This window comes from Halalkalibacter oceani (assembly GCF_040544555.1).
GTDB classification, from domain to species: domain Bacteria; phylum Bacillota; class Bacilli; order Bacillales; family Bacillaceae_D; genus Halalkalibacter; species Halalkalibacter oceani.
This window is the reverse complement of sequence record NZ_JBEPKD010000024.1, coordinates 1-57,280: the sequence shown is the minus strand read 5'-3', so window position 1 is coordinate 57,280 and position 57,280 is coordinate 1. Positions and strand designations below refer to the sequence as shown.

General features: G+C 47.0%; 60 protein-coding genes and 1 pseudogene (1 of these 61 cut by a window edge). 19 read left to right on the top strand and 42 right to left on the bottom strand.

All coding sequences use genetic code 11. The features are described from left to right. Both ABMB67_RS19155 and ABMB67_RS19150 read right to left on the bottom strand, forming a co-directional pair. Positions 1–2,711 carry the 5' portion of an S-layer homology domain-containing protein gene (locus ABMB67_RS19155; RefSeq protein ID WP_354573043.1) on the bottom strand. It extends 1,993 nt beyond the left edge of the window, so only the first 2,711 of its 4,704 coding nucleotides appear in the window; it begins with the start codon at positions 2,709–2,711; its stop codon lies beyond the left edge, outside the window. Positions 2,712–2,897: 186 nt separating this feature from the next. After that, positions 2,898–3,770, bottom strand: a pseudogene (locus ABMB67_RS19150) (IS4 family transposase); the annotation flags it as partial. 575 nt (positions 3,771–4,345) lie between these two features. Here ABMB67_RS19150 and ABMB67_RS19145 point away from each other — a divergent pair. Next, entirely contained in the window at positions 4,346–4,558 is a 213-nt protein-coding gene (locus ABMB67_RS19145) for a hypothetical protein (protein WP_354573042.1), read from the top strand. Positions 4,559–4,652: 94 nt separating this feature from the next. Here ABMB67_RS19145 and ABMB67_RS19140 read toward each other — a convergent pair whose 3' ends face one another. Further along, positions 4,653–5,390, bottom strand: a complete 738-nt coding sequence (locus ABMB67_RS19140) for a DUF4184 family protein (protein WP_251225249.1) — start codon at positions 5,388–5,390, stop codon at positions 4,653–4,655. A 352-nt stretch (positions 5,391–5,742) separates the two neighbouring features. On the opposite strand from ABMB67_RS19140, the gene ABMB67_RS19135 reads away from it, so the two are divergent. Further along, positions 5,743–6,147, top strand: coding sequence for a peptidase M56 BlaR1 (locus ABMB67_RS19135; RefSeq protein WP_354573041.1), 405 nt, complete (start codon positions 5,743–5,745; stop codon positions 6,145–6,147). A gap of 9 nt (positions 6,148–6,156) precedes the next feature. Here the strand turns inward: ABMB67_RS19135 and ABMB67_RS19130 are convergent, their stop codons facing one another. The 15 genes from ABMB67_RS19130 to ctaG all read right to left on the bottom strand — a co-directional run bounded on the left by ABMB67_RS19130 (position 6,157) and on the right by ctaG (position 19,743). Beyond that, on the bottom strand, positions 6,157–6,291 hold the full coding sequence (locus ABMB67_RS19130) for a hypothetical protein (RefSeq protein ID WP_354573040.1): 135 nt from the start codon (positions 6,289–6,291) through the stop codon (positions 6,157–6,159). Positions 6,292–6,457: 166 nt separating this feature from the next. Beyond that, positions 6,458–6,688 carry a type II toxin-antitoxin system RelE family toxin gene (locus ABMB67_RS19125; RefSeq protein WP_354573039.1) on the bottom strand — a complete coding sequence of 77 codons (231 nt, stop codon included), beginning with the start codon at positions 6,686–6,688 and terminating at the stop codon, positions 6,458–6,460. After that, positions 6,685–7,029 carry a type II toxin-antitoxin system Phd/YefM family antitoxin gene (locus tag ABMB67_RS19120; protein ID WP_251225252.1) on the bottom strand — a complete coding sequence of 115 codons (345 nt, stop codon included), beginning with the start codon at positions 7,027–7,029 and terminating at the stop codon, positions 6,685–6,687. The genes ABMB67_RS19125 and ABMB67_RS19120 overlap by 4 nt, the downstream gene beginning before the upstream one ends. Positions 7,030–7,258: 229 nt before the next feature. Continuing rightward, positions 7,259–7,438, bottom strand: coding sequence for a YjzC family protein (locus ABMB67_RS19115; protein WP_251225253.1), 180 nt, complete (start codon positions 7,436–7,438; stop codon positions 7,259–7,261). A gap of 63 nt (positions 7,439–7,501) precedes the next feature. Next, a complete protein-coding gene (gene argF, locus ABMB67_RS19110) occupies positions 7,502–8,449 on the bottom strand; it encodes an ornithine carbamoyltransferase (protein ID WP_354573047.1) in 948 nt (315 codons plus the stop codon). Positions 8,450–8,467: 18 nt separating this feature from the next. Beyond that, positions 8,468–11,620 (bottom strand): carbamoyl-phosphate synthase (glutamine-hydrolyzing) large subunit, encoded by a 3,153-nt coding sequence (gene carB / locus ABMB67_RS19105; protein WP_354573038.1) that lies wholly within the window; start codon positions 11,618–11,620, stop codon positions 8,468–8,470. Further along, entirely contained in the window at positions 11,613–12,692 is a 1,080-nt protein-coding gene (locus ABMB67_RS19100; protein WP_251225255.1) for a carbamoyl phosphate synthase small subunit, read from the bottom strand. Before ABMB67_RS19100 ends, carB begins: the two co-directional genes overlap by 8 nt. Positions 12,693–12,915: 223 nt before the next feature. Further along, complete coding sequence (gene argD / locus ABMB67_RS19095) at positions 12,916–14,082, bottom strand: acetylornithine transaminase (protein ID WP_354573037.1); 1,167 nt, start codon at positions 14,080–14,082, stop codon at positions 12,916–12,918. A gap of 13 nt (positions 14,083–14,095) precedes the next feature. Then, complete coding sequence (argB, locus tag ABMB67_RS19090) at positions 14,096–14,884, bottom strand: acetylglutamate kinase (protein ID WP_251225257.1); 789 nt, start codon at positions 14,882–14,884, stop codon at positions 14,096–14,098. Between the two features lie 19 nt (positions 14,885–14,903). Further along, positions 14,904–16,139 (bottom strand): bifunctional glutamate N-acetyltransferase/amino-acid acetyltransferase ArgJ, encoded by a 1,236-nt coding sequence (gene argJ, locus ABMB67_RS19085; RefSeq protein ID WP_251225258.1) that lies wholly within the window; start codon positions 16,137–16,139, stop codon positions 14,904–14,906. Between the two features lie 18 nt (positions 16,140–16,157). Next, positions 16,158–17,195: an N-acetyl-gamma-glutamyl-phosphate reductase gene (gene argC / locus ABMB67_RS19080; protein ID WP_251225259.1), complete on the bottom strand. Its 1,038-nt coding sequence runs from the start codon at positions 17,193–17,195 to the stop codon at positions 16,158–16,160. Between the two features lie 445 nt (positions 17,196–17,640). Then, a complete protein-coding gene (locus ABMB67_RS19075; RefSeq protein WP_285890651.1) occupies positions 17,641–17,952 on the bottom strand; it encodes a redoxin domain-containing protein in 312 nt (103 codons plus the stop codon). Between the two features lie 18 nt (positions 17,953–17,970). Further along, positions 17,971–18,162 carry a hypothetical protein gene (locus tag ABMB67_RS19070; protein ID WP_354573036.1) on the bottom strand — a complete coding sequence of 64 codons (192 nt, stop codon included), beginning with the start codon at positions 18,160–18,162 and terminating at the stop codon, positions 17,971–17,973. 36 nt (positions 18,163–18,198) lie between these two features. Then, entirely contained in the window at positions 18,199–18,798 is a 600-nt protein-coding gene (locus ABMB67_RS19065) for an SCO family protein (RefSeq protein ID WP_354573035.1), read from the bottom strand. A 30-nt stretch (positions 18,799–18,828) separates the two neighbouring features. Continuing rightward, positions 18,829–19,743 (bottom strand): cytochrome c oxidase assembly factor CtaG, encoded by a 915-nt coding sequence (ctaG, locus tag ABMB67_RS19060; protein WP_354573034.1) that lies wholly within the window; start codon positions 19,741–19,743, stop codon positions 18,829–18,831. A gap of 311 nt (positions 19,744–20,054) precedes the next feature. Here ctaG and ABMB67_RS19055 point away from each other — a divergent pair, with 311 nt between their 5' ends. The 3 genes from ABMB67_RS19055 (at position 20,055) to ABMB67_RS19045 (ending at position 21,956) form a co-directional block, all read left to right on the top strand. Beyond that, complete coding sequence (locus ABMB67_RS19055) at positions 20,055–20,282, top strand: DUF3813 domain-containing protein (protein ID WP_354573033.1); 228 nt, start codon at positions 20,055–20,057, stop codon at positions 20,280–20,282. Positions 20,283–20,692: 410 nt separating this feature from the next. Then, a complete protein-coding gene (locus ABMB67_RS19050; RefSeq protein WP_251223936.1) occupies positions 20,693–21,148 on the top strand; it encodes a GNAT family N-acetyltransferase in 456 nt (151 codons plus the stop codon). Between the two features lie 208 nt (positions 21,149–21,356). Further along, positions 21,357–21,956, top strand: coding sequence for a YkzI domain-containing protein (locus tag ABMB67_RS19045; protein ID WP_251223935.1), 600 nt, complete (start codon positions 21,357–21,359; stop codon positions 21,954–21,956). Between the two features lie 163 nt (positions 21,957–22,119). Here ABMB67_RS19045 and ABMB67_RS19040 read toward each other — a convergent pair whose 3' ends face one another. Beyond that, on the bottom strand, positions 22,120–22,683 hold the full coding sequence (locus tag ABMB67_RS19040) for a helix-turn-helix domain-containing protein (RefSeq protein ID WP_251223934.1): 564 nt from the start codon (positions 22,681–22,683) through the stop codon (positions 22,120–22,122). Between the two features lie 114 nt (positions 22,684–22,797). On the opposite strand from ABMB67_RS19040, the gene ABMB67_RS19035 reads away from it, so the two are divergent. The 5 genes from ABMB67_RS19035 to ABMB67_RS19015 all read left to right on the top strand — a co-directional run bounded on the left by ABMB67_RS19035 (position 22,798) and on the right by ABMB67_RS19015 (position 28,712). Further along, on the top strand, positions 22,798–23,505 hold the full coding sequence (locus tag ABMB67_RS19035) for an AzlC family ABC transporter permease (protein WP_354573032.1): 708 nt from the start codon (positions 22,798–22,800) through the stop codon (positions 23,503–23,505). Next, the gene (locus ABMB67_RS19030) at positions 23,502–23,807 is read left to right on the top strand and encodes an AzlD domain-containing protein (protein WP_251223932.1); all 306 of its coding nucleotides are present in this window, start codon (positions 23,502–23,504) and stop codon (positions 23,805–23,807) included. Before ABMB67_RS19035 ends, ABMB67_RS19030 begins: the two co-directional genes overlap by 4 nt. A gap of 469 nt (positions 23,808–24,276) precedes the next feature. Beyond that, complete coding sequence (locus ABMB67_RS23475; protein ID WP_435528586.1) at positions 24,277–25,539, top strand: hypothetical protein; 1,263 nt, start codon at positions 24,277–24,279, stop codon at positions 25,537–25,539. Further along, positions 25,529–28,510, top strand: a complete 2,982-nt coding sequence (locus tag ABMB67_RS19020; protein WP_354573031.1) for a DEAD/DEAH box helicase — start codon at positions 25,529–25,531, stop codon at positions 28,508–28,510. The genes ABMB67_RS23475 and ABMB67_RS19020 overlap by 11 nt, the downstream gene beginning before the upstream one ends. Positions 28,511–28,526: 16 nt before the next feature. Continuing rightward, positions 28,527–28,712 (top strand): hypothetical protein, encoded by a 186-nt coding sequence (locus tag ABMB67_RS19015; RefSeq protein WP_354573030.1) that lies wholly within the window; start codon positions 28,527–28,529, stop codon positions 28,710–28,712. 123 nt (positions 28,713–28,835) lie between these two features. Here the strand turns inward: ABMB67_RS19015 and ABMB67_RS19010 are convergent, their stop codons facing one another. The 4 genes from ABMB67_RS19010 to ABMB67_RS18995 all read right to left on the bottom strand — a co-directional run bounded on the left by ABMB67_RS19010 (position 28,836) and on the right by ABMB67_RS18995 (position 31,473). Beyond that, the gene (locus ABMB67_RS19010) at positions 28,836–29,324 is read right to left on the bottom strand and encodes a BsuPI-related putative proteinase inhibitor (protein ID WP_354573029.1); all 489 of its coding nucleotides are present in this window, start codon (positions 29,322–29,324) and stop codon (positions 28,836–28,838) included. A 16-nt stretch (positions 29,325–29,340) separates the two neighbouring features. Continuing rightward, a complete protein-coding gene (locus ABMB67_RS19005; protein ID WP_251223927.1) occupies positions 29,341–30,177 on the bottom strand; it encodes a YitT family protein in 837 nt (278 codons plus the stop codon). Further along, complete coding sequence (locus tag ABMB67_RS19000) at positions 30,178–30,960, bottom strand: alpha/beta fold hydrolase (protein ID WP_354573028.1); 783 nt, start codon at positions 30,958–30,960, stop codon at positions 30,178–30,180. A 231-nt stretch (positions 30,961–31,191) separates the two neighbouring features. Then, a complete protein-coding gene (locus tag ABMB67_RS18995) occupies positions 31,192–31,473 on the bottom strand; it encodes a YbyB family protein (protein WP_251223925.1) in 282 nt (93 codons plus the stop codon). A 122-nt stretch (positions 31,474–31,595) separates the two neighbouring features. Here ABMB67_RS18995 and ABMB67_RS18990 point away from each other — a divergent pair, with 122 nt between their 5' ends. Next, a complete protein-coding gene (locus ABMB67_RS18990) occupies positions 31,596–31,733 on the top strand; it encodes a DUF3941 domain-containing protein (protein WP_390188855.1) in 138 nt (45 codons plus the stop codon). Here the strand turns inward: ABMB67_RS18990 and ABMB67_RS18985 are convergent, their stop codons facing one another. From ABMB67_RS18985 to ABMB67_RS18975, 3 genes are all read right to left on the bottom strand, one after another. Beyond that, entirely contained in the window at positions 31,734–32,681 is a 948-nt protein-coding gene (locus ABMB67_RS18985) for a hypothetical protein (protein ID WP_354573027.1), read from the bottom strand. It abuts the gene before it with no gap. Positions 32,682–32,912: 231 nt separating this feature from the next. After that, positions 32,913–33,284, bottom strand: a complete 372-nt coding sequence (locus ABMB67_RS18980; protein ID WP_251223923.1) for a rhodanese-like domain-containing protein — start codon at positions 33,282–33,284, stop codon at positions 32,913–32,915. Positions 33,285–33,346: 62 nt separating this feature from the next. Beyond that, on the bottom strand, positions 33,347–34,432 hold the full coding sequence (locus ABMB67_RS18975; protein ID WP_251223922.1) for an AI-2E family transporter: 1,086 nt from the start codon (positions 34,430–34,432) through the stop codon (positions 33,347–33,349). 163 nt (positions 34,433–34,595) lie between these two features. Between ABMB67_RS18975 and ABMB67_RS18970 the strand changes: the two genes are divergently transcribed. The 5 genes from ABMB67_RS18970 (at position 34,596) to ABMB67_RS18950 (ending at position 38,991) form a co-directional block, all read left to right on the top strand. Then, positions 34,596–34,754: a hypothetical protein gene (locus ABMB67_RS18970; protein WP_251223921.1), complete on the top strand. Its 159-nt coding sequence runs from the start codon at positions 34,596–34,598 to the stop codon at positions 34,752–34,754. A 223-nt stretch (positions 34,755–34,977) separates the two neighbouring features. Further along, on the top strand, positions 34,978–35,628 hold the full coding sequence (locus ABMB67_RS18965) for a GerMN domain-containing protein (protein WP_251223920.1): 651 nt from the start codon (positions 34,978–34,980) through the stop codon (positions 35,626–35,628). 231 nt (positions 35,629–35,859) lie between these two features. After that, entirely contained in the window at positions 35,860–37,050 is a 1,191-nt protein-coding gene (locus ABMB67_RS18960; RefSeq protein WP_354573026.1) for a KamA family radical SAM protein, read from the top strand. 131 nt (positions 37,051–37,181) lie between these two features. Next, positions 37,182–37,907 carry a hypothetical protein gene (locus ABMB67_RS18955; protein ID WP_354573025.1) on the top strand — a complete coding sequence of 242 codons (726 nt, stop codon included), beginning with the start codon at positions 37,182–37,184 and terminating at the stop codon, positions 37,905–37,907. Between the two features lie 415 nt (positions 37,908–38,322). Next, entirely contained in the window at positions 38,323–38,991 is a 669-nt protein-coding gene (locus ABMB67_RS18950; RefSeq protein ID WP_354573024.1) for a hypothetical protein, read from the top strand. Positions 38,992–39,145: 154 nt separating this feature from the next. Here ABMB67_RS18950 and ABMB67_RS18945 read toward each other — a convergent pair whose 3' ends face one another. From ABMB67_RS18945 to ABMB67_RS18935, 3 genes are read right to left on the bottom strand one after another with little or no spacing between them, the layout of a single operon-like run. Further along, positions 39,146–39,817, bottom strand: coding sequence for a hypothetical protein (locus ABMB67_RS18945; RefSeq protein WP_354573023.1), 672 nt, complete (start codon positions 39,815–39,817; stop codon positions 39,146–39,148). Further along, positions 39,814–40,692 (bottom strand): ATP-binding cassette domain-containing protein, encoded by an 879-nt coding sequence (locus ABMB67_RS18940; protein WP_251223914.1) that lies wholly within the window; start codon positions 40,690–40,692, stop codon positions 39,814–39,816. Before ABMB67_RS18940 ends, ABMB67_RS18945 begins: the two co-directional genes overlap by 4 nt. A gap of 2 nt (positions 40,693–40,694) precedes the next feature. Continuing rightward, complete coding sequence (locus ABMB67_RS18935) at positions 40,695–41,069, bottom strand: GntR family transcriptional regulator (RefSeq protein WP_251223913.1); 375 nt, start codon at positions 41,067–41,069, stop codon at positions 40,695–40,697. A 180-nt stretch (positions 41,070–41,249) separates the two neighbouring features. Between ABMB67_RS18935 and ABMB67_RS18930 the strand changes: the two genes are divergently transcribed. After that, entirely contained in the window at positions 41,250–43,031 is a 1,782-nt protein-coding gene (locus tag ABMB67_RS18930) for a B12-binding domain-containing radical SAM protein (protein WP_354573022.1), read from the top strand. Between the two features lie 215 nt (positions 43,032–43,246). Here the strand turns inward: ABMB67_RS18930 and meaB are convergent, their stop codons facing one another. The 6 genes from meaB to ABMB67_RS18900 all read right to left on the bottom strand — a co-directional run bounded on the left by meaB (position 43,247) and on the right by ABMB67_RS18900 (position 52,040). Then, positions 43,247–44,254 carry a methylmalonyl Co-A mutase-associated GTPase MeaB gene (gene meaB, locus ABMB67_RS18925; protein ID WP_354573021.1) on the bottom strand — a complete coding sequence of 336 codons (1,008 nt, stop codon included), beginning with the start codon at positions 44,252–44,254 and terminating at the stop codon, positions 43,247–43,249. Positions 44,255–44,312: 58 nt separating this feature from the next. Beyond that, positions 44,313–46,436, bottom strand: coding sequence for a methylmalonyl-CoA mutase (gene scpA / locus ABMB67_RS18920; RefSeq protein ID WP_354573045.1), 2,124 nt, complete (start codon positions 46,434–46,436; stop codon positions 44,313–44,315). 19 nt (positions 46,437–46,455) lie between these two features. Further along, positions 46,456–48,528 (bottom strand): methylmalonyl-CoA mutase family protein, encoded by a 2,073-nt coding sequence (locus tag ABMB67_RS18915; protein ID WP_354573020.1) that lies wholly within the window; start codon positions 48,526–48,528, stop codon positions 46,456–46,458. Positions 48,529–48,609: 81 nt separating this feature from the next. Next, positions 48,610–50,160 (bottom strand): acyl-CoA carboxylase subunit beta, encoded by a 1,551-nt coding sequence (locus ABMB67_RS18910; RefSeq protein ID WP_251223909.1) that lies wholly within the window; start codon positions 50,158–50,160, stop codon positions 48,610–48,612. Between the two features lie 78 nt (positions 50,161–50,238). Next, positions 50,239–50,871: a TetR/AcrR family transcriptional regulator gene (locus ABMB67_RS18905; protein WP_251223908.1), complete on the bottom strand. Its 633-nt coding sequence runs from the start codon at positions 50,869–50,871 to the stop codon at positions 50,239–50,241. Between the two features lie 431 nt (positions 50,872–51,302). After that, positions 51,303–52,040, bottom strand: coding sequence for a SigB/SigF/SigG family RNA polymerase sigma factor (locus ABMB67_RS18900; protein WP_354573019.1), 738 nt, complete (start codon positions 52,038–52,040; stop codon positions 51,303–51,305). A 261-nt stretch (positions 52,041–52,301) separates the two neighbouring features. Here ABMB67_RS18900 and ABMB67_RS18895 point away from each other — a divergent pair, with 261 nt between their 5' ends. Beyond that, positions 52,302–52,478: a hypothetical protein gene (locus tag ABMB67_RS18895; protein WP_251223906.1), complete on the top strand. Its 177-nt coding sequence runs from the start codon at positions 52,302–52,304 to the stop codon at positions 52,476–52,478. A 208-nt stretch (positions 52,479–52,686) separates the two neighbouring features. On the opposite strand, the gene ABMB67_RS18890 is transcribed toward ABMB67_RS18895, so the two are convergent. Both ABMB67_RS18890 and ABMB67_RS18885 read right to left on the bottom strand, forming a co-directional pair. After that, a complete protein-coding gene (locus tag ABMB67_RS18890; protein WP_251192523.1) occupies positions 52,687–52,827 on the bottom strand; it encodes a lmo0937 family membrane protein in 141 nt (46 codons plus the stop codon). Positions 52,828–52,895: 68 nt separating this feature from the next. Continuing rightward, complete coding sequence (locus ABMB67_RS18885; RefSeq protein WP_251223905.1) at positions 52,896–53,195, bottom strand: IDEAL domain-containing protein; 300 nt, start codon at positions 53,193–53,195, stop codon at positions 52,896–52,898. Positions 53,196–53,423: 228 nt separating this feature from the next. On the opposite strand from ABMB67_RS18885, the gene ABMB67_RS18880 reads away from it, so the two are divergent. After that, positions 53,424–54,668: a hemolysin family protein gene (locus ABMB67_RS18880; RefSeq protein WP_251223904.1), complete on the top strand. Its 1,245-nt coding sequence runs from the start codon at positions 53,424–53,426 to the stop codon at positions 54,666–54,668. A gap of 63 nt (positions 54,669–54,731) precedes the next feature. Here the strand turns inward: ABMB67_RS18880 and ABMB67_RS18875 are convergent, their stop codons facing one another. The 5 genes from ABMB67_RS18875 to ABMB67_RS18855 all read right to left on the bottom strand — a co-directional run. Beyond that, entirely contained in the window at positions 54,732–54,944 is a 213-nt protein-coding gene (locus ABMB67_RS18875) for a hypothetical protein (protein WP_251223903.1), read from the bottom strand. Between the two features lie 138 nt (positions 54,945–55,082). After that, complete coding sequence (locus tag ABMB67_RS18870) at positions 55,083–55,739, bottom strand: potassium channel family protein (RefSeq protein ID WP_251223902.1); 657 nt, start codon at positions 55,737–55,739, stop codon at positions 55,083–55,085. Positions 55,740–55,749: 10 nt separating this feature from the next. Then, entirely contained in the window at positions 55,750–55,998 is a 249-nt protein-coding gene (locus tag ABMB67_RS18865) for a hypothetical protein (protein WP_354573018.1), read from the bottom strand. A gap of 18 nt (positions 55,999–56,016) precedes the next feature. Continuing rightward, positions 56,017–56,886: a ComEC/Rec2 family competence protein gene (locus ABMB67_RS18860; protein ID WP_354573017.1), complete on the bottom strand. Its 870-nt coding sequence runs from the start codon at positions 56,884–56,886 to the stop codon at positions 56,017–56,019. Positions 56,887–56,997: 111 nt separating this feature from the next. Then, positions 56,998–57,280 (bottom strand): hypothetical protein (locus ABMB67_RS18855; RefSeq protein WP_354573016.1); only part of this gene is annotated, 283 nt, incomplete at its 5' end.

Here is a 57,280-nt window from a genome sequence, read left to right as displayed (position 1 = left end):
TCTGCTTCTACCAGCGTATACGTTGGCGAGGTCGCTTCTGAGATTGACGTGGCTCCTCGATACCATTGATATGTCGGCACATCTTCCGTCGTAGTTGGAGTATACGTGATGTCACTTAGATCTGTGGTTAGCTCACTGCCATACTTTGTATCTCCTATAATACTTACCGTGCCTCCTATTACTGGAATCGCTTCGGTTCGAATCGTTGTACCTTCACTGTCTGGCGAGGCTTTATGGGTCGCTGTTTCTTTTACTCTCGTAATAAACGTATACTCCGTATCTGACGTTAACCCACTAAAGATCGGGCTGTCCTGCCATGTTGTCCCGTTATCTCCACTGTATTCTTGGCCTGCTTCCTCTTGTAACATAATGGTGGTTGTCGTTTTACTCACTTCGGTTGGTGCAGAAGGAGCACTTGGACCATCCGCCTTTTCCACCACAGCTGTTTCCGCACTCGTCACACTTCCTACCGCATTTGTTCCATCGGCTGTAACCGTGACTTTGATCGTCTCTCCGATATCTGCTTCTACCAGCGTATACGTTGGCGAGGTCGCTTCTGAGATTGACGTGGCTCCTCGATACCATTGATATGTTGGATTATCAGTCGTCGCATTCGGTCTATACGTAATTCTACTAATATCCGCCATAAAGGTACTGCCAAACTTGGCTTCTCCAGTGATACTTACCGTGCCCTCCAACTCTGGCAGTACAGGCTCGCCACCTGCGTCTGCATCAGTAACCACAAGATCATCAATCAATAAACTAATATCTTTCTCTCTTTTTTGTTGCACGATACGAAACTCTGTAATATTCCCCCAAGCAGGGTTGGTCAGTTCTACAGTTGTTAAAGTAGAAGCATTAAAATCATATTCCGCTCTAGGTACTGGCACACCACTCTTATAACCTAATACTGTATATAAAGCTTGACCCATCTCTTTTGCTTTAAATGAAACAAGCTTAAAGCTATCTCCAGAAGTCAATTTAAATAGTGCGTACTCTCCTACATCATGCTCATTCATTAAATCCAACATTTGATTATCATTTTCATTAAAGATACCAATTACTGCATTTGGATCATGCGCGCCATTTTCCTGAAGTATCGCTACTGTCCAATCTCCTATAGTTCTCGGGCTATAATCACTCCCAGTTGGATCTACACTTTCAAAATCCTCACATCTATAATCTGGCGGAATAGAATCTGCGCAACCACCAGAAGATGGAGTCGTATCACTTATCTCTATTTCCAAATTCTGTGGATCGCCGGAACTAAACGTAAATGTTAACGTTGTTGTTCCTACAACCTGTTTGGCCAGATACTCTTTCTTAATGGTTACTGTATTGCCTGATACCTCATAATCTGTTCCGGCCTGCAGTAACGTGGTTCCATTTAATATACTTGACAACGTATTTCCGTTTAGTGTCATCGTCACTTCGACATCCAACTGATTTGCTTCATTTTGATCGAATGTTACACTAGTTGGACTGATCATGCTGTTTTCGATCGGTGGAACAGTAACCTCACCCATACCATGCAAAATTATATTTCCAGTCATAGAATTATATACACCGAACCCTTGATCATAGCCAGCAAAAAATAATTCGGACCAACCGTCACCTTGATCATTATCTATAGATTTCCAATTTTCAAGAAGTGTTCCATCATTATCATAATGTTTCGCACGAATTTCTGGAGTTTCAGCAACTAAGAAACCACCAGTGGCCAAACTTATAAAATTCCAAACTAAATCAGTGTCTATCTCATTTCCAATAGCCTCACCACTAGTATTGAAAAATTTAACCTTCCCTTCTGCATGAGTACGATAGTATACCGCATACTTTCCATTCGTTAGTCCAACAACTTTTGAATAAGCACCCCCACTAGGTTTAGGCAAATCTGAAAGTTTAAAGTGATTAAAGCCATTTACTGTCCTTTGTGTGCCATTATTGTTATAAATGACACCTTGATAGTAACCAGAATCGTAACTATGGTAGGTTATCATAAAAGTCCCATCGCTACTTGCTGCTATTGAATGTTCATATGTAGAGCCAGCAGGGAGTTCTCTCGTCCCCGTATTTGTAATCGAAGTAGGTTCCGTTACTGGGTTTCCGTTTGAATCAAATATTCGTAAATAATACTCATTTCCTGCATGCTGCCAAAAGAAAGCGATATTGCCATTAGTTAGTTCAGTTGCCCCAGTGTAACAATTATAAGTTGATGCTTGTGTACTAATATTAGTGGCTTCCTTAATGACGTTCCCCCTGAGGTCTAACATAATAAACTGAAATGAACCACTACAGCCATTATTTGTCCCTTCCCAAGTTATTATAGATCTACCACCTGAAAGCGGATACACACTAAAATCAGAGACATTCGATGCTCTTGCTCCCATAAGAGCTTTTACATCTGTTGTAAAAACTTCACTTCCGTCAGTTCGATATACTTTATAAGTTATTTCATCTAAAATTTCCCAATTGCTATCTAACTTTACTTTTAAGACCCCTGTTTTATCACCCTCTAATCCAACAGTCCCAAATACCCACTCGTTATTATTAGAATCTGCAACAGAAAATTTCTTAGCACTATCCAAATCAATAGTAGCGGCTTGAACTTGATGAACTAAAGACCCGAACATTAAGAAATTACTGAATATTAAAATAAAAATTAAGTTTACAGAAATACTTCGTTGTCGTTTTTTATAGAAAAAATACATAAAACACCCCTCTATTCCTTTTATAATAGTATAGAATCTCACACTAGCGTTGCATAAATAGTGTTAGAATATTCTGGTTAACTACTTTTGGTGTTTAGAGCCAAAAAAGTAAATACTCAATTAAATGTGGCCCCTCCATTTCGTAATTACTTTACAATTGACTAGTGCGACGACGACAAAATCCTTTTAAGGGATGGTTTTCCCTTCAATCTTCCTACTCCATATATGCGCTGGTTTCCATAATGAAGCCTTTAAATAACGGCTGATTTGCAAGATTTTTCGCTTACTCGCCGTTTCTATTTGAACGAGAACGTGTAGGCAAAAGACAATCAGTGCGATAAATAGTTGGTTTTGGATACCCATTCACTTTGACCCTAGAACTTTTTGATGCTGAGATGTTGTTTGACCCATTTGAAAAACAATTCGATCGCCCAGCGTGATTTGTACATCTCTGAAATTTCTTCTGCACTCAAATCAATCGGTTGGTGATTAATTGAAGCTCATTCCCTTTGGAATCCATCAATTTTAAAAGTATCGAAAGTAGTTTTCAGCACGGTTTTGAGTCGTTCCAAACAACACCATTTGATCGGTTAAAACAGATGAGTCATTAGGTAGTTTACACTCGTCAACTACCCGTATTACAGCGTTTTTCCTTAGTCTATATAGAAAAAAGTAACCATCGTCCGTCATTCGGTCAAAGCGTTCATAGTCGAGATAACCGCGGTCAAACACATACATGCATTCTTTGTCATCAACCATGACTTCAAGCTGATTACGATCATGTTCCTTTGCTGTTGTAACCAAGGCTTTTTCAGGATATGACGTTCCTTTTTCCATAATAACAAGCGGTAAATGTAATCTTACAGCCGCTTTAGTGTGGCGAAATTTAGCCCATTTATTGTTGGTTAGATTGAGCGGCATGTTGCTTGAATCCATGATTTTTAATGGCATAATGAGTGTTGTATAATGCGTTTTAGCGTGAATTTGTCCGACTAAATCAAGGAAAAGCTGTTGAAATAGGTCTGGATGTAAACCATTTAATCGACGTGAAAGCTGAGAGGAAAATATTTACTCCTATATACTTAAAGCTTCTTTTGTTTATTAATAGCTTTTCTACGTTCCAAACTAGTAGTTTTAAAAAAAGTATCATCCTCATCAAAATTATCGTTTTTCATTTCAAATCTCTAGTAAAATAGTAGTATAACTGCATTATATTATGAAAAAGTCTAAAAACAAATATATTTTTTAGACAAAGGTAAATTTTGTGACCTTTAGGGGGGATCAGGATCTATATGCTACCTTGGCAAAAGGATTCAATCCAACTAATTCGATAGTCCTGGATGGATCAGGTTTAATCCGAATGCGAGTGCAGCGCAGTGGCTTCAGTGCCCCAGCATTGTACGGCGAGGACAATAGACATATTGGTACTATTGTATTAAAAGCATACCGTTTTGAATTTGGAGGGATTTCAAGTGTACAGTAGATTTCTAATCTATTTCATACTTACATTAAGCTTGCTTACAACTATGATCATGGCCATGTTTGCTTTCAGAGTTGAAAACACACTGATAGGATTTTCTTTCATTGATATGCTAAAAGTTAGCTTTGTTTTCTTTCTCCTGTGGAGCGTTCTGTTGGCTTTTGTCATAAGACCCTTCTTATGGATTATGAAAAGCAAGGTCCCTTTTCCGTTAAATGTTCTATGTCATGGAGCCCTTCTGCTTGCCCTTGCTTACCCGATCTATTTGACGTTTCCAACCGATTTAGGTGTGACGCTCATTTTATCGTTAACGGTTTACGTTTCAACAGACTTCTTCTCCCATCAAAATTTAAAGCACGTCCATTAAAATAGCTTGCTTTCTAGATCAGAAAACAACCATCAGAAGTTTTCCGCTTCCTGATGGTTGTTTTTATCGTTTTGTTTCAGTAGGAGCGCAACATTTATACCTCTGCCCTTTGTTTGAAAAGAAGCAAAGAGACGAGCAACAAGCTAATAAGCGCCGAATCGATAATCCTCACGACGTGAACTCCGTAAGCGGCAAGTGAGACGCGATCGACCAATTGCCAGATACCGAAGAAAAGCAGCGTCAGCAACGTGATCAAAAACCAATAAACAAGCTTTTGCCGGCTGCTTACCCTTTCCCCCTCATAGGGGTTTCTTCTTGCCCGGTAAACGAGATAGAAAAAAATCGCCACGAGCCCGGCAACGGTGCTTCCATGCTGAAGCAGCTTAAAAACAGGAATGGAAAAGCCAAACAGCTGAAAGCTGTACGTCAAAAAGGAAAGCCGTGTGACGATAAAGCCGCCTAAGTGGGTGAAGGAATCCCATACGACATGCGTCAGCATCCCGAATAAAGCCGAGTAGATAAACACAATAGCTTGCAGCGGCTTCGTTGAAGGAGCTTTTTCCGGAGCAGCTTCCTGTAAGAAGGAAGGTAAATGACGGTGCAACGTTTTATGGATGAAAGTGACATACACGAGATAAACGATGATTACCATCGGCAGGTTGAAAGCAAAAAATCCGTAAGCCGTATGACCAATTTCGCCATATGGCCGGCCATGAAGAAAGTATTCAAAGTCAGGCGCCATGCTTCCAAGAACCATCGCTAAGAAATTTACATATTTACTTTTGCGCGAAAAAGGCAAAACGGCAGCGGGATGTGCGAATGTGAGCGGCATCTTTTCCTCCAGGGTATTTTTCTTTAAATATAACATCATACATTCGGTCAAATAGTCGAGATTAATTCCTTCTACGCAGTTCACCTTTTTCCGTCATTTTATACTGGCTGGACGTTTCGATACCGGTCTTTCGGCCAAGGAACACTACGTTATAGATCCCAGGCTGATCTTTTTCAGTAACCTTCTCTGTTATATAACGCACGAAGCAAAGAAGTAGTTACGCTTTATAGAAAGGTTGGAAAAAGGTAATTGAACTATCAGTTGCGATCATGGAAAGGATTGCTATAATTGAATTATCATAACAGATAATTGCTTGACCTACATCACTTTTTTTATAAAGGAGAGAGCAAAGATGCGAAAAAGCTTTTTCATAGGTGCGATCACCCTTCTGCTTGGCTGCACCGGTGGCTACTTTATTGGTACATTTGCTCATTCGGAAGCCGAGGCGCCGAGTGACCGGGTGTCCATTGTTTACCCAGTTAACGAAAATGGACAGACATACGGGTCAGCGGCGGATGCCAGAAATTATGAAGAAGAGCCTGACTTGATCAGCGCCTATGGCTCAGATGGCAAGACAACCGGCTATGTCAAAAAGGAAGACCTTCAAGGCCCTCAGCCGCAAAACCCCGAGGAAGCAATGCAGCTAATGAAGAACGCCAAACCGCGGGACATCCCGCTATATGATGTCGATGGTATAACGGTAATTGGGAATTTCAGAATCGAGGCCGGCGAGGTTACGGTGATGGAGGAAGGGTGAACGAGAAGGTCATACATTTACATAACCAAGCGCCGTGACAGGAAAATTGCGGCGTTTGGTTATCACTTCGATTAAAATAAGAGTAAAGATAAGTAAATAACGGATTTCCTGAGCAAAAGTAAGATCGCCCAATAACCCGTACATCAACTCTTCTCTCGTAATGGCCAAAATGTTCGTTTTATAATGTGATTAAAAAGCTGCCATTTAAGCGAGATTGACAGCTTCTAATCCATATGTTTAAGACGATGTGAGGCATTTTGAAAAACTTCTTCGTCCGCCCGTGAACCGATGGCAATAATTTCTACAATTTCTACTGTCCTTTTACAATACGAAAAATAATCCTGATGCCGTTTTTACGGAATTTGATCTCTTTACACCCTTTCAGCTTTCTTTCGAGGGGTTTTCCTATTTCATTAGCTCGCGCTTCTAATTTCTTTAGGGCTATGTCTACTAGTTTTTTTACTGATCCATCTAATTTCCGGTATTCTTTTAGCGCATTTGCATCGATAAACTGCAGCAGGAATCTGCGCTCTGATTTCATTTTTCAAATAAATCCTCATCGGAAATAAGATCTGGATCAAGCTTTTGAAAGTTCTCGTATTCATCTTTCGACATTGCTTCATCTAATTGATACCGTGTACCATTTGCCTCAGCCTCTTTAATGCGGTCTGCTATTTTTCTTTCCCAATTTAATTGACGCAGGTAGAGAAGTTCCATATACATTTTTTCGTAATCGTCATAGGCAAGGACTACGGAATCAATCTCATTATGATCTGAAATAAACTGAGGGCTATGCTTTGCTTTTTTTCGTACATCAGCAAATTTTTTAGTCGCTATGGTAGCTGGTACGATTTGTTCTTTTTTAAAGCGAGGCTTTTCCATTAACTTCACTTCCAGTCTATTCTAATTTCAATTAATTATACCATGCATCACTCAAACTCCATATAAAAATCCATATAAAAATCAGGATTTTTATATGGATTTATTCCTATTTGTCATTCTTAGACTCTTCGTGAGTTCAAAACGTACTTGCCAGTCGTTCTGCGTAGAGAGAGCAAAAAAAAAGAAATCTACAGCCCTACCTACAATAAGCCCTTATACACCCCCGCCCCTACACCTTCGGCCTCGGGGTCCATTTGCGATTGTGGTTTGACGTTTCCGGGAATGTGTCTCCGGCATGCAGCTTGACGGATTTCGGCCGCTGGACCATGCTTCCCGTTTCGCCAATCTCAACATAAATCCCGTTATTCGGCGCTTTTTGGCCTGGTTCGAACTGTCTGTTTTGTCCCAACTTAACATCCCTCCTTTTCTTGTAGCTTGCCCAGAAAAGGAGGGATTAACGAAAAAATACAGATTAGATTGTCGTTAATAAGGACAACAGAATGGCCTTTTGGGCGTGAAGGCGATTTTCCGCCTGATCGTAAATAAATGAGCGATCGCCGTCAATGACCTCAGCCGTTACCTCTTCCCCGCGATGGGCCGGAAGACAGTGGAGGAATTGATAGTCCGCTTTCGCCAGGGAGGCGAGCTGCTCGTTCACCTGGTAGCCGGCAAAATGCTGCTCACGCTCCTGTTGTTCCGCTTCAAAGCCCATGCTTGCCCAGACGTCTGTATAGATGACGTCCGCGTCCTTGACGGCCTCCTCCGGTTGATTGGACTGCGTTAACACCGCTCCTGTTTCCTTGGCGGCCGCGACGGCTTTTTCAAAAATAGCCTGATCCACTTCGTAGCCCGCCGGCGAAGCAACCGTCACATCCATCCCGGTCTTCGCCCCTGCCGCGAGCAGAGAGTGAGCGACATTATTCCCGTCTCCGACATAGACAAGCTTCAGTCCCTTTAACGTTTTCTTTTGCTCGTAAACCGTCAGGAGGTCGGCCATTGCCTGACAAGGATGGTAGGCATCTGTCAAGGCGTTAATCACCGGAACCGAGGCATGCTCGGCAAGCTGTTCGACCGTTTCATGTGAGTTTGTTCTGATCATAATCGCATTGACATAGCGCGATAAGACGTTCGCTGTATCTTTAATCGGCTCTCCCCGGCCGATTTGCATGTCGCGTGGACTGAGGAACAGGGCGTGGCCGCCAAGCTGCGTCATCCCGACCTCGAACGAGACACGGGTCCGCGTTGAGGCATTCTCGAAGATCATCCCAAGTGATTTTCCTTTCAAGGCTTCCGCAAACTGCTCCGGCTCCTGCTTGACCTTTAGCGCCAAAGCGAGCAAGTCATCAATTTGTGCCGGTGTGAAATCAAGCAATGTTAAAAAATCATGGCCCGTGATCGGGGCTGTCATTTGATTGTTCATCATTAACCGAACCTTTCCTTAGCCGTTTAGCACGGCTTTTTCTTTATTCCATAAATCCTGGATTGCGTAGTAATTAATGTGTTCCACCTGACGCCCTTTTAACATCGCGGCAAGTGTCGTCATTTCTGAAATGACGGTGCAGCGCTGCTTTAACGCTTCCTGCCGTTTCTCCGTGCCATCTTTTGTCCCGAGCTTCGGCAAGCTGATTAACGCAATTGCCTCCTCGCTCTGAATCCACTCGTCAAACTGCTCGGATGTCAGCGTGAAACCGAGCTCCTCCAGCCGCTGTTGAAATGGTAGAAAGGCTTCTTTAAATTCCTCGGCGACATCGACAAAAATCGTTCCTGTCTTTGAATAGAGCTTCGGCTTAGTCGCCTTTGACCAGGCGAACGCCTTATGAAACGCTTCAGCTAAATCATGGCTCATGCTCATTAATTCGCCGGTTGACTTCATTTCCGCTTCAAGCAGCGGATCGAGGCCGGCTAATTTTTGATAGGAAAAAATCGGCGCCTTCACTGTATAGAAGCTCGGCTCAGCCAGACTTCCCTTTGTCAGCCCGAGCGACGAAAGCGACACGCCGAGCAAAAGCTGGATTGTATAGTCAATTAACGGTTCATTTGAAATTTTGCTTAAAATCGGCACTGTCCGCGAGGCACGCGGATTAATCTCAATCACATAGAGCTTTTCTTCGTGCAGAACGAATTGAATGTTAAAAATGCCGCGGAACTCCATCCCTTTGGCGATTTTGTCGCTGTAATCGACAATCTGGGCCTTTATTTTATCAGAGATCGTATAAGGAGGTGTCACGGCGACGCTGTCACCTGAGTGAACGCCGGCACGCTCGACGTGCTCAAACATTCCGGCGAGGCAGACCTCCTCTCCGTCCGTTAACGCATCGACTTCGAGTTCAATTCCTTTCAAGTAAGCATCAATCAGCAGGGGAAAGGCGATTGTCTGCTCCTCGTCGTTCAAATACGAAACAAATTCACGCTCTGATTCAAACAGCATCATTCCTTGACCACCAATGACATAGGAAGGACGAATCAAAACCGGATAGCCAATTTCCTTCGCCTGCTTCAGCGCATCTGCTTTGTTTTCAGCTGTTTCCCCCGGGATATGCGGGACGCCGACTTCTCTCATAAACGCATAAAAGCGGCCGCGGTCCTCAAGCTGATCAATCGTATCAAGATTTGTGCCGTAAATTTTGATCCCGGCCGCTTCCAGCCCGGCAACTAAGGAGATCGCCGTTTGGCCTCCAAGCTGAACGATCACGCCCTCGACCTGCTCCAAATCAATGACATTGAGGACATCCTCGACAGTCAATGGCTCGAAATAAAGGCGGTCGGCAGTCGCGTAATCGGTGCTGACCGTTTCCGGATTGTTGTTCATCATGATCGCTTCATAGCCGAGACGATGCAATGCTTGAATTCCTTGAACGGAGCAATAGTCAAATTCAATTCCTTGGCCGATGCGGATCGGACCGGAGCCGAGCAGCAGCACTTTTTTCTTGCCGGTTGACGGGACGACATCATGCTCGCCGGACCAGCTCGAATAAAAATAAGCTGTCGACGCTTCAAATTCACCAGCGCATGTGTCAACCATTTTATAAGAAGGCGTAATCGCACACTGCTTACGCTTCGCCCGAAGCTCGGCTTCCGTCACTTTCCAAGCACCGGCGAGCCAGGCATCAGAAAAGCCGGCTTTTTTATACGTGTAGAGCTCTTCCTTCGTCACCGCTTCAAACGAAGACGCTACAATGTCCCGCTCCATCTTGACGAGACGTTCAAAGCCGCGTAAGTAGAACTGGGTAATTTGTGTCGCCTGAAAAAGCTTTTCCGTTGAATAGCCGCGTCTGAGCAGCTCAATGATGACAAAAAAGCGACGATCATCAGCATTGATCAGCAGCTCCCACAGCTCTTCATCGGTCTTCTTGGAAATGATCGGAAGAGTGAGCCCATCGACCTTTAGTTCAAGTGAGCGAACCGCCTTCTGAATCGCCGCTTCAAAATTGCGCTCAATCGCCATCACTTCACCGGTTGCTTTCATTTGCGTGCCAAGCGTCCGTTCCGCGTGGACAAATTTATCAAACGGCCAGCGCGGGAATTTAACGACAATATAGTCAAGTGCCGGCTCAAAGCTGGCATATGTGTGTCCTGTTACCGGATTAATCAGTTCGTGCAGATGATAGCCGAGGCTGACTTTCGCCGTCATCCGCGCGATCGGATAACCGGTTGCTTTCGACGCCAAGGCCGAGGAACGGCTGACCCGTGGATTAACTTCGATTAAGTAATATTGCTTGCTGTACGGATCAAGTGCGAATTGAATGTTACAGCCACCAACAATGCCGAGCGCCCGAATGATTTTCACTGAAACGGAACGGAGCAGTTGATATTCGACATCCGTCATCGTTTGCGAAGGAGCGACGACAATCGAATCTCCGGTGTGGATGCCAACCGGATCGATATTTTCCATATTACAGATCGTTATGCACGTATCATTGCTGTCACGCATCACTTCATATTCGATTTCCTTGAAGCCGGCGATGCTTTTTTCGACGAGACATTGGCTGATCGGACTCAGCTCCAGTCCACCTTTTATAATCCGCTTCAGCTCTTCCTCATTCTTAGCGATCCCGCCGCCGGCTCCACCAAGCGTGTAAGCCGGGCGAACGATAATCGGATAGCCGACCTGCCCGGCGAATGCCAAGGCAGCTTCAGCTGTCGTCACGATTTCGCTTTCCGGTACCGGTTCATTCAATTCCTTCATCAAAGCGCGGAATTCTTCTCGGTCCTCGCCCTTTTTAATTGACTCAATCGGCGTTCCGAGCAAGTTGATTCCGTAGCGTTCGAGAATTCCTTCATCGTGGAGATCCATCGCCAGGTTGAGCCCGGTCTGCCCGCCGAGCGTCGCCAAAATGCCGTCCGGCTTTTCTTTCTTAATAATCGCCTCGACGCTTTCGACCGTCAGCGGTTCAAAATAAACGCGGTCGGCGCATGCTTCGTCGGTCATTACCGTAGCCGGGTTATTATTAATTAGAATCACTTCGATTCCTTCTTCTTTTAACGCTAGGCAAGCCTGGGTGCCGGCATAATCGAACTCGGCTGCCTGCCCGATAACGATGGGCCCTGAGCCGATAACGAGTACTTTTTTCAATGTCGAATCTTTAGGCATATGCTTTTTCTCTCCCTTTGTTCCGCAACATGTCAATGAATGTGAAGAAAAGCTGCTCACTGTCTGATGGCCCCGGGTGAGCTTCCGGATGGAATTGAATCGTTAAGATTGGATAATCGCGATGAATGAGTCCTTCGATTGAACCATCATTAATGTTCATATATCTCGCTTCAAAGCCGGTTCCTTTTAACGACGGCTCAGTGACGACATAGCTGTGGTTTTGCGACGTCATATACACCTGCTTTGTTTTCGTATCAATTACAGGCTGGTTGGCGCCGCGATGTCCGAATGTCAGCTTTTCCGTATCCGCACCAAAGGCAAGCGCCAACAGCTGGTGGCCTAAACAGATTCCCATTGTCGGATACGTTGTCGCCACCTTCTTGATCAACGGCAGCTGGCTGTTCAATTGCTTTGGATTGCCGGGTCCATTTGTGAACAAAACACCGTCCGGGGCAAGCTGTTCAATTTCCTCAAAAGACGTTAAATACGGGACAACAGTCACCTTGCAGCCATTTTGCAGCAAGGAATCTACAATCGATTTCTTGTAACCGAAATCGACCATTACAATATGATGCTCACCGCTGCCGAACGTTTGAACTCTGCTTTGCGAAACCGCTTCGACGACATCCTGTTCTCCTAATGGGACGATGTCGGCAAAACTGACGTTGTCCGGGTCTGTTGTTAACACAGCCCGCATATCGCCATGCTCACGAATCCGTTTGACGATTCCTCTTGTGTCCACTCCGCTAAACAACGGAATGGAATGATTCTCACAATACGTCAGCAAGGAACAGCCTGATTCATAGTGGTAGCCTTCTTCGGATACTTCACTAACAATCAGCGCATTGACCTGGGGCTTTGCGCTTTCAAAGTCTGCTTCATTTACCCCGTAATTTCCTATTAACGGATACGTGAACACAACCATTTGGCCTTTAAAAGAAGGGTCACTTAACACTTCCTGGTAGCCGGTCATCCCCGTAAAAAAGACGATTTCCCCGTGAACCTCCCCATTACTTCCGTGCAGAACTCCTTCAAATCTATCTCCGTTTTCTAATAGTACATAGCCTTTCATCCGCTTTTCCCTCCACTCCGCCTGTGAATACTTATACTGAAATGTTGATCTTTATACATTGATTTTCTGATAAAAAGCCGTGGATAAAAGGGTAAGCTCCCCTTTTTCCAGGCTTGAAGCATGGTCCAACGACTGTGCCCGGTTTAATCGTCAAAAGCATTTTCCTTTTTAACTGTACACCGTACGAAGCCGCTGCACGGCTCTTTTTCCAGCTTCTTCATTTCTAAATCGAAAGCTGTTCCTTTTCGTTGACGGCAGCAATCGCCTCTGCCAAAATGCCCGTCGCTCTGTTTAGTTCCTCATTTGAGACGATCAGCGGCGGAAGCAACCTGACTACGTTCGGACCTGCCGACAGGACAAGCAGTCCTCTTTCGCGGCATTCCGTTATAATTGGAGCCGCTTCGACGTGACAGGCTACACCGAGTATCAGCCCGTTTCCTCGTACTTCTTTTACGATGCTGAAGGAGGCAAGTGCCTGCTCAAGTCTCTGTTTAAAATAATCTCCCTTTTGTTGAACATCGGCTAAAAACTCCGGCGTAAACACTTCGGTTACAACAGCCTCAGCTGCGGCCATTGCCAGCGGATTCCCGCCAAAGGTCGAACCGTGGCTGCCTGGAGAGAAGGCTTCCTTTAATTCCTTCTTGCCGATTAAAGCGCCGACAGGGAAACCATTTCCAAGACCCTTTGCCACTGTAATGATATCCGGTGAGAGCTCAAGCTGCTCGTAGGCGAACGCCGTTCCCGTCCGGCCAATTCCCGTCTGTACCTCGTCAACAATGAGCAGGCATTGATACTGCTCACAGATTTGGCTGAGCTTTTTCGCATATTCCTTGCTCATCGGCAGTACGCCGCCTTCTCCTTGAATCACTTCGACGATGATCGCCGCTGTATCCGCCGTCACCGCTCCCGCCAATTCCTTCTCATCATTTAGCGTAACGTAGGTGAACTCTGTCAATAAAGGACCGAAGCCTGCATGAATCTTCTCCTGCCCCGTGGCCGCCATGCTCCCGAGCGTCCGGCCGTGAAAAGACTGCTTCATGCTGACAATATGATGCTTTCCCGTCGCCTTGCGGGCGAGTTTGATCGCCGCTTCATTGGCTTCCGCGCCGCTGTTGCAGAAAAAGACATAGTCACCAACGCTATGATCAACTAACAGTTGGGCGACGCGCTCCTGCCCTTCGATTTGAAAAAGATTGGAGACATGCCATAAGCTGTGAAGCTGCTTCTCAAGCGCTGCATTCACCTTCGGGTGACAATGACCGAGATTACAGACGGCAATGCCGGCAATAAAATCAAGGTACTGCTTTCCGTCTTTATCGGTTAAGGTCGCGCCTTCCCCTTTTACTGCGGTTACATCCCATCTTGCATAGGTTGGGAATAATGCACTCATTCCTGTTTCCTCCTCACGTCACCGACAGTTTGATATTTGCTGATTTTACGATCGTCGTTCCTTTTACCGTGCCGTTCTCGGTGATCGTCGTTGCTTTGCCGTTCATAATCATTACCGATTGCAGCGTATCCGTTAATGTCGATAACGCCGCCCTGACCTTTGGCAGCATTCCTCCGTAAATCGTTCCGTCGGCAATATACGCCTCGATTTCCTCTGCCGTGACCTGCTCGAGACATTCGCCGTCCTTCAAAATACCGTCGACATCGGTCACAAACACAAGCTGCTCGGCTCCAAGCTCCCTGGCTACCGCGGCAGCGGCGCTGTCGGCATTCACATTATAATGGTCACCCGCCTCATTCATGCCGATCGGTGCGATGACCGGAATAATTCCCATTTCCATTAACGCGATCAACAGCTCCCCGTTCACCGCTCGTACTTCCCCTACATAGCCAAGCTTGGCCTGATTGACCGCCTCGACCTGAAGCAGCCTCCCGTCACAGCCGGACAAGCCGACCACGTTTCCTCCTGCTTGCTGAAGCTGGGTGACGACCTGTTTGTTGACCTTGCCGCAAAGCACCATTTCGACCGTTTCCAGCACCTCGGCGGTCGTTTTGCGCAATCCGTCAACAAACTCCGACTCAACCTGGTGCTTTGCCAGCCATTGGTTAATATCCGGACCGCCGCCGTGGACGATGATTGGGTGCTTCCCTTCCTGCTGCATGAGGAGCACGCTTTTAAAAAAGGCCTCTGAAAGCTCGGAAATGGTACTGCCGCCACATTTGATTACACTTATATTCTTCACCTTTTCTCCCCCTGTTCGCTTAGGTTCGATAGCCGGCGTTAATCCGGACATAATCATATGTCAGATCACAGCCCCATGCTTTTCCGGTTCCAGTGCCGATGTGAAGATCGACGTTAATGAATACCGTCTCCTCTTCCTGCAAATACGCCGTTGCCGCTTCTTCTGAAAAGACGAGCGGCTGGCTATTCTGCAGCGTTTGGATTGGACCAATCGCAATGTCAATTGTTTCAGGGTTGATCTCACAGCCGCTGTAGCCAATCGCGCATATGATTCTTCCCCAGTTCGCATCAGCGCCATAGACAGCTGATTTCACAAGATCCGAACCGACGATTTTTTTGGCGATCTTTCCCGCCTCTTCATCGTTCAGCGCTCCGTTCACCTGGACTTCAATCAGCTTTGTCGCTCCTTCTCCGTCTCTCGCAATTTTCTTCGCCAGTGACTCACATGTTTGTTTCAAAGCTTGATAGAAAGCCAGCCAATCAGGATGCTCCGGCGTCAGCGTCTCGTGTCCGGCCAGACCCGAGGCCATGACGACGACCATGTCATTTGTCGAGGTGTCTCCATCAACTGTAATTCGATTAAATGTCTTATTCGTGATCTGTGAGAGCGCCTGCTGCAGTACCGGCGGTTCAATGACAGCATCGGTCGTGATGAATGAGAGCATCGTCGCCATATTCGGATTAATCATGCCCGAGCCTTTGGCGACTCCCCCTATGGAAACGACTTTCCCATTTACGGTTGTCTGGAAACACGTTTTTTTGTTCATTGTATCAGTTGTCAAAATCGCCTGGTTAAACGCCTCTGCTCCTTCAAGGGAAGCTTCCGGCTTCAGCTGTTCAATTCCGGGCAACACTTTATCCATTGGCATATACTCGCCAATTACCCCCGTCGATGTCACTGCAACATAATGTTCAGGAACGTGAAAGTGGGCGGCGCTTGCTTTCCGCATCTCATAAGCGTCTTTTACACCGCGTTCCCCTGTGCAGGCATTGGCGTTCCCGCTGTTGACGACAATCGCCTGCAGCTTGCCTTCTTTCATAATGCTTTCCTTCGTTACCTGCAACGGTGCTGCCTGGATTCGATTGCATGTATAAACAGCCGCCGAGCTTGCCGGTACGTCACAATAGATCGCGCCAAGATCGAGGCGTTTTCTCTTTACTCCTGTATATACTCCGTTCGCGTGGAATCCTTTTGGTGTAATAATACTGCCACTTTCAACTTCGATCATTTCTGGTGCGTTAGCAATTCCCTTCATTTGTGTACCACCTCTCCATTATGGATACATCGGCACGAGTGTTAACCCTGCTTCCTCATCGAATCCATTCATCACGTTTAAATTTTGTATCGCCTGACCAGAAGCACCCTTTACGACATTATCAATGACGGATACGACCGTAATCCGTCCTGTTCGCTCATCGTACGTCACGCCAATATCGCAATAGTTGCTTCCATATACTTCCTTCGTCGCCGGATAGCTGCCTTGCTTGCGAATTCGGACAAACGGCTCCTTTTCATAAGACGTTTGATAAAGCTCTCGCAGCTCTTGTTCCCGGATTTCCTTCTTTGCTGTCATATAAATCGTTGCCATAATTCCTCTGACCATCGGGACGAGATGAGGCTGAAACGTCACCGCCGCCACTTCTTCGTTCCAATCGTTGAGCTGCTGCTCGATTTCCGGAATATGTTTATGCTGATTAATTTGATAGATTTTGAAATTCTCATTCATCTCACTAAAGTGAGTGATCGCAGATGGGGTTCGCCCCGCTCCTGACGTTCCTGATTTCGCATCAATAATGATCGAATCAGGCCGAACCAACCCTTCCTGAATCAACGGTGCCAGCCCGAGTAACGTCGCGGTAGGATAGCAACCCGGGTTCGCGATCAGCTTTGCCGCGCGGATTTCCTCACGCCTCCACTCTGTCAGCCCATATACAGCCTGGTCGATGATCGACTTCGCCGCAGCCTCACGCTTATACCATGCTTTGTACTGCTCGGGACTGCGCAAGCGCAAATCACCTGACAGGTCAATCACCTGACAGCCTGATTCAACAATCGTTTGCGACCATTCCGCTGATACGCCCGGCGGCGTCGCCAGAAAGACTGCCTCTACTTCATTTTTCAGCGTATCTGGATCAATCGGCTTTAAATCCTGCTCATAGATCGCTGTAAGATGTGGATAAGATTCATTAATATTCATTCCTTCTTTCGAGGACGTATAGAGCACGACCTCTTCAATGTGAGGGTGGTTTTTGAGCATCCGCAGCAGCTCCGCGCCACCATATCCTGTTGCGCCAATAATCCCTACTCGCATTTTCTCTCTCCCCGTTCCGTCTCGCTCTCGTTTTTTGATCTTGGTACTCATTATATATATGTATAAAAATTAATTCAACTGTATTTTTATTTTATTTCAAATAACTTAAAAAAATCATAAACCGATTTACGTTCATGGATGTTCTCTTTTTTGTTAGAGCCGTACAAGCAAGAAAAGGGAGGGTGGGACAAAAGTATGTTACCTACATGACTATCCGAACAAATGAAAAAGAGGGTAAACCACCGTTCAGAAATATAACTCCGCCACGATCTTTTAAAGCCCGTTGTGAGAAACCCACTCACAACGGGCTTGTGGCGTATGAAGCCATTGCCAGTAGGTCCAAAGCTAGTTTTGTCTCAAGCTCTTTCTAAATTCCCCTCCCCAAAAAAAGCAGCGGACCGCTCTGCTCAAATCGCTCAGAACGGCCCGCCGCTTTTATTCATTATTATTCATTCAGTTGATCATAAATAAGCTGAGCGGTCTCTTCAATCTGCTCACCCCAATGATCATTAATATGATGAAATAGATACTCCCCATTCTCGTCAAGGATGCTGACGCCACGATAGGACATCTGATGCTCCTCATCTTTCATATGAACATAGTCAAGCACCGAAAGCGATTCATCCGATAGAAACGAATAAGTGAATTCGCCCGCTTCCTTTAGCGCCATAGAGTTACTTGGGGTATCCGCACTTATGGCATAAAGATCGGCATCGAGATCCTCAAATAAAGCTAAGTTTTCTTGCAGCTGAACCAGCTGCTGCTGACAAAGTCCTCAGCCAACTTCAGTAAAATGAAAGAGAATCGTCGCCCGGTCCTTGTTGGACAGCGTTACCTCTTCCCCTTGTTCATTCACCAAGGTCAAATCTCCAGCCTGCTCTTCCTCCGTGCCACAGGCCACAAGCACCGTCATCATCGCAAACAGCGCGAGAAAACCGTTCATCGTTTTCATTCTCCATTTTTTCATTCCATTCACCCCCTCTTCATTCATATTTATTCATTTTTATTCGTATTGAACCGTATCCATTAGATCATCGATAATCGGCTCCTGATCCGTTTGCAATCCATCATACTTCCGAATGACGTTTCCTTCCGGATCAATCAGAAAGAAAGCTGTTGTATGACCAATATCACCGTCATCTAACGGCTGAACAGGTGAAGCGAACGCCGTCATCGACAGTTCGGTGATTTCTTCAACTTCATAGCCTGTGAGGAACTTCCACGTCTCCCCGTTGGCCCCGACATTTGTCGCATACGACTTCAGCAGCTCCGGCGTATCACGCTCCGGATCCACAGTAAAGGAGATATAGCCCATCTCGATTCCCTCCTCCTGCATCGCAGTCTGGAGGTTGCGCATATTCGGTGTCATCGTCGGACAAACCGATGGACAATGAGTAAAAATCAAATTTGCCAGCCAATACTGTCCCGTCAGCTGTTCTGTCCCGTAAGGCTCCCCGTCCTGATCGACAAAGTTAAATTCAGGCACGGCCAATCCGGCTTCGGCTATATCGAAGTCAGATGAACCGCCGCCACCAAGTTCATACATCCACCCACAACCGCTCAACACCACTACCAGACCCACGAACAGAAGTAATCGTTTCATCTCTCATATCCTCTCTTTGTATATCTTTATTTAAGGCTTTACAACCGGAACATCACTAATCGTCAGTTCGCCATCCTGCTGTTTTTCTTTGGAAAGCCACTGCTTAAACACATAACCGATTGTAAATCCGTACATCAGCTCCTGGGCGATTTTCATAAACACGCCGGCAAGCTGCTGGTCCATCCGCGGCTCAAGAAAGCGAAATGAGTCCGGCCCGGCAAAAACGTTAAGCGGCACCTCGGCACCAGCAGGCAGACAAAAAGCCATGACACTGGCCCAAATAGATGGATCGATGTACGTTTGATAAAGCGGCGCAGGGGCAAAAATAATTAAGGCACAGGCCGGCGTTATCAAAATACCATTCGCAAAAATATAACCGATCCGGCGCAAATCAGACAACGGAAACATATTCGGAAGCGGGGCAATCATATGCCACCACATGAGCGCCGCCGATAAAAACAGCCCGTACTCATAAAAGCTGTGCAAAATGGTGTTCTGCATCAATGTGTCGAACATAAACGGGACATGATACAAGGAAAACAACCCATTAAAGAGAAACAACGCGACGATCGGACTCCACACAAAGCGGGCAATTTGCTCGGTGGCCGGTGTTCTCCACCGTTCGATCAACGTCCGAAACATCCAGGACGGAATCCCCAATAAAAAAAGCGGGACAGCGACAAAGTAAGCAAGAACCATTTGTGCCATATGAAAGCTGATCATAATATGACCGGCAATATAAAGCGGACTGCCCCAGCCAAGATAGAGTGCGACTAAAGCCGAAACAAAATAGAAGCGCTGCTTCAGCGGTACGCGCTCACCGAGCGTAAAGGAGCGCCAACGGCTGATCAATAGAAAATAAAGAATGCCTATAGCAAACAGCGGAATGAACAATTCTGGTGTCCAAAGCGCGCGAAAACTAAACGTCTCAAACAGTATTTCCATTTCTAAAACCTCCTTTTATGGAGAATAAACAGGGAAGCCCGTCAATCTTCGCTGCTATCATACCATAGATACTGTATAAAAGTTTTGAACGAATCCTAACAATTTTATACATGCCCGGCTTGCTTCTTCCATGAATGCTTTCGTTCATCCGGGGAATGTTAAATGGGAACATGTCAAAAAGGAGCGATAATAATGAGCAAACGATCACGATCAAAACGGGCCATTCAACAGGGTAAAGACGCCGTCCAGCCCGCTAATGAAACAGAGGGCAAGCAGTCTCATCAAAACGAACGCAAAGGAGGGCCGCGTTAATGGGGAACCACCTTTACCAGGAAGCGCGTGAAGCCGTCGCCCGGGCTGAGCTTCTCGCGCTGGCCGCCGAAACCGACATCCAGCGGGAAGCGGTTCAAAAGGAATATAGTCGCGCGAAGCAGGCTCTTTCCTCCGCATTCGCTAATTCAACACCGGCTGAACAGGAGCAGCTGGCGAGCCTCCAGGAACAACTCCATCAGTTTGGAGATATTGAACAAAGCGAGTGACTGTCTTGGGGCGTAAAACGCGTGGACAAAAAATGGCAATGGCTTCACTCGCATGCTCATGGCTTAGGGGCTTGGCAAAAGTCGAAGTTGAGAAGAAAAAACATGGCAATGGCTCCGTTCTGCGCAAATCCCTTACCGAAGAAACCCGCTTCGGTAAGGGCCACTAAAAAACTTCCTTTTTTGTAATTCGAAGAAGAGTAATGGCTCCGCACGTTGCTTCGAGAAGCCCACTCGTAGCAAGGCTTTCAAAATCAGGCAACGGCTACGCTCATTACGAAAAGGCTGCTGAAAAAGTGAAAATCGTACTTTTTCAGCAGCCTCTTAAATTCTACTACTCTCTCTCTTCCTTTTATGTTACGCTAACAGGAGAGCTTATTTCGGATGTTCTTTTTATAGGAGGAAAAGAGAGAATGGTAAAGGTGTATAAGGTCGAGAGTGGAGCAGGCGCTCACCTTCAGGAACGTGTGGCGGACTTACTTATGGGACAAATGGAGGCACTCGGCCCAAAGGATGCCTATTCACAACTTTTAACAACAATTGAGCTGGCATTGGCGCCCCATTCCCAGGCTCATATTTTCGTAGCGGAAAAAGAGGACACACTTGTCGGTGCCGCCTTTTTTAATGTCGGGCTGAGCATTGACAAAGGTGGCCATTATATTTGGCTGAACGATCTTTATGTCGATAAACAGCACCGCAATCAAGGGATTGCAAAGAAGCTGCTGCTTCATGTTATTTACTGGGCTGAACAACAAAAGATCAAGGGCATCGAGCTTGAAACCGGGATTAACAATGAAGCGACAAAAGCGCTCTACAACTCGCTCGGTTTTTACGACATTATTTCAAAGCGGTACGGATTTCGCTTTTAGGGGAAGCCGCCGGCAGCCTATATAAAATTGGAATAAGCGATCTGCGGGGACAAATGCCTGCGATCGCTTTTTTCTTGTCCTTCTTTTCAGCTCCCGCCCATTTCGCCGTAAACTGGGCATTTTGCTTCTTTTTTTTTCCTTTTCAACATATGATATAGCAACCTAATCAGCTAAGACATGAGGGAGTTAAAGGAGCGTGCATAAAATCATGAGAGATTCGTTTGTTGATGTGGAGTTTTCTGAGGTTTACATTGAGCTGAGCAAACAAGCCTTGCACCAATTTATCAAACGGATGATGAGTCAACATTATTCACTCTTCTGGCGCTATGATGCGAAAACCATTTATCTCATGATTGAGCTTAATGAGTCGATCCACGAACTCCCTTTTGTGCGAAATAGCGATTTCCTCACTCTTTCTGCTGATTGCCTTCACATTTATGATGATACTCTGGCCAACGCCCTCGAAAAGTTATTGCAACATGAAAAAGGCAATGGCATCGTCAAACGGGCAACAGAGGGTCCCCTCTATATTACGTCATACCAAGCCGGCGACATTGAATCTATGATTGAAATTGATGGGAGTGAAAAAGTCATGATGAACCGAAATGGATCCCTGATTCAGTACAAGGATGATGACAAGTCACTTGAACCGAAAACGTTAATTAATATGATGAACCTGGAGATTGATTATGTATTGATGGAACTGCATGAAGCGATACTCGAGTCGGATCAATGGCAAATTGATTCCCATAAGAAAAAACTGAAAAAACTGCTGTCGCGACGTGAACAGGTAGAACAGCTGCTTTAGTCGTCTTCTGGTTACTTCACTTATTTTTGCCGGATTTGCAAAAGGAGATTGTCTCAAACAAGAAGCCCGCCGTGCTCTTTTTTGAGACAGTCCCGAAGCAAAGGCTCCGTCCTCCACCTCGCACGCAGGACGGAGCCTCTGCCTTTCCTTGTTTGCCTGGCAATCAGGCCGGATAAAAAATCACCAGCGTCAGCTCGCAATCCTCTTCCTCGCTTTCGTTACAATAGTCATGCTCTTCATCCGCGACAAAGTGAATGCCATCACCCTCGTTCAGCTGATAACGCTCCCCTCTCACCTCAAGCGACAGGCTTCCTTTTTGAACAACGATATATTCCTCAACGCCGTCCCGATGTGCTTCGGCACCGTACGTCGCCCCGGGCTTCAGGCTGACTGTAAACAGCTCAAATGGCTTCCGGTCCTCTTTCGGAAAGATCGGATAAACGTTAAAATGGCCATCCTGTTCGGTAATCGGCTCCACGTCATCAGCGCGAACGATTTTCACAGACGGCTGTTGTTCTTCAAGAAAAGCCGTAAATGAAACATTTAATCCGTTCGCGATCTTCCAGAGCGTACTTACAGTCGGGTTTGATTCCCCCCTTTCAATTTGGCCAAGCATCGGTTTACTGACCTGACAATGCTGAGCCAATGTATCGAGGCTCCATCCCCGTTGCTGACGCATGTTCTTGAGGCGCTTTCCGATCAGAAAAGATAGCTGTTCTTTATCCATAAAATTTCTCCTTGTTAAAATGTATAACATAACATACAATCATATTATATAACGTACAACGATCGATGATCTAGCTTAAATTGTAGCACGCTTTTAGGAGGATTGAACGAAAAGATGGAAAGTATCACGCTTGAAAAACAAAAAACTCCGTTTACCCAAGGGCTTCTGGCAGGATCAAGCATTGCCATCGGCTATATTCCTGCCGCCCTGACATTCGGTTTGCTCGCCAAAAGCACCGGCCTCGCTTTTTGGGAAACGCTTGCGATGAGCTTGTTTGTCTATGCAGGCGCTGCCCAATACATGGCCTTAAACTTACTGGCGATCGGGACGGGCGCTTTTGAAATCATTTTTACAACTTTTATCGTCAACATCCGCCATCTGTTAATGAGCGCCTCTGTCCGAGAACGAGTCGAGGAGGACCGGCCGCTTATTAAGGCGCTTTATTCGTTTGGCATTACAGATGAAGTGTTCGCAGTCACGACGACGCAGGAAGGAACGGTCAAAACCGGCTTTGTCATCGGTGTCTCGCTGATTGCTTACGCCAGTTGGACCGTCCATTCCGCCGTCGGCTATGTAGTCGGCGCGATTCTTCCGGCCTCCCTGCAGCAAAGCATGAGCATAGCCCTTTACGCGATGTTCATTGCCCTGCTCGTTCCTTCATTAAAAAAGCAGCGGAAAATCGTCGTTTTGGCCGCCAGCGCCGCTCTGTTCAACAGCATTTTTTCCCTCTTCCTGCCAAGCGGCTGGTCGATTATCGCCGCGACGCTGCTTTCGGCAGCCGGAATCGAGTGGGTAGCCGGTAAAGGAGGGAGACAGCAATGAGCACGACGATGCTGATGATTATCGCCGGGATGGCCCTCGTCACCTATATTCCACGGATGCTCCCGCTCGTCTTTCTAAACGTCGAAAGCATTCCGCCGTGGCTGCAGGCAACCTTGCGCAATGTTCCTTACGCTGCACTAGGAGCGCTGATCTTTCCCGGTATTTTCTATATTCACGATAACATCTGGTACGGCATTATCGGCGGCGCCTCAGCTTTTGTCATCGCTTATTTAGGTGCCAATTTAATCATCGTCGTCATGAGCAGTATCGGCATTTTGATGCTGTTGACGATGGTGCTATAACGCATTCCGAAGTTGTACCGTCTCACTCGCCACAAGCCCGTTGTGAGAAACTGCTGAAAAAGTTCGATTTTCACTTTTTCAGCAGTTTTTTCGTAATGAGCGTAGCCGTTGCCTGATTTTGAAAGCCTTGCTACGAGTAGGTTTCTCCAAGAAAGGCGTGCAACGTGCGGAGCCATTACTCTTCTTCGAGTTACGAAAAAGTACGATTTTCACTTTTTCAGCAACCTCTCCATAACGGGCTTTATCAAAAACGTGACGGTTCCCCTTCCCTACATCGCTATAAAACATTCCCATTAGGCTTTAACCCGCTTACTTTCGGCGAAATTCCGCCCCCCTTATGATTTCTTTTCACCCCTATTTCTTTGCATCCTTGTTAATTTCTTTTCCCAGGGTCACCATCCCTTTCTTTCTGGCGTTGAAAAAGATACAATGAAAGAATGGAAATTTTTCTTAAGTAGGTGAGCGGGATATGGAGCAATCATTGTTTAAAGGCGAAGCAGGTGCCTTCGCGGCGATTGAGCAGGATATTATTCATACATATAAACTGATCACGTCCTCGCGCTATATAACGAATCGGCACCTGGAACAAATTTCAGCTGACGCTAAAAAACGGCTCTCCCACGTTGAGAGCGAGGATGACTGGCTCTATCTGTTAACTTATATGCGTGGCATTTATACATTAGCTGAGCGCGCCGCAACATACGAGGAATACGAACGGCGTTTTCACTATTTCTTTCAGGCGATGTCCGATGAGCTTCTCGCCGGCCGGGAGAAAATGCAGCTTACAGGGGCCTTTCGTCCTTTCCTTGAACAGCTGCTCTTTCTCGTCGTCTATCACGCTGAAGAAGCGGAAGCACCATGGCCTCCGCTGCTGTTTCAGCTGCTAAAAAACATGGAAGCATCCTATATCGAGCCGATCTTTACGTTTTTATCCGAATCCGTTGACCGCTCGCGCTGTTCGCGTCCGCTCAGCTTGGCATACAGCTATGCCGCACTCCTTGCCGGAGATGAAAAAGCGGCGCTGTCGATTTTGCGCGCGCAGCGTCATCCTTATTTAGATCAGGAATTAAGAAGCCATTTCAAGCTGTTGAAGCAGCGTTCAAAATGGCAGACGATGAAAGAATGGGTCGATGCTTTATTTCCTCATAAACATCAGGGGACATTCGGCTCACTCCAGCCTTTTATCGATGAAATGAAAACGACTCTTCCTGCTAATAAGAAAGAGTTTGATGCCGTCTGGAACCGTTGGCTCCTGTCGCCAAGCTACCAGCGCTTTCTGACATTCAGCAAGCATTATCGGGATGATGAGCTGGAAGAACTGCTTAACCGTTTGTTGCCCGAGCTGAAACGGAGACTGCATCAGGTCGAAGCGGCGAAAACATTCGAAAAGCTCCTTCTGACAACGAAGAGATATGCACTCGCTGCTGATTATTTTTTAAAGCATGAACGCGATCCGTTGCGGATGCGGCCGGAAAAGGTTGAGCTGCTTGAAGCGCTGCGCCGTGATGCTCCGGCCTATGCAAAGCCGGTTTATCATCAGCTCGTCATCCGTCTGATCGAAAAGAAATCACGCCTTCATTATGAACAGGCGGCCGTCCTGCTTAAAGAGTTGAAGGGCATTTACGAGCAGGACGAAACCCTTTTTCGATTTGCTGATTACTTGACGAAATTAAAGAAAATGTATCGCACGTATCGTGCGTTTATCGAGGAGTTGAAACGCATTGGCCTCTAATCTTATCGTCCATGGCGGCTGGCTTGATCAATCCTTTTTCATCTGGGGTGAGGAACCACCACGTTCCCGCTTTGATCAAGTCGTTAATTTTCAATATCCTTTTATGTATCCACCCTTTGAATTGAAGCTTACCCTTTTTCGCTATGACCAGGCTTCTTTTTTCGGGACGTTTATCGAGAATGAAAAAGCGGTGATTGATGTTCCGCTCGATTCGCGCAGCTACAGCTCGTTAGCCGGAACGATCACTGTCTATCAGGCGCAGGAACAGATGACCCACTATTCCTTCCCGATCGAAGGGCTTATCTTTCCGGTTGAAGGCCTCGTTGCGCATTTGGCGACATTTTCAAGCTGGTATGACGACGAGGACATTGAGCTGGCGCCTGACTTAAAAAGCTGGCTCGCCATTTTTGCGGCGATTCAGACAGAAATTATCAATGGCGCATTTACACCGGCAGCATCCGGACAATGGACGCTATCCTCCTTTCCTTTTGATGAATGGTTTGAGAGCCTGCCCTTGTCAGCACGCTCGATTCGACCGAACACGTCATTTATTCAAAAAGGAGGGCATGCGCCACTATCAGTCGATTCCTTCCGGCAGCTTGTCACAGCGGTCGCTGATGAGATGATCCGCTCCTTCTTTCATGAAGAGGAAGTTCGTCACGCCTATCAGTCTTGGGTGCAAACGGTTGAGCCGAAATGGCGGACAGCGGTGGCTCACCTTACGCAAAGAGGAAAAATCGACAGTCCACTTTCCAGTGAAGTCTTTCAACAGGAAATCGGCGCTTTGCAGGCCAGGCCATTTCGTTCCGGTCTTGTTCTGAAAGAGCCCGCTACCTCTACTGGAATGTGGCAGCTCTCCCTGTGCATGGTTGACAGAAAGCATCCATCGCTTTTGGTCGACATGGAGCAGCTCCAGCTCGGGGAACATCCGTGGAGAGAAAATCCGATCGCTCAATTAAAACAGGACTTAAAAAAAGCCCAAACCCAATTGCCGCTACTCAAGGAGCTTCGATTGTCGTCCCCGGTTCTTTCGTTAACGGCCGAGCAGGCATATGAGCTGTTTACCGAGCAGGATGAACAGCTTAGCGCCAGCGGCTTTCATCTCATTGTGCCGAAATGGATGACCACGAAGAAAAAACCGAAAGTCAAGCTGGCGGTGACTCATCCACTTAACCGCGAGGCGAAAAGCGAGCCGCTGCTCGATTGGCAAAGTGTTGCTTCGTTCACTTATGAGCTGGCGATTGGCGATCAGGCAATTAGTCCGCAGGAATTCCATGAATTCGTTGATGGTCAGCGGCCCTTTCTTTACGCCAATGGAGAATGGATCGCCTGGGACCGCTCCTTAGCTGAGCAGCTGCGCACTTATTTGCAGCGGATTGAAGAGGAAGCGTCCTTTTTGGAAGCATGGCGGGATGACCAGCTGGCCGAAGAAGAAAGCGAATCGTTTGAGCTTGATATTTCTTGGGGGAATCAGCTGACATCGGCGCTGAAGGAGCTGTATTCGGCTACACCTTCTTTAATTGATCTACCGGAGCAGTTTACCGGGGAACTCCGTCCTTATCAGCACGAAGGCGTTTCATGGCTCGCTCATTTGCGACGCACCGGCTTTGGCGGCTGCCTTGCCGATGATATGGGACTTGGAAAGTCGATTCAAACGATTGTCTACATTCTTTATGTTCTTGAGGAGCAGCGCAAAGCGCAGCAGGAAGAAAAACCTTTTTTACTCATTTGCCCTACTTCTCTTCTCTATAACTGGGTTCAGGAATGTAAGCAGTTTGCTCCTACTCTCCGGCTGTTCGTCCATCACGGCAAAACGAGGCTCACAGAGGAACAATGCCGGCAGGCCGGCAGCTGGGATCTCGTGCTGACTTCCTATCAGCTGGCCGTACGCGATCATGAGCTACTGCACGGCATTTCCTGGAATGGGCTGATTTTAGATGAAGCTCAGCACATTAAAAATGTCGATACGAAACAGCGGCGCGTCATCAAGGAGATTAAAGCGACCCATCGCATTGCGCTGACCGGCACCCCGATTGAAAACCGGCTGCGCGAACTGTGGTCACTGCTTGATGTGTTAAATCCAGGCTACCTCGGCACGTATCAGGATTTCCAGGCTTCCTTTATGCGGCCGATTGAAAAAGAGCAGGACGAGGCACAGCTCGCCAAGCTGCAAAAGCTGATCCATCCGCTTATCCTCAGACGAAAGAAATCGGACGAAGCCTTGCAGCTTGGACTGCCTGAGAAAAAAGAGCATATTCACCGCGTCCATCTTTCGGTTGAGCAAGCGGCGCTTTACCAGGCAGTCGTCGACGATATCGTCGGGAAGCTGGATGAAGTCAGCGCTCTCGAGCGGCGGGCCTTAATTTTGCGCAGCTTAACGAAGCTCAAGCAAATTTGCAACCACCCGGCTCACTTTTTAAAGGAGACGACGCTCCGGGATCATCAGTCAGGAAAGTGGCAAACATTGCTCGAGCTGACCGATCAGATGGTCGAACGCCGGCAAAAGGTGCTGCTGTTTTCGCAATACAAAGAAATGGGTATGCTAATGACGGAAGCTCTTGAGGAGCGCTACAAGGAAACGGTTCCTTTTTTGCACGGCAGCTTGACGCGGGCAAAGCGTCAGCAGGCGATCGAACGTTTCCAATCAGACAATGACTGTCATTTCTTCGTTCTCTCGCTCAAGGCCGGAGGAGTCGGGTTGAACTTAACAGCCGCTACCCATGTCATTCACTATGACCGCTGGTGGAATCCGGCTGTCGAGAATCAGGCGACAGACAGAGCTTACCGGATCGGGCAAACGAAGGATGTCACCGTTCATAAGCTGATGACAGTCGGCACGCTTGAGGAACGGATTGACCGGATGCTGACACAAAAGCAGGCCTTGGCCGATCATATTCTCGCCGCAGGTGAACAGCCGATTACCGAATTGACGAACGAAGAAATCATCGATCTGATCCAATTGACTCGCTAACAGAAAGGAGGTTACTATGAAAAAGCTTGAAGAACCTTTCTTCACCTACTGGTACGGGGAATCTTCCGCCCCGGAACGTGGGAAAGCAGACCGATCCTCAGAGGAAACGAAGCAGGAAGACAATGAGTACACCCGGCTGAAGAAGAAAATCCAGCAGGAAGCAATCAAAAGATGGAAGAAGCAGGACAAAGCTGATTCGTGATAGGAGCGGCTACACGTACTCCTTTGCCGTTGCTGAAGCCGTCTCAAAAGGAAAGCCCGTCCTTTTGAGACGGTTTTTTTTATTTTTCTCCCGATAACAAATTTACTCAAATGAAACGGTGTATTACTCCACCTCAACCTTCACTTCCTGTCGAAAAACTTCGCCTTCTGGCAGCGGCTCATTGTCAACCGCTGCGACCAGCAGTTCTGCTTCCAGCGTATAGGTTCCGGTGGGAAGCTCTGCTGTGTTAATTTGCTCGCGGAAGGTCTTTTTTTCATTCGGGGAAAATTCCTCATACGTGATCGCCATCATGAAGACGCGATCATCAGAAAAGCGGTAGACCTCGTTTCCGTGCGCGTCACGCAAAATCAATTCATAGCGCTGGCCGGAGGAGAAGGCGAGAGTATGATCGCTTTCATCCTCGTTTACGACCTGCAGTTCGACTTGAATAGTCTCCCCTGCCTGATTCGTCTGAAGCTCCATAAGCCAGTTGGCAGGCATTGCCTCTTCACCTCGCTTTTCGTCTGCTGTTTCGCTTTCCTCAATGGCCCTATGTTCCCCGAGTCCGCAAGCTGTCAGCACGAGCAGCAGCATAATCAGCCATGTTTTCACCTGCTCCCCGCCTCCTTTACTCCTTGCGGAACAAACCGAAAATCCCGGCTGTTTCGACAATATTCGTAAAGGCTTGCGGATCGACTTCCTGAAGGACATGTTTCAGCTCGTATAATTCATAACGGGTAATGACAATCATCAACATTTCTTTATCATCAGCCATAAAGCCACCCTTCGCCGGAAGTCTTGTCAGGCCCCGCGTCAGCCGGTCGTGGATCGCTTTTTTAAGCTCCTCCGCTTTCGTCGTGACGATCATGGCCGTCAGCTTCACATGACGCGTATGAATCGCATCAATGACCCTTGATGTTACATATAAGGTGACAAGCGTGTAAAGGGCTTTCTCCGGATTAAATAAAAACCCCGAAGTGATGACGATGAACCCGTTGATCACAAAGAAATAAATCCCTACCGGCCGGTCGCTCACCCTTGATAAAATCAAGGCGATAATATCGACCCCGCCTGATGAAGCCCCCCATTTCAGCGTGATCCCGGCTCCGATTGCCGCGATCACCCCGCCAAAGACAGCATTTAACAGAATATCCGGCGAAAATTCATAAACCGGTAAGAGCTCGAGAAACAATGTCGTCAGTGCGACATTAATAAAGCTGTAGAGCGTAAAGCTTTTCCCGATCTTCAGCCAGCCGACAATCGCGACAGGAATATTCAGGACAAATAACAAGATCCCCGTCGAAACAGGCAGCACCGAAGCCAACAGCTGAGCAATCCCTGTAAAGCCGCTGGCAAATACGTTTGCCGGAATGAGAAAAAAGTTAAGGGACGCTGCTAAAAAGAGCGCACCGATCGTCACAATAATCAGCTTCTGAATTTCTTGCATCCATTGAATTGACTTCATTTATGACGATACCTTTCTGCCGAGAAGATGCTCTTCGCACCAGCTGACCGATTTAAGTACGGCTGTTCTCGTAACCTTATGAGGCGTATTCGCCTCGGCGGAAAAATGAAGATGATCGGGCTTGTCCTGATAGCTCGCTGCGATGGTCTCGTGCAGCTTTTCAGAAAAAGGAAACGGGATAACCTGGTCTTCCGTCCCGTGCCAGATGAACAATGGACGACCCGCCAGCTTATCAAGCTGCTGCGACAGATCAAAAGGACGTATTTGTGAAAGCACCCGCTGCTTTAACTCTGTGTCAAGCAGTTCCCCATCCTGCTCAAGCATCGCGATCTGCGCTTTCGCATATGTCTCATAATAAGCGGTGCCCATGAAAGAAACGGCGGTCTGAATCCATGGATAGGCGGCGAGCGCGCCATACATTGTAATCGCCCCCATTGATGTTCCGATCACGCCGAGACGATTTGCATCGACGCTTCCTTCAGCCACTAAAGCGTCCTTCATCTGCTCAAGCTCCTTAATCGAGGTCAGCACAATCTCCCAAAAGGCGAGATCCCGCTCCCTTCCGAAAAGACGCCCCTCTCTTTCTCCATGATGGAGCGCGTCAGGAAGTAAGACACGAAAGCCCTTTTCAGCCAGAAGATAGGCGACATGAAGATTGTGTTCTTTCGCGCTTGTGTAGCCGTGCAAAAAGAAAACAGCCGGCGCCCCCTGGTCTTCCAATTCAGCTTTCACGACGTCGAGCACCGGAATATGTGCTATATTTCTATTGCGAATAATAACCATTCTATCCACTCCATCCTTCCAGTCTTTTTCCTTATTATAGCATTCCCATAATCGGATTACATACTTCGCCGAAATCATAAAGAGCCCGAGACAAAAGGTTCTGATTCTCCCCTTTCGTCCCGGGCTTAAGCAGCGATGGAAAACGTCATCCGGAACAAAGCCTTCCATCGCTGCGATGTGTTTTATCGAAAAACATGGCTTTCGCTTACAGCCTACAGCTGTTTTAGTCAACTATGACTGTTGTTGCTGCTGCTTTTCATTATAATACTGGACACTTGTCATCGCGCCTTCATTGACCATTTTATTATCGGCATAGTCATGTGGATGAGAGTGCCCAAGCTTTGTTTGTTTTTCCTGTTTTGTGTTTTCGGCCGTTCGACCGGTTAGTTTTGAATAGGTTTCAAGGGCTGCTCGTTTGGCTTTTTCTCTCGTGTCAGGATTACGCAAAAGCACTGTCGCCGCGCCTGCCGCACTCGCTACCGCCGTTGCCATTAACGTTTTTTTCATTGCCATGACCATCTCCACCTTTCCTTAGTTAGGTTACCTATTACATTCCCCTCCGCAAGGAATGGTAAACCTTTTCTTATAATTCCAGCAAAGTAGCACATCCTATACGTGTAGAAAGAAGGTGAACGATGACGATGGCCACAACGGGAGACAATAACAAAAAGAAGCAGGATTCCAATGCCCGTAATCAGCAAAAAAATGAACAGGCAGCGGAAAATGCCCGCCACGGAAAACATAGCTATTCGAAAAAAAGTGATCATCTCTGATCACTTTTTTTCCTCTTCTTCATCCTCAGGCAAAAGCTCAGCCTGCTGTTCGCCAAAGCCGCGAAGATGATGATCCCAATAGGCGATTCTTTCAATCACCTGATCCTGATCGGCAATAAACCAGATTGAGCCATTTTCGACATCATACACGATAATTTGCTTGCCATCCATTCGATCACGAACGTACTGATTGCCGTACAGCCGGTACACATCGCGAAGCTCGTCCCCTACCTGCACCCCTTTCGAAGTCGGAAACCGGTCCGTTGAGACGAATAAATAGCTGACTCTATCATCCTGTATCTCGACCTGCAGCTCAGGAACTTCCTCCGTCCGTTCATATCCGTAGCGGTCCTTATACGTATAAGGAACCATCTCACCGATAAAGCCGTTCAGCTCGGCAGCCTGACCAAATCCTGTGTTCCAGTGCACATCAGGATAAAGCCCGGACACTTTTTGCCGCGAATCACCGACGACCAGCCCGGCAATTTCCATAAAAGCAGGCGTATTCACTTGCAGAATGTTATCGTTTTGATAGTAATACCCATCAAACCCAAGCCGAATCACGTCTTCGAGCCTGATCATTTCGCGGTTATTTTTCTCAACGAATGGAAGGTCACGCAAAAGGGGAACGGCTTCAAGCGGATTCATCTCCTGCTCCTCATCTTCCCCTTGCCCGCTGCGCGTTTCCTGCTGCCCGCTCCGTTTTTCACGAAGAAACTCGTTTATTTCCCGCGAAGTAAACGCCCATTCATCGTCGATAAAATGCAGATTCATTAAAATCGGACGCAATGGAACCAATAAGCTGCCTGCTTCCTCTACTACCTCTCCCTGATAGCGTTGTTCTTGTCCATCTATGTAAAAATAAATCTTCTCAGCCGCCACACCCTTTGCGGCAAAGACAAGACAACAGAAAAGCATTATGATGCCGTATGTCACTTTCATCTTCATGATTGGCCCATCCTCCAGTCGTCACAACCTCTGAAAACCTATTACTAGTTTACTAGAAATAAAGCAAAAGCACACGTCCTAACTTTGACAAAATTCGTGGGTCCACAGGCGACGTAATACCTATGAACAAAGGATCAGAGAAGACTATCAGCGAGAAAGCCGTATAAGACAAGCAGGGAAGAAACGAGTTCTCCTGCTTGTCATGACATTCGGGCGGGTTTATGCCTTCCCTTACTTTTCCTTTTTCAATTCCTCCGGTGAACGGACAACCCATTCCGCGCCCGATACCGTTTCGCCTGTCCAGGCAAGCATTCCGCCGGCGTAATTTTTCACATTCGTAAAGCCTTGATTTTGCAAATAAAGAGCGACATTCTGACTTCTGTTTCCACTTCGGCAAACAAAGAGATAATCTTGATCTTTATCAAGATCAGGTGCGACAGCCGGAATCGTCTGCATCGGAATTAACGGCAGTCCTGGAATATGAGCTTCTTCATATTCATCCAGTTCGCGCACATCAATAATAATCGGCCGGTCTTCCTGCTTTAACAGCTCTTTTAATTCTTCCGGTTCCACTTGAATGATTCCATCTTGTTCAAATGCCATCATTACCACTCCTCGATCTGTTTTTTCTTCCTCTTCCACGATACAAATCCGCTTCCGCGATGTCAATTCGTCGGCTTGCTGCGCAGTCTCCATAAGCGGTACGTATGGGAGACAATCACCTTGCCTACAGCATAGGTCGGTACGGCGAGCAATAAACCGAGCAAGCCGGCAAAACGGCTCGCCACAAGCAATAAGAGGATGATCGTCAACGGATGGATATCAAGCTTTCTTCCCATTATTTGCGGTGAAATTAAATTGCTCTCAATTTGCTGGACGATCACGACGACGATCACGACCCATAATGCCATAAACGGCGAATCAATGAAGCCGACAACGACGCCGGGAAAGGTGCCGATCCACGGACCGACAAAAGGAATGACATTCGTAAACATCGCCACGAGAGCCAGGACGAGCGGATAGTCGAGCCCGATAATCAAGTAGCCGATATAGACGAGCACACCGACACAGAAGCTGACTATAATTTGTCCCTGGATATAGGAGCTTAGCGCTTCATCCATGTCGTGCAGCACACGGCGTCCTTCCTGCTGCTGCTTCGTCGGGAAAAATTTGAGCACCTGCTTCGGCGCTTTATCCCCCTCCTTCAGCATATAAAACAGGACAAACGGAATGATAATGAGAATGATCACGACATTGGCGATAAAGCCGATAAAGCTGGCAATATTTGAGCCGACAGTCGAAACGATCCGATTCAAGTAATCGGCAAGCTGGGACGTAATCTCCTCAAATGTGACCGTCTCTCCCGGCTGGAAACGGGCAATGTATTCATTTTCCTGTAAATTGATGAACATATCCCGGATCTCATTAATGAAGATTGGCGCGTTTCGCACTAAACTGTTAAACTGCTTCTGCAATTCCGGTCCGACAAGCAGGATTAACGCAGTCAACAACGCGATCGCACATAAATACAACGCCAAAATGGCCAGGCTGCGCGGCATCCATCGTGACAAAAAGTTGACAAACGGCCGCAGCAGGTAAAACAACACCCCCGCCAAAATAATCGGAGCAAACAATGTTTGCACGAGAACAACAATCGGTTGAAAAATCCAATCGACTAATGTTCCCAAATAGATGATTAGAAAAATAAGCGCAATTCCATAACCGATACGGAATGCTTTCGATTGTGGCATAAGCAAAATCCCTTCCTGTTGACAGTTTTTTTCATTATACCATCTTCATCCCCATCCTACCCCTTTTATGTCCAGAAGAAACCGTCTCGGTCACAAGCCCGACGTTTAAAGCGGGAAATGAAGGGTATCTACTTTATACAATCCTTATTTAGGAGGGAGAACGATGGCTAATAGAAGAAACGTTGACGTCGAAGAACGTCATGTGGAGAAAAAAGAAAACAATAGTATGGTCATGGCGACTTTTATTAAATATGCAGCCTATTTGATTATCTTTTTCGGGATTATCTGGTTTTTGATTGAGTATGTTTTTCCAATGTTTTAACCATTTCGCCCCGTCCCCCCTAGCTGGAAGGTCCCACATGTCGGACTTTCCGGCATTTATTTTGTCAAAACGGAGCGGACTAGGTCTAAATTCAGGATTGAATTTCAACCTGAATGTTGTAGAATTTAACTGATAGGACTTATCCTACATACTGCCGTAAGAGGAAAGCTCACTATCCTCTGTGTGGAAAATCGTTCACACACGATGTAAAGGGGGAAGAATAATGAAAAAGCAATGGATGGTGCTCTTTGCCAGTTTCCTACTCCTCGCGCTCGCTGCGTGTGGACAAGGAACAACATCACCAGAAGAGCCCGAGCCGGCTCCTGATAACATTGAATTAGAAGAAAATGAAGACCTATCAGGAGAAGAAACACCTGCAGATGAAGAAGAACCAGTAACAGATGAAACACCTGATCAATCCGAAACTCCAGACGGTGAAGCTCAGGACAACAGCGTCCCTGTTGAGCTCGTTTTCTCCGACGATCAGGTCATGGATATGTTTAGAGTAGAACGGCAAATCGAAGCGGCAGAAGATGAAGTTTTTGTCGCTACCCTGCAAGAATGGGTTGCTGGTCCGACCGAAGATGAGGAAGGGCTTGTATCCTTAATCCCTGACAATGTCGAAGTACAGTCCGTCGAAGAAGTTGAAGGTGTCGCTCATGTTTCTTTCTCCGCTGAACTGCTGGACGCGCAGGCCGGATCTGGCACGGAAGAAATGATTCTTCAGCAAGTGGCCATGATTATGAAGCAATTCGGCTTTAACGAAACGCAAATTTTAATCGATGGGGAAAGCCATCCGGAACTGTTTGGTCACGTTGATACAAGCGTACCAATCGTCGCCGACAGTCTTGAAGACTACGAAAAAGTCGAATAAGAAAACCGCGCAGCAGCTTTTCTTAGAAGCGGCGTACGAATAATACTTTTTTCAGAAAGAAGAGCCCTGGTTAAAAGGTTGAACTCACCTTTTGACCAGGGCTTTACACGGTAAGCGAAGTCTGCGCCTGCCGTATAGAAGCCCCCCTCTGTTTTTCTATCTTTTTTGACTATTCCATTTTTTTATTGTTATACTTGACGTGATGTTTATTTACAAAGGAGGATGATCTGTTTGGCACAACCTAAATATGTTCTGGATATTGACAAAATCAAGGAAATTCCAGCATCAGAACGGGCGAAGCTAAAAGAAATCACAGAAAAATTTGTTTTTCGCGTCAATGAATATTATCTCGGTTTAATTGATTGGAATAATCCGAACGATCCCATTAGAAAGTTGGTTATCCCCAACGAAGGAGAATTAGAGGAATATGGGCGTTGGGATGCTTCTGATGAAGATACGAACTACGTCGTTCCCGGCTGTCAGCACAAATATGAAACAACCGCTTTGCTCATTTGTTCAGAAGTATGTGGGGCTTATTGCCGCTACTGCTTCCGCAAGCGGCTTTTTCGCAATGATGTCAAAGAAGCGATGTCCGATGTCAAGCCCGGTCTTGACTACATTGCCAACACATCTTCGATTAACAATGTGCTCCTGACAGGGGGCGACCCATTGATTCTCGCCACAAAAAAGCTGCGGATGATTATCGAACAGCTCCGTCAGATCGAGCATGTAAAGATTATCCGCATCGGCTCAAAGCTGCCGGTTTTTAACCCGATGAGAATCTACGAGGACGAGGCCTTGCTTGACCTCATCCGGCAGTACTCCACAGCTGAAAACCGCATTTATATTATGGCCCACATCAATCACCCGGTTGAAATTACGAAAGAAGCGAAGCAAGCATTTGATGCCTTGCACGACGCTGGCGCGATTGTCGTCAATCAAACTCCCATCTTAAAAGGGATCAATGACGACCCGGACGTGCTGGCCGAATTGCTGGACAAGCTTTCATGGGCCGGGGTGACACCTTATTACTTCTTTATCAACCGCCCTGTCGCCGGCAATAACGATTTTGTTCTCACCTTGAAAGAGGCTTACCAGATTGTCGAAGCTGCCAAAGCGAAAACGTCCGGTTTAGGCAAACGCGTCCGCCTGTCGATGAGTCACACCTCCGGTAAAATTGAGATTTTGGCGATTGAAGATGGCAAGGCTTATTTAAAATATCATCAGTCACGTGACAATAACTATGGGAAGTTTATGGTTCTCGACTGCCCGGATGAGGCAGCCTGGTTCGATGATTTGCCAGGCAATGAACAATACTGGAGTCCACCAAAGAAAAAAACAGATCAAGTCATCTCTGTCAATGAGCTGCCCGAGATGCCGCAAAAGCGTAAAAAGAAGCGCAGTTCCGCGGCTATTTCTTAACTATTCCGTGAGCTGCGCTGCCATGTTAATAACCTTTTTCTTCATGATTCACTCTAGGAAGACAACGTTCGACATGATACACTAAAAAAAAACGCGTAGCGGCTTTTCTTTAGAAGTGGAGTGAAGAACGGTTGAAATGGATGACACTTTTTGGCATGCTCTGTTTTCTTTGTGCCTGTCAAACTACGGAATCCGCAGTGGATTTACAGATCGAAAATCAAAATAGCCATTTGGATGTCGAATTTGAAACGATTGAAACCGGGGACTGGGACGGGCAGCAAGGATTCTTTATCACGATCAGTGTGACTTCCGTGATGGAACAGTATCAGGCTGATGAATTTTCTTATGCCCTTGATTCGCTGTTGACAGATGAAAACGGCGCAACATATGAAGCACTCCATAGCGAAACCCTTCCACTGGAAAACGAAACAGAACAGGTCAAGGTGCGCCAATTTTACACACCGGAGCTGCCGGATGATCTTAGCCATCTCGATATTACAGTATTTGCCAAGCCTCTTTACTATAAAAGAGAGCTTGTTATTCCCGAGATGACAGATGGCACAACAAACCGGTTTGTCAATGATCTTCTCATCAACAAGGCCGAAACGGATGGCAGGCGTCTCATGATTGAAATTAGCGATGTTCAGCCGATCAGCGGACTGAGCCTGTCGTTAATTCAGGATAACGAAGAAATCTATCCGGTCTTCTCGACGACGAATTACCTTGAAGATACCAATCAGCTTATCGCAAGCTATGACTTCGCCACCCCACTGCCGGACTTATTCACCTTAAAACTCACCCGCTTGCACCTCGAGGAACAAATTTGGAAGCTGCCGCTGACGATTCCAGTGGGATAGCGCCACTCAGAGGCTTATTACCTTTTGTCACAGCCTTTAAGCAATGAACGGAACCGCCACGATCTTTTAAAGCCCGTTGTGAGTGGGTTGCTCACAACGGGCTTGTGGCGTGTGAAGCCATTGCCAGTAGGTCCAAAGCTAGTTTTGTCTCAAGCTCTTTTTGGTTTAGCAACCTCGCTACCGAAATAGGGCACGCTTTCCGCAGACGGCGATGCTTGTTTTTGCTGCATGAATCTGAAAAACCTACATAGATGAAAATACCGCATCTATAGAGGGTAAGCCCTTTCATATCCCTAATAAAATCAGATCTAATTTATTTAATAATTTCCATATAACTCATATTTTAAGCTATATTTGGTTGTTTTTCCAATTAAGGAATGCTATGCTCCATTTATAAAAGGAGTGAGAGCTCGTAATGGGTAAGAAATTTTTTGTGTGTATTTTCATCTTTTTATGTTTCTTTGGCATTTATCAGGTTTTGGGAGCAACAGAGGAAGTAAACAATGACTTAAGAAAAGACATGATTGAGTATATGGAGGTGTTAAAAAATAATAAAGATACTTTAGATGATTTCAGCCTGGAAACTCTTGAAGCATACGAATCATTAAGTACGAAAGAAAAAAATGAGTTCTTAGATTCAATCGCTGATCCAAAAGCAACTGAGGCTTTATTATTTGGTGATGAGGAAGAACGTAAGAAATATCGTATCGAAGTTGAGGAAAAAATTAGTTTCGACCTAGATGAATCTACTATTCTACCGTTTAGTGATATGACAGAAACTAGAACCACCGTTATGGTAAGGGCTGGGGTGCCTGTAACACATTTAGAAATAACTTTAAGTTACAATTACAGCAACGGGAGGGTTAACCACACTAATTGGGTCGAAGGTTCCCAAACTAATAATGATATTACAACGTCATATAAACTTTACAACAATGAAGATTATATAAGAAACGGTTACGCTTATGGTAGCTTATATTACAATGTTTATACAACACAGTTCCCTACAATAAGCGCAGCTCATAGACAGCAAATTCGCATTGACACATCAAATAACTCTTATCTTTCATGGATAAGATTATAATAGCAAAGAAGAGAATAGAGTGAGAATCCGAATTATCTTCAGCTAATGGCGGAAAAGGTTAGGCTCGAGGTAATTTTACAGGAACAGCCCCTTATAGGACGTATTTGAGGGGAAAAGCTTGATTTCACCTTTCCCCCTGGCTCTTTATTCTTAGTTACGGCTTGACGACAGCGCGCTTCGTCAGCATTCGCATCACGCTGATCAGCCCGAATGATAAAAGCAGGCTGATGATCATGCCGACGGCTGGAGAAATGTCAGTTACCGGCAGAAATTCAAACTGCTGCTGTCCGAACCTGCCCCATACAAAGTCAAAAATCGAAATAATGACAATCCCGATGGCGATAAAAACGAGACCGATGAGCCAATGAAACAGATAAAAGCCCGCGCTGATCAGCCAGCCGACGAAATAAAAGACGATCAGCTGGAAGAAAGCCATCACAAACGTCATCCCGAGGCTTTCTTCGCTTAGTCCCCAGCCGAAGAATATTCGCTCTGCTCCATGAAGAAGGCCGGTGACAATCACGAGAAAGACACTTAACAGCACAGCCGCAGCGGCCACCCCGCTAAAATAATCACGCCGCGTGACCCCGTTTGAGACAAAATAGGTTAGCAATCCACCCATTGATAAGATTCCGAGCACGAGCATATAAATCCGATTTGCCTGCATCGCGCCCTGTAAAAGCGACCACTCCCATTCCCCAGTCGGATTCGCCGCGAATACCGCGACGCCAATGATCGCAAGGATGCAAAAGGCAAGATACCAGACCGTCCACGTCAAATACATGGAAAAAATGCCACGCATCACTTTTTTCGCTTTCTGATTCATTCCTCTTCCTCTCCTTCCGTCAAGTGAATAAACAGCTCCTGTAAAGCAATTGGTCCGATTTCCAAGCCATTTTGGATCGCCTGCTTCCGCTCTTCTGTTGTAAGCTTTTCATAAATCATCGCTGATTTTGTCCCGCCAAGGCTTTGCTGCTTCAGCACGTTCCGGCCGGCGATGAACGTTTCCACAACCTCTTTCGCCCCTGTTACCGTCGCTCCTTGCTCCAGCAATTCATCCGTTTTTTCATGAAGCAGCAGCGAGCCGTCCTTTATTACGAGCACTTCCTCAAACAGCGAATCCATTTCGGAAATTAAATGCGTCGACAAAATGATCGTCCGCGGGTGCTCCATATAATCCCGCAGCACTTCTTCATAAAAGCGCTCACGAGCAGGGGCATCGAGACCTAAATAAGCTTCATCAAAAATCGTAATCGGGCAACGGCTTGCCAAACCAATTGTAATGCCGAGCGCCGCCTGCATCCCGCGCGATAGTTTGTCGACTCGCTGCGTGAGCGGCAGTTTAAACCGTTGCGCCAGATGCTCGGCATACTGCTGATCGAACAGCGGCCTCAGCTTGGCAACATCCTTCAGCCATTTGGCGACCGTATCCGTTTCATATTCACGCTTTTCTTCACGGACAAAAACCACACTTTCCATAATGCCGGCATTTTCATACGCGTCGACTCCATCGACCATCATTCGTCCGGAAGTCGGCTTTTGAAAGGCGGCGAGCAGCGACAATAAAGAGGTTTTCCCAGCTCCATTACGTCCTAACAGCCCGTATATTTTTCCACCTTCCAGCTCAAAGGAAATATCGTTCAAAACGGTTTTCTTTCCAAACTGAAGCGTCACATGCTCTGCTTGAATCCTTTTCGTCATCACTATTCATCCCCTTCTTCAACGGATTGAATCATCGCCTGAACCTCTGCGATGGAAATGCCAAGCTTTCTTGCTTCCTGAACCGTTCTCCATACATATTCGTCTTTAAATCTTTGTCGGCGTTCCTCCAGCAGCTTGCTTCGCGCTCCTTTTGCAACAAACATCCCAATCCCTCTTTTCTTGTATAAAATTCCTTCATCGACGAGCTGATTAATCCCTTTTAAGACGGTCGCCGGATTGATTTGATAATGAGCGACTAACTGATTCGTAGATGGCGCTTTTTCTTCTTCCTGAAGCTGACCAGCTACTATCTCCTCTTCAATCATTTCCCGGATTTGCTGAAAAATCGGCCGATTCTCATCTAAGGATGACCGCACATTGGTTCACCACCTTTATGTTACATGGTTAGTTAGTTATGTAATTAACCATATAACAGTTACACCTTTACTGTCAATAGGAGAAAGAAAAAATAGGTGAACGTCATTAGGATTGTTCCTCATTTTTTGGTAAACTAGTGAGAAGTAAAGTTCGTTTAAGAGAATAGAGGGATTGTCAAAATGAAAACCGTCGTCACGACGTTGAATGCGAAATACATCCATACATGCTTAGCCCTGCGTTGTTTAAAGGCATACGCCGAACCGGATTTCCCGGTCGAAATCGTAGAGTATACGATCAAGGACCCGACTTTGTCGATTGTGGCCGACCTCTATGAGCGTAAGCCGGACGTGATTGGGTTCAGCTGTTATATTTGGAATATCGAAGAAACGATCAAAGTCATTAATCAGCTGAAAAAAGTGCTGCCGAAAACAAAAATCGTGTTGGGCGGTCCCGAGGTTTCCTACGATTCGAGAGAATGGATGGACACATTGCCCGCCGTCGATTTTATCGTCATCGGCGAAGGGGAAGAGACATTTAAGCAGTTTTTAGAGGAGCTGTCGACAACAGAAAAATATCACCTCGTTTTCGGACTTGCCTACCGCAAGCAGGATGAAGTGATCATCACCGCTCCGCGTCCTAAGGTAAAGCTCGGCGATCTCCCGTCTCCTTATCGCTTTACCGAGGATTTGCCTGCTCTCGGCCAGCGTGTCACTTACTTTGAAACGAGTCGAGGCTGTCCGTACAGCTGCCAATTTTGTCTATCCTCGATCGAAGTCGGTGTTCGTTATTTTGATATCGAACAGGTCAAGGCTGATCTTCTTTTTTTAATTGAAAACGGAGCGAAATTAATTAAATTCGTTGACCGGACATTTAACATTAAACGCGATTATGCCTTGGAGATATTCCGCTTTCTGATTGACAACCATCAGGACTGCGTCTTTCAATTTGAAATTACCGCTGACATTATGCGGCCGGAAGTATTGGCGTTTTTAAATGAGCATGCGCCGAAGGGCATTTTCCGCTTTGAAATCGGAGTTCAGTCGACGAATGACGCGACGAACGAGCTCGTCCAGCGCCGGCAAAACTTTGAAAAGCTGACACGGACAGTGAAAATGGTCAAGAACGGCGGTAAAATTGACCAGCATCTCGATTTAATCGCCGGTTTACCGGAGGAGGATTATAGCAGCTTTAGACGGACGTTTAATGATGTCTTCGCCTTACGTCCTGAGGAATTGCAATTAGGGTTCCTGAAAATGCTGCGCGGGACAGGTTTGAGGCTGAGGGCAAAGGATCATGATTATCTTTACATGGACAATGCCCCTTATGAAATTCTCGGCAATAATGTGCTGAGCTTTGACGAAATTGTCCGGATTAAGCGGGTCGAGGACGTCCTTGAAAAGTATTGGAACGATCATCGGATGGATCGGACAATCGAATACTTAGTTGAAAAGGAATTCGATTCCCCGTTCGATTTTTTCCAGGCATTCGGCGATTACTGGGACGAGCAAGGGTGGTCACGGATCGGTCATCAGCTTGAGGATTTATTTCGCCGGCTTGATCAATTTCTGTCAACGATCACGACAAAAACTCCGTCCGCTGTCATTCGCGCGCTGATGATGGTCGACTTTTTTGAAAACCATAAACATAAGCCGCGTAAAACATGGTGGACGTTCTCCCTCTCAAAGGAGGAGCAGGGGCGTTATATCAAGCTGCTCGCCACAGAGCCGACGCTCGTCTCCGATTCCTTCGCCGCTTTGCAGCTGAGCGAAAAGGAGCTGCACAAGCATACGATGATCGAACGGATTCCATTTTCACTTCCGGCGAAAAAAGATGGCGGATATCGTGAGCAGGAAAGCCTGCTTCTCGCCTACTTTGATCCGAAAGGGATGAAAGCAAACGTCTATACCGTACCGTTTGAAACTCTTTTAGCGGGTATGGAGAGTCGATACAAAGAGGGATAGTCACAATTTAAGAGAGGCTGGGCAAAAGGTTATTTCCCCTTATGCCTAGCCTCTTTCTTACGATTCTTTTGAAGGAGAGAACAAGTATTTTGCCTCATGAAGGGATATCCCGCTCCTGAAACCGACTTCGCTACGTTAGTGCTTTGTTCGACAGTCAGGTAAAACAGTAGTTATGCCCAGCCCAATGTTAGGATGTTTCATCTTCAGACAATTCGTTACGGCTGATTTATATAGATTTCATGTAGACTTAAGGCGGCTTTTGTCGGGCTGAGCTTGCCGTTCAACACTTTTTCCTTCAGCTCTGGAAGCTCGCTTTTAACCCGCTCATTGTCGTAAAAACCGGCAAGCAGCTGCTCCTCGATTAGCGAACGGAGCCAGCTGTCGGCCTGCTCCTGCCGCCGCTGCTCCAGCAGATTCGTTGTCTTCATATGCTGATGGAACTGCTGAATCAGCTGCCAGCATTCGGTGATCCCGCTTTCTTCAAGCGCCGAAATCGTCTTAACCTTCGGCTCCCAGCCTTCCGTTACAGCGGGAAGCAGGTGTAGAATCCGTTCCAGCTCAACGCGGGCCTGTTCGGCGAGCGGCTTGTTTTTGCCGTCCGCCTTATTAATGAGCAGAATATCAACCATTTCCATAATGCCTTTTTTCATCCCTTGCAGTTCATCCCCTGCTCCCGTCAGCATCAGCACGACAAAGCAGTCGACCATTGAGCGGACGGTAATTTCACTTTGACCGACACCAACCGTCTCGACAATAATCACATCATAGCCCGCCGCTTCACAGAGCATCAGCGATTCCCGCGTTTTCCGGGCGACCCCGCCCAATGTTCCTCCCGTTGGAGAAGGACGAATATACGCCCCTGGATGCTTGGAAAGCCGCTCCATCCTCGTCTTATCACCAAGAATACTGCCACGCGAGAGCGAGCTCGTCGGATCAATCGCCAGCACCGCCACCCGATGTCCACGCTCGCAAAGCATCGTGCCGAGCGCTTCAATGAACGTACTTTTCCCCGCTCCGGGCACGCCGGAAACGCCAATTCGTATCGACTGGCCGGTATAAGGCATGATTGCTGTCAAAACGTCCTGTGCCAGCTGTAAGTGCTTCGCGGCATTGCTTTCAACGAGGGTGATCGCCCGGGCCAGCATCGCCCGGTTATTCGCTCTGACACCCTGAACATAGTCCTCCAGCCTCAGTTCCTTCCGCTTCGGTAAAGGTTTCTCCATCTCAGGCTCCTCCTTTCTGGCAGAGACTTATGCAAGCAGGTAAAGATATCGTGCTGTTTTAAGACGATGATTCATAGCCAAGGCGACGATTTAATTCCTCGATAATCTTCTGTGCCGCTACCGGTATCACCGTGCCCGGACCAAAAATCGCCGCTGCCCCCTTCTCCCGTAAAAACGGGTAGTCTTGTGGCGGAATGACACCACCGATAATCACTAGGATGTCTTCACGCCCAAGCCGCTTTAATTCTTCGATCACCTGTGGCAAAAGCGTGTTATGGCCTGCCGCCAGAGAGCTCATTCCTAAAATGTGAACATCATTTTCAACAGCCTGTAAAGCGGCTTCCTCCGGCGTCTGGAAAAGCGGGCCAATATCAACATCAAAGCCCATATCGGCAAAGGCGGTAGAAATCACCTTCGCGCCGCGGTCATGACCATCCTGGCCCATCTTCGCGATCATAATCCGCGGCCGTCTTCCTTCGTGCTCCGTAAACCGGTCCGTCATCTCGCGAATCGTTTTCATTTCTTCCTTCTCCCCGTATTCTGAACGGTAGACGCCGCTGATCGAGCGGATTACCGCTTTATGTCGTCCAACTGCCTTTTCATAAGCGAATGAGATTTCTCCGAGGCTCGCCCTTGCCCGGGCCGCCTCTACTGCAAGCGCAAGCAGATTGCCTTTGCCCGACCGGGCCGAAGCGGTAATCGCCTCAAGACGCTGCTGCACGTCCTCCTCATTACGGTTCTTTCTGAGCACTTCCAGCCGCTTCATTTGCGCCGTCCGAACAGCAGTGTTATCAATATTCAAAATCTCCAGTGGTTCCTCTTCTTTCGGTCGGTAACGATTGACACCGATGATCACTTCTTTGCCGGAGTCAATATGCGCCTGCCGTCTCGCCGCCGCTTCTTCGATCCGCATTTTCGGCAACCCGGTCTCAATCGCCTTTGCCATGCCCCCAAGCTGCTCCACCTCTTCAATATGGGTCCACGCTTTTTCCAGCAGCTCGGCGGTCAGCGCCTCGACATAATATGAACCGCCCCACGGGTCAAGCACATTCGTAATCCCTGTTTCCTCCTGCAAATAAAGCTGCGTGTTGCGGGCAATTCTGGCCGAGAAGTCGGTCGGCAGCGCAATCGCTTCATCGAGCGCATTCGTATGAAGCGATTGCGTATGACCGAGAGCGGCGGCCATCGCTTCAATGCAAGTGCGGACGACATTGTTAAACGGATCCTGTTCGGTTAAGCTCCAGCCTGATGTTTGCGAATGCGTCCGGAGTGCGAGCGACTTATCATTTTTCGGCTGAAACGACTTCATCAGCTTCGCCCAAATCAAGCGCGCCGCCCGCATTTTCGCCACTTCCATAAAATAATTCATTCCGATCGCCCAGAAAAAGGAGAGCCGCGGCGCGAAGGAATCAATATCCATCCCGGCTTTGATCCCGGTACGCACATATTCGAGGCCGTCAGCAAGCGTATAGGCCAGTTCAATATCCGCCGTTGCCCCCGCCTCCTGCATATGATAGCCGGAGATGCTGATGCTGTTGAACTTCGGCATATGGACGGACGTATATTCAAAAATATCGGCAATGATTTTCATTGAAGCTTCCGGCGGGTAAATATAGGTGTTGCGCACCATGTATTCCTTTAATATGTCATTTTGAATCGTTCCTGACAGCTTCGAGAGCGGGACGCCCTGCTCCTCCGCCGCGACAATATAAAAGGCCATAATCGGCAACACCGCACCGTTCATCGTCATCGAGACCGACATTTGATCAAGCGGGATGCCATCAAACAACAGCTTCATATCGAGCACGGAATCGACAGCCACGCCTGCTTTCCCGACATCACCGACAACACGCGGATGGTCGGAATCATAGCCACGGTGCGTCGCCAAATCAAAGGCGATTGACAGCCCTTTCTGGCCCGCGGCCAAATTGCGGCGGTAAAAGGCGTTGCTTTCCTCGGCTGTGGAAAAGCCGGCATACTGTCTGATCGTCCATGGACGCGCCTTGTACATCGCCGGATACGGTCCGCGGAAAAACGGGGCGATTCCCGCGACATAGTCCAAATAAGGGAGGCCGGCCGTATCATCCTTTTGATAAAACGATTTGATCGGAATCTGCTCCATCGTTTGAAAACTCGTCTTTGCTTCAACCTTTTTCATCCGTCCTGGTGACGGGAAGGACATTTGCTGGAAGTTCGGTTTCCTACTCATCGTCTCCTCCTTTCAGCCAATCCTGCAAGGCATACAAAAAAGTATAAGCATTCGTCCGGCGATCGATCATTCCGTCGAGTCCAGCCTGCTTTAATTTGTCCGTCAAAGACTGATCAGGCCGGCCCGCTATGAAATATTTTTTAGCCGCTGCCTGACTGCGCCAATTTTCAATCAGACCGGGCGCCGTTTTTTCATAAGCCTCATCGTGGCCGCACAGGACGATCATTTGACATTGCGCAAAAAAATCGCCTTGTTCCGGAGCATGAAGTGGCGTCTGACGGACATCAAAGCCCCCGCATTGGAAGAAGCCGGCGATAAAATCAGCTCGCGCCTTATAATCAGCGAGTGCTCCCAGTCCGACAATGAGCACGGCCGGCATTTCGCCCTGTTTGGCGGCAAGCCTCCTGCTGCGGTGACGCAGCTTTTCATAAGGCTCGGCAAGCCGGCGTTGCGGAATCGGGGTAACGGTCGCGCCGCTTCCTTCCTGCTGCTTCAAGCTTTGCTGCAGCGTCGAGAACGGTATGCCTTCTTCAAGCAATTGCTCCATCTCTGCCAGCGTTTGCGGCGGGGTGATCCTTGTCTTTGTTTCGGCAAGCTTCTGCTGAACCCGGGCCGCGTACTCATCACCTGACTCTTCCTGTCGCGGCGTGACGGAATCTTCTTTCTCCATCAGGTTGATGTATTGATTATTGCCGACAATCACCTGCTTACGCGTTTCCACCTGCTGAACCCGTTTTTTCCACATTGCTTCAATCTCATCCTGGATCACGCCACGCTGTAACGCTTCGACAATCCCTCCGGCTTCATCAATCTCCAGAAAGCGCTTCCATATTTTTTTAGCGAGCTCCTCTGTCACATGCTCGACATACCATGAGCCACCGCTCGGATCAATTGTTTGCCCAATATGCGCCTCTTCTCGCAAAATAAGCGACGTATTTCGCGCGATCCTTCTTGAAAATGAGGTCGTCTGCTGTAGTGCTTCATCAAATGGACTGACCTCGATGCTGTCGACCCCGGCCACCGCTGCCGCAAACGCTTCGCTCGTCGCCCGTAACAGATTGACATGACGATCCTCGGCTGTTTTCGTAAAAAGCGATGTCCGCGCGTGAATGATCATTTTCTGCGCTTCTTCCCCGGCGCCAAACTCGGCCATGATCGCTGCCCATAACGTCCGGGCGGCCCGGAGCTTGGCGATTTCCGTAAAGTAGTCACTGCCGACAGAAAAGGAAAAGGCAATCGCGCTTCCCGCCTCATCGGCTGTCAGCCCGCTGTCGATCAACGCCGCGACATACTCTGCCCCTGTCGCCAATGCGCAGGCTACCTCCATCGCCGCGCTGGCGCCTCCGTTATGGTAATGATGAGCCTGAACCAATACGGTGCGCAAGCCGGGAGCATCATTGCTCGCCCAGCGGACCGCCAAAGCCATTTGCTTATAGGCTTCTGCTAAGGAACAGGTCAGCCTGCCATATTTCGCCAGCACGTGCAGCGGATCGGCTCCGACCACACCAAACAGCGGCTTCCCTTCCTTCGATGACACCAGAGCCAAAGCAGCGAGAAGCGGAGTCGCGATTTCTCCGGCATCAAGGTAAAGCGGGTAGCGGCTTGGTTCAATCGCGGAAAACAACTCGCGCATATCGTCAAGATCAAATATTGGCACTCCGCCAACCTGCTCTGTTTCAAGCCCGGCGATGTTGCCGCGCTTCACCTCCTCGGCAACCGCAATATGCAGCACCTCCTGCCCGGCAGCGAGCGCTTGGTGAAGCTCTTCATTCAATTGCTTCGGAGTTGCGGCTGAAAGCGCTTGGCTAATCAGCCAGGAGGAATGCTTCGACCGGGTTCCTCTCGTGAACGGAAATTGCCCCGGCAGCTGATCCTGCAAAAGGAGCTGCTGGACATCCTTTCTTTGATACATCGGTTTAAGAACAATGCCGTCGGGCAACGTCGTCAGCAATGTCTCAAACGATTTTCCTTTCAATGATGTTTCCGTCACTTGTTGCCACTCTTCATAGGATGGGGTCGGGAACTTACTAAATTGAGATAATACGTCGTTTTTTTCCATAGTCATGGCAGCCTCTTTAGGCCCCTTCACTCCCTTCATTTGCACTTTTATTTTTTAAAAGACACAACAGTAAGTGAAAACGCTTTCTTAAAGAGGGATATTTCCATGCTTTTTATCAGGAAGCTTCTTCTTCTTATGACGCAGCATTTCTAATGATTGAACAAGAACTTTCCGCGTATCGCGCGGATCAATGACATCATCGACCATCCCGTGCGCCGCGGCGATATACGGATTGGCAAATCGCTCGCGATATTCGGCAATCTTCGCCTTTCTCATCGCTTCCGGATCAGCGCTCTCGCGGATTTCCTTCGCATAAATGATCGTCGCCGCTCCCTCCGGCCCCATGACGGCAAGCTCGGCATTCGGCCAGGCAAAGACGAGGTCGGCGCCGATCGCCTTGCTGTTTAACGCGACATAGGCTCCTCCGAAGGCTTTGCGCAGAATGACGGTAATCTTCGGCACCGTCGCTTCGGAATACGCATACAAAATTTTCGCCCCATGTCTGATGATGCCGCCATGCTCCTGCTTCACACCCGGAATAAAGCCGCTGACATCCTCAAACGTAATAAGCGGAATATGGAAGCAATCGCAAAAGCGGATAAAGCGGGCGCCCTTGTCGGATGAATCAATATCGAGACCGCCGGCCATGTTTTTCGGATTATTGGCGACAAGACCAACCGTTTCTCCGGCAATCCGGCCAAAGCCGACGACGAGATTTTTTGCAAAACGGGCCTGAACCTCCATGAAATCACCGTCATCGACTATCGCAGTGAGCACCTGGCGGACATCATAAACCTTCGTGCCATCGACCGGAACGATATCGACCAGCTCCTGCACGCGCTCTCCAGTCTCTCTGTTCGCCGCGGACGGCTTGCGAATCGCCTTCTCTTCATAGCTGGAAGGAAGAAATTCCACCAATCGTCTAACGTCAGCCAGCACTTCTTCTTCCGTTGCCGCCGTAAAATGGGCATTGCCGCTTTTCGTTGAATGAACGCTCGCTCCGCCGAGATCTTCATGATTGATTTTGGCCCCGGTGACGCTTTCGATTACCTTTGGTCCCGTAATAAACATTTGACTCGTTTTTTCCACCATAAAAACAAAATCAGTAATCGCCGGCGAATAGACCGCACCACCCGCACATGGCCCGAGAATGACGGAGATTTGCGGAATCACGCCAGAATAAATCGAGTTTCGGTAAAAGATATGGCCATAGCCATCAAGCGAGAGAACCCCTTCCTGTATTCGCGCCCCGCCTGAATCATTCAAGCCGATAATCGGCGCACCGTTCTCCGCCGCCAGATCCATGACATTGGCGATTTTTTTCGCGTGCATTTCGCCAAGTGCCCCGCCAAACACGGTGAAATCCTGGGCAAACAGGAAAACAGACCGGCCGGCGATTTTTCCGTAGCCTGTCACTACCCCATCACCCGGTCCTTCTGCAAGTCCTTCCGCCGAGCTGCGGTGTTCGATAAAAGGGTTTAATTCGACAAAGCTTCCATCATCAAGCAACAGCTCAATTCGCTGTCTTGCGGTCAGCTTTCCACGCTCATGCTGCGCATCGATTCGTTTTTGTCCACCACCAAGCTGCACCTTTTCACGTCGTATCTCTAATTCTTGAATGTGATCAAACATATCCATCTCTCTTTACACCACCTTTTGTTATGTAAAGATTTCTCTTCTCCCATCCAAGCCTACATCTCTCCAGGGCGAAAGCAGCTAGCCAAGCTTATTTGTCAAAAAGAATCTCGCATACTCCGGCTTTGCTAACGCTTCCTTCGTCATGACAGCATGCATAATCAGATCCGCATAAATATCGGCGATTTCTTCAATCGAATACTGGCCCGTTTCCTTGTACCATTTATATGTCCAGTTCGTCATTCCGAAAATCGCCATAGAAGTAATCGGTACCGGGATTTCTTTTCTGAATTCCCCGCAGGCAATCCCTTCGTTAACGACGCGAAACATTTTCTCTTTGTAGCGATCGCGCTTACGTTTAATCGTTTCAAAATACTCCTTGCTTAAATAGAGCGATTCCTGGTAAAACACCGTGACATGCGGGCGGTACAGATCAAACATCATCACAAATGATCTGACTGTTTCATAAAGCCGCTCCGCCGGAGTCGAAAACCGGTTATAGGCATCCTCGGCTTTATCAAGGATGTACGTGATAAAGGAATCGTGGACCGTGTAGAGAAGCTCATCCTTTGATTTAAAATTATGATAAAATCCCCCCTTTGATGTTTCGCTTTCCTGCACAATCCGATCGACGGTCACAGCATGAAAGCCATTCTCTTCAAAAAGTCGTAATGCTGTCTCTATAATTCTCTCTTTTGTAGGCTTTTTCTTCATTTTTATCTCTATATCTCCTTTCACGTAAAGCAAATACCCACAGACTGACTAGTCGGTCGGAAGGTATTAGGATTATTATACGAAATGTTCTGACTTTTGTCAATGTTTCTTTTGCAATCGTTTGCTTTTATTTTATGATCCAAATGTCCATCTCTACTGCCCGTCAAAGAGAAGCCGGCTTTGCTCTCCAAGCTCTAAAAACACCGGCTCTCCGAAGCTGCTGAAAAAGTACGATTTTCACTTTTTCAACAGCTTTTTCGTAATGAGCGTAGCCGTTGCCTGATTTTGAAAGCCTTTGCTACGAGTGGGTTTCTCGTAGCAAGGCGTGCAACGCGCGGAGCCATTACTCTTCTTCGAGTTACGGAAAAAGAGGTTTTTCAGTGGCCTCGGCTCTCCTTACATTTTCAACCCGTCGTGCGAGCGTCATTGTTTCAGCTGACATAGCATTTTAAATTTTCCAACGCTTTTCGCTTTAAACGTGATACTTGCATTTGCGAAAGGCCGAGCTTTTCTGCCGCCTGCTTTTGCGAAAAACCGTCCATCACAGTTAAAAAAATAATCTGCTTTTCCTTTTCCGGTAAACCACTCAGCATTTCCGCCATGTAGAGAGAATGATGGACTTGCTCAACATCATTTTCATACAATGGGATGACATCCAATAAGGTCAGGTCTTCGTCATCGCGGTGAGTTTGCTTAAACAGGGAAACAGCTTGATACGACTGCCATGCCTGCTGACACTCCTTGACTTCCCTTTCACTTATCTTCAGTGCATCTGCGACCTCCGCCACTGATGGGATCCGTTGAAGTCTGACTGTCAATTCATCTATTTTCTTATGGATACGTGGACCGGTCTCCTTGATGCGGCGTGGCACGTGAACACTCCATGTCTGATCGCGCAAATAGCGCTTTATTTCTCCAATAATTGTCGGGATGGCAAAAGCTTCAAAGGATCGTCCGCGATCATGCTGATAACGTTTAATCGCCTGTAATAAACCAATCATTCCTACCTGAATCAAATCTTCATTCATCTGGGGGTGGAGAGTATATCGGTGAGCATATTTCCATACAAGATGTTCATACTTTTTTAGAAAATCCTCAATCCGCTCTTCATTGATAGCATTTACTTCAACCTGCTTTTCCTGCTTTGATACAGTAATCAATGAAATCACCTTCTTCCTCCATCTTTGTACCTATGGTAAGAGAAGAGAAGCGCTCTGTCTATTTTACGCTCCTTTACCCTCCATAGCGTAATCAACAGTTTATTCCTTTACGATCTTCTTGATTGCTTCCTTGCACCCGTCAGCATGGCGTTCCTTCTTCATGCGATAGAGCGGTGAATCTCTGCTTGTTTTTATTATACATTATTTTCGAACCATTCTCCCCACCTGCCATATAATAAAGCGAACAAACGGAAAGGAGGCTGGCCTCACATGAGCTTTCAGCCGGAGCGCATGAAGAAACTGCTTGCTCTCGACCCGTTTTTAGCCTCTGCCTATGAGGAGGTTCGACAACATTTTCATTCGGAGGAAGAAGCTCTTCATTATTTGTTTTTACATTATGTAAAAGGCGAGCCTATTTTTCAAAACGCTTACAACCTTTTAACGTAATTTTGATAGAAGAACGAAAAAATGACGGGAAGAGGCCGGGATAAAGATTTTTCACCTTTTTCCCAGCCTTTTTCTTACAATCCGTATCTATCCGTACATCCTTTTTAAAGTCTGCGAAGGGGAGAGCCCCGCTCCTGAATTTCACATCACCCAAGAGCCGGTTGACTTTCCTTCCATTCTACAAATGTCAGTCTGTTTATTCATCTTGCTAAACTCTTCTCCCGGTTACAAGGCGGATGATCAGCACGATTAAGGCAACAACGAGAAGCAAATGGATCAGGTTGCCTGCGACTTCAAAGCTGAATCCCAGTAACCAGAGAATTAATAAAATAATTAACAGTGTCCACATCAGTTTCACCTCATTTTACGAATTTTATAGCTGCCAGGGTATTCTAAATTAACGACATAAGCCCGCTTCTATGTCTCAAAGGTTAAATGGAGTTCAAATCCGTTTTCTACAACCGTTTTTCCCTTGCGATGGTCATCAAGTAACTGTTTGTACTTTTTTGAATATTGATGAAATTGTTCGCGGTCATTTGTTTCCAATGCGTGGTCAATCTGATCGAGCAGCCTTTTCTTCTTGTCATGATAGAGCGAGTATTCAAGAATGGCCTGCGCATATAACGACTGAACCGTTGCTTCTGAACGTCTTTGCAAGCTTCTGATAATCTGCAACTGCTTCATAACATTATTATCCATCGCGAACTGGTTATTCATCCTAACCCCTCCTCAGCGTTTTCTTTACTTGATAAATACCCACGAGAACATATCGCGAAACATGGCTTTATCTCTTACTGTTTTTCTGACGCTTTCATAACAGCCCACGCTGGGCAAAAGACATAACCGAATAACTATTAATTTTTCATCAGACGGACATCATAACAGTAACGATTGAATGAGGTTTACGTTATAATAAGAATAAAACCTCTTGGAGTGTGATATTGTTTGGACGAAATACCACTAAGTATGATCAGCCTGTTTTTCATTTTGTTAATCCTGTCTGCTTTTTTCTCCTCAGTTGAAACAGCTTTTTCAAGCGCAAATAAAATCCGTTTAAAAAGCTACGCTGACGAAAATCGTCCCGGCGCAAAGAAGGCGCTTTACATTATAGAGAATTTCGATAAAGCATTATCAACCATTCTCGTCGGCAACAATCTCGTCAACATTGCCGCAGCGACCATTTCAGCACAGCTGGCGACAGATCTCTTCGGGCCGAGTACCGGCGTATTTGTCAGTACATTTGTCGTTACCATTCTTGTGCTCATTTTCGGGGAAATTATGCCAAAATCCTTTGCTAAAGAATTTGCTGAACCATTTTCGTTACGCGTTTCCGCGATTCTCATGGTTCTAATCACGATCTTGACTCCGGTCACCTGGGTGTTCCTGCAGCTAAGAAAGGCCGTTTCTCTGCTTATTCGCAATAAACAGATCACTCCTTCTATTACGGAGGAGGAGTTAAAGGTAATGGTGCAGTTGAGTGAAGATGAGGGTGTCTTAAATGAAAATGAAAAAGAGCTTGTCCACCGCTCTTTAGATTTTGATGATATTCTTGTCGGCGAAATTTTAAAGCCGCGAATGGACATTATCGCCATCAATGTCAATCAATCGGCGGAGGAGATTAAAGAGATCTTTTTCCGGGAACGTTTTTCACGTTTGCCTGTTTACGATGGAACGATCGATCATATTATCGGCATTTTGTCCGAGCGGGATTTTCTTACCGCCTATATTCAAGACAAAAATGTCGATATCCCGTCATTGATCAGGGAACCTTTACTCGTTGTAGAATCGATGAAAATTTCGTCACTTTTACCGGAACTGCAGAAAAATAAAATTCATATGGCGATCGTGATTGATGAATTTGGCGGAACATCAGGGCTGGTGACTCTTGAAGATATTCTGGAAGAAATCGTCGGGGAAATATGGGACGAGCATGATGAAACGATCAAGCTTGTGAAGCAGCTCGATCCGAAGACGTATCTTTTTCATGCCGATTATTCACTTGATGATTTCGCGCGGCTGATGAACGTCGAGCTTCCAGATACATCCTATTACACGTTGGGAGGCTGGCTCGTCGAGGAGTTTCAGCGTATTCCCGCTAAGGGGGATGAATTCACCTATGAGCAGCTTTCCTTACAAGTAGAGGAAACGGAAAATCGCAGGCTGCGGCTGATCAAAGTAACGCTTCACTAAGAGAGGCTGGGAAAAAGGTAAAAAAACAACCTTTTTCCCAGCCTCAGCTTTTGTTCCAGGGTCTTACTTTTCCGCTTCTATCTGTTCAATTTCATTCTGCACGATATGAATGACTTCTTTGCGATCATCATCATAAAACAGTAATGACAGTTTATCCTTATCATAGGAGATTAATCTTCCATGCAATATTTGTCTGCCTATTTTTGGTCGAATAATAGTCAATTTCAGCAATTGGTTTCTCTCTATCCAATCTTGTAATGGAAAGTATTCTTCCATTGTCATTTCCTCCTTGCACACCTTTATCCTTAACTATAACCTGCATTAACATTATTATCACGTTGTTTTTGTTACTTATAGAGAGAACCTCACATTTCATATCTTATGATGAGTATCTTTTATCGTGCTACTATAAGTCTACATTCCTTCGTCTTCAAATCGTTTCAGGTCGTTTTTATGGCCGATCACGATTAAAATATCCCCCTGCTGGATTCGATCCGTCGGCGTCGGGGCGATATTAATATCATCCCCTCTTTTGATCCCAAGAATCGTACAGCCGTACAAAGCGCGGATATTTAACTCAACGAGTGATTGATTGGAAACCTTGTCTGTCGCGATCAGCTCGACGATGCTGTAATCAGGCGAAAGCTCGATGTAGTCGACAATTTTTTCCGAAATGATATGCTGAGCGATCCGGATGCCCATATCCTGCTCCGGATGGACAATCCGGTCAGCGCCGATCTTTTCCAATACGCGCTGATGATAGTAGTTTTGTGCTTTCACCCACACTTTTTCAACACCGAGCTCTTTTAACAGCAGCGTACAGAGAATGCTTGACTGTATATCATCCCCAATCGCGACAATGACATAATCAAAATTGCGGATTCCCAATGATTGGAGTGCTTTTTCATCCGTGCCATTGGCGATTACGCTGTGGGTCGAATGGCGCGTAATGTCGTTGACTTTTTCTTCTCGTGAATCAATTGCCAACACTTCATGGCCTAATTTATAAAGCTCTTTACAAACACTGCTTCCAAAGCGCCCCAGTCCAATGACAGCAAATTGCTTTTTCATCCCGTTCTCCCTACCTTTCCTTTCGCTTATAGCGGCTGTGCTGACGCTTTCTCAATCTTTCAAGCGGATCAGCCTTGTTCGGCGTGTCAGCCTTTTCTGCCCGCAGCAGCTGATCGCCTGCCAGTTCAATGTCAAGCTGAAGTCCTTCTTTCACCGGAAACGAAAATGCCTCTTTCGGAAAAATCATTTCTTTTTCCTCTGTTCCGACCAGCAGCACAACAAAGGCCTGATCGACAATCCGGTCTATGACGGCTTTCACGATGATCACCCCATTACTTTATTCATCATGCTCCAAAATTATTTCATAAGACGTTCCATCGGTTTCGACAACGATTTTCCCGTGCTGATCGGTTCCGTACAATGGAATATTCTTTTCCTGAAAAAGCTCGACAACTTCGGCATGGGGATGCCCATATTCATTCTCTCTGCCAGCTGAATAAATCCCTGCTTCAGGCTTCACCGCTTCCAGAAAAGCCGGCGTCGTGGAAGTCGAAGAGCCGTGATGACCCACCCGTAAAATGGTCGACTGCAAATGAGCAGAGCGCTCGATAATTTCTTCCTCAGCCTCTGCTTCCGCATCACCCATCATTAAAAACGAAACGTCGCCAAAATGAACCTGAACGGCAATCGAACCGTTATTAAGATCCCCTGTCAGTTCTTCCGGGTGCAGAACCTCAAGCAGCAGCGAACCAATTTCAAATTCCTCGCCGGCCCGTGGTTCATAGTAATCTGCTCCCGAAGCTTCAATAGCAGCCACCATCCGTTCAAATGTTTTCGTCGTGTGACTGTCGCCGGACATCCATACTTCTTCCACCGGAAAGGCATCCAGCACTTGATCAGCCTGGCCGATATGATCAGCGTGAGGATGAGTCGCAATAAACAAATCAATTCGCTCCACCCCACTGTCCTCCAGCAAAGACACAACCTCCTCCCGGTCGTGCCGCCCGGCATCAATCAAGATCGTCGTCTCTTCCGCTTGAAACAGAGTCGCATCCCCCTGCCCGACATCAAAAAAGGTGACGATCAACTCCCCCTCTGTCACTGGAGGCGGAGTAGGGGGCGCCACTTGTTGCTCCGGAAAACAGCCGGCACAAATCAAAAGCAAGCCGAGCATAAAACCAGTTATAGTCCATTTGTCCTTATTCATCTCTGTTTTTCCTTTCACAGCAAAACCCCACTTGCCAGTTCATCAGCAAATGGGGACAATTTCTTATTTCTCAACAATCAAAAACCCGACCTTTTCCTCTATTACGCCACATCAAAAAGGGAAAAGCGCCCTCCCCTCGATGCTGGCAACGGCTTCTTCTGCACGCTGCATACAGGGAAGAAACCCGCTTCCCTGTATGCTTTTTAAAACCGGGTGCTGACTGCGCTCGTTGCTTCGACCATCCTCAAAAGGGAAAAGCGCCCTCCCTTCGATGCTGGCAACGGCTTCTTCTGCACGCTGCATACAGGGAAGAAACCCGCTTCCCTGTATGCTTTTTAAAACCGGGTGCTGACTACGCTCGTTGCTTCGACCATCCTCAAAAGGGAAAAGCACC

Excerpts from the sequence above, each read along its gene's own strand:
- ABMB67_RS19140 (WP_251225249.1), bottom strand. The coding sequence starts at position 5,390 with ATGCCGCTCACATTCGCACATCCCGCTGCCGTTTTGCCTTTTTCGCGC.
- ABMB67_RS19135 (WP_354573041.1), top strand. The coding sequence starts at position 5,743 with ATGCGAAAAAGCTTTTTCATAGGTGCGATCACCCTTCTGCTTGGCTGC.
- ABMB67_RS19130 (WP_354573040.1), bottom strand. The coding sequence starts at position 6,291 with ATGTACGGGTTATTGGGCGATCTTACTTTTGCTCAGGAAATCCGTTAT.
- ABMB67_RS19125 (WP_354573039.1), bottom strand. The coding sequence starts at position 6,688 with ATGAAATCAGAGCGCAGATTCCTGCTGCAGTTTATCGATGCAAATGCG.
- ABMB67_RS19120 (WP_251225252.1), bottom strand. The coding sequence starts at position 7,029 with ATGGAAAAGCCTCGCTTTAAAAAAGAACAAATCGTACCAGCTACCATA.
- argF (WP_354573047.1), bottom strand. The coding sequence starts at position 8,449 with ATGAACAATCAAATGACAGCCCCGATCACGGGCCATGATTTTTTAACA.
- carB (WP_354573038.1), bottom strand. The coding sequence starts at position 11,620 with ATGCCTAAAGATTCGACATTGAAAAAAGTACTCGTTATCGGCTCAGGG.
- ABMB67_RS19100 (WP_251225255.1), bottom strand. The coding sequence starts at position 12,692 with ATGAAAGGCTATGTACTATTAGAAAACGGAGATAGATTTGAAGGAGTT.
- argD (WP_354573037.1), bottom strand. The coding sequence starts at position 14,082 with ATGAGTGCATTATTCCCAACCTATGCAAGATGGGATGTAACCGCAGTA.
- argJ (WP_251225258.1), bottom strand. The coding sequence starts at position 16,139 with ATGAAGGGAATTGCTAACGCACCAGAAATGATCGAAGTTGAAAGTGGC.
- argC (WP_251225259.1), bottom strand. The coding sequence starts at position 17,195 with ATGCGAGTAGGGATTATTGGCGCAACAGGATATGGTGGCGCGGAGCTG.
- ABMB67_RS19070 (WP_354573036.1), bottom strand. The coding sequence starts at position 18,162 with ATGAAAAAATGGAGAATGAAAACGATGAACGGTTTTCTCGCGCTGTTT.
- ABMB67_RS19065 (WP_354573035.1), bottom strand. The coding sequence starts at position 18,798 with ATGAAACGATTACTTCTGTTCGTGGGTCTGGTAGTGGTGTTGAGCGGT.
- ctaG (WP_354573034.1), bottom strand. The coding sequence starts at position 19,743 with ATGGAAATACTGTTTGAGACGTTTAGTTTTCGCGCGCTTTGGACACCA.
- ABMB67_RS19055 (WP_354573033.1), top strand. The coding sequence starts at position 20,055 with ATGGGGAACCACCTTTACCAGGAAGCGCGTGAAGCCGTCGCCCGGGCT.
- ABMB67_RS19050 (WP_251223936.1), top strand. The coding sequence starts at position 20,693 with ATGGTAAAGGTGTATAAGGTCGAGAGTGGAGCAGGCGCTCACCTTCAG.
- ABMB67_RS19045 (WP_251223935.1), top strand. The coding sequence starts at position 21,357 with ATGAGAGATTCGTTTGTTGATGTGGAGTTTTCTGAGGTTTACATTGAG.
- ABMB67_RS19040 (WP_251223934.1), bottom strand. The coding sequence starts at position 22,683 with ATGGATAAAGAACAGCTATCTTTTCTGATCGGAAAGCGCCTCAAGAAC.
- ABMB67_RS19035 (WP_354573032.1), top strand. The coding sequence starts at position 22,798 with ATGGAAAGTATCACGCTTGAAAAACAAAAAACTCCGTTTACCCAAGGG.
- ABMB67_RS19030 (WP_251223932.1), top strand. The coding sequence starts at position 23,502 with ATGAGCACGACGATGCTGATGATTATCGCCGGGATGGCCCTCGTCACC.
- ABMB67_RS23475 (WP_435528586.1), top strand. The coding sequence starts at position 24,277 with ATGGAGCAATCATTGTTTAAAGGCGAAGCAGGTGCCTTCGCGGCGATT.
- ABMB67_RS19015 (WP_354573030.1), top strand. The coding sequence starts at position 28,527 with ATGAAAAAGCTTGAAGAACCTTTCTTCACCTACTGGTACGGGGAATCT.
- ABMB67_RS19005 (WP_251223927.1), bottom strand. The coding sequence starts at position 30,177 with ATGAAGTCAATTCAATGGATGCAAGAAATTCAGAAGCTGATTATTGTG.
- ABMB67_RS19000 (WP_354573028.1), bottom strand. The coding sequence starts at position 30,960 with ATGGTTATTATTCGCAATAGAAATATAGCACATATTCCGGTGCTCGAC.
- ABMB67_RS18995 (WP_251223925.1), bottom strand. The coding sequence starts at position 31,473 with ATGGCAATGAAAAAAACGTTAATGGCAACGGCGGTAGCGAGTGCGGCA.
- ABMB67_RS18990 (WP_390188855.1), top strand. The coding sequence starts at position 31,596 with ATGACGATGGCCACAACGGGAGACAATAACAAAAAGAAGCAGGATTCC.
- ABMB67_RS18985 (WP_354573027.1), bottom strand. The coding sequence starts at position 32,681 with ATGAAGATGAAAGTGACATACGGCATCATAATGCTTTTCTGTTGTCTT.
- ABMB67_RS18980 (WP_251223923.1), bottom strand. The coding sequence starts at position 33,284 with ATGGCATTTGAACAAGATGGAATCATTCAAGTGGAACCGGAAGAATTA.
- ABMB67_RS18975 (WP_251223922.1), bottom strand. The coding sequence starts at position 34,432 with ATGCCACAATCGAAAGCATTCCGTATCGGTTATGGAATTGCGCTTATT.
- ABMB67_RS18970 (WP_251223921.1), top strand. The coding sequence starts at position 34,596 with ATGGCTAATAGAAGAAACGTTGACGTCGAAGAACGTCATGTGGAGAAA.
- ABMB67_RS18965 (WP_251223920.1), top strand. The coding sequence starts at position 34,978 with ATGAAAAAGCAATGGATGGTGCTCTTTGCCAGTTTCCTACTCCTCGCG.
- ABMB67_RS18950 (WP_354573024.1), top strand. The coding sequence starts at position 38,323 with ATGGGTAAGAAATTTTTTGTGTGTATTTTCATCTTTTTATGTTTCTTT.
- ABMB67_RS18945 (WP_354573023.1), bottom strand. The coding sequence starts at position 39,817 with ATGAATCAGAAAGCGAAAAAAGTGATGCGTGGCATTTTTTCCATGTAT.
- ABMB67_RS18940 (WP_251223914.1), bottom strand. The coding sequence starts at position 40,692 with ATGACGAAAAGGATTCAAGCAGAGCATGTGACGCTTCAGTTTGGAAAG.
- ABMB67_RS18930 (WP_354573022.1), top strand. The coding sequence starts at position 41,250 with ATGAAAACCGTCGTCACGACGTTGAATGCGAAATACATCCATACATGC.
- meaB (WP_354573021.1), bottom strand. The coding sequence starts at position 44,254 with ATGGAGAAACCTTTACCGAAGCGGAAGGAACTGAGGCTGGAGGACTAT.
- scpA (WP_354573045.1), bottom strand. The coding sequence starts at position 46,436 with ATGTCCTTCCCGTCACCAGGACGGATGAAAAAGGTTGAAGCAAAGACG.
- ABMB67_RS18915 (WP_354573020.1), bottom strand. The coding sequence starts at position 48,528 with ATGACTATGGAAAAAAACGACGTATTATCTCAATTTAGTAAGTTCCCG.
- ABMB67_RS18910 (WP_251223909.1), bottom strand. The coding sequence starts at position 50,160 with ATGGATATGTTTGATCACATTCAAGAATTAGAGATACGACGTGAAAAG.
- ABMB67_RS18905 (WP_251223908.1), bottom strand. The coding sequence starts at position 50,871 with ATGAAGAAAAAGCCTACAAAAGAGAGAATTATAGAGACAGCATTACGA.
- ABMB67_RS18895 (WP_251223906.1), top strand. The coding sequence starts at position 52,302 with ATGAGCTTTCAGCCGGAGCGCATGAAGAAACTGCTTGCTCTCGACCCG.
- ABMB67_RS18890 (WP_251192523.1), bottom strand. The coding sequence starts at position 52,827 with ATGTGGACACTGTTAATTATTTTATTAATTCTCTGGTTACTGGGATTC.
- ABMB67_RS18885 (WP_251223905.1), bottom strand. The coding sequence starts at position 53,195 with ATGAATAACCAGTTCGCGATGGATAATAATGTTATGAAGCAGTTGCAG.
- ABMB67_RS18875 (WP_251223903.1), bottom strand. The coding sequence starts at position 54,944 with ATGGAAGAATACTTTCCATTACAAGATTGGATAGAGAGAAACCAATTG.
- ABMB67_RS18870 (WP_251223902.1), bottom strand. The coding sequence starts at position 55,739 with ATGAAAAAGCAATTTGCTGTCATTGGACTGGGGCGCTTTGGAAGCAGT.
- ABMB67_RS18860 (WP_354573017.1), bottom strand. The coding sequence starts at position 56,886 with ATGAATAAGGACAAATGGACTATAACTGGTTTTATGCTCGGCTTGCTT.